This window comes from Micrococcus sp. KT16 (assembly GCF_003315015.1).
In the GTDB taxonomy this organism is placed as follows: domain Bacteria; phylum Actinomycetota; class Actinomycetes; order Actinomycetales; family Micrococcaceae; genus Micrococcus; species Micrococcus luteus.
This window is the reverse complement of the sequence record NZ_QNRG01000001.1, coordinates 113,001-170,389: the sequence shown is the minus strand read 5'-3', so window position 1 is coordinate 170,389 and position 57,389 is coordinate 113,001. Positions and strand designations below refer to the sequence as shown.

General features: G+C 72.3%; 48 protein-coding genes and 1 pseudogene (2 of these 49 cut by a window edge). 33 read left to right on the top strand and 16 right to left on the bottom strand.

The window, feature by feature from the left end:
- Positions 1 to 194, bottom strand: the 5' portion of a protein-coding gene (locus DE149_RS00745) for a glutamate--cysteine ligase (RefSeq protein WP_049146673.1). The gene continues 1,006 nt to the left of window position 1, outside the view; 194 of the gene's 1,200 nt are visible here — the first part of the coding sequence; it begins with the start codon at positions 192 to 194; its stop codon lies off the left edge, out of view.
- Positions 195 to 263: 69 nt separating this feature from the next.
- Between DE149_RS00745 and DE149_RS00740 the strand changes: the two genes are divergently transcribed.
- From DE149_RS00740 to DE149_RS00720, 5 genes are all read left to right on the top strand, one after another.
- The gene (locus DE149_RS00740) at positions 264 to 1,595 is read left to right on the top strand and encodes an SAM-dependent methyltransferase (RefSeq protein ID WP_049146674.1); all 1,332 of its coding nucleotides are present in this window, start codon (positions 264 to 266) and stop codon (positions 1,593 to 1,595) included.
- A 170-nt stretch (positions 1,596 to 1,765) separates the two neighbouring features.
- Entirely contained in the window at positions 1,766 to 2,830 is a 1,065-nt protein-coding gene (locus tag DE149_RS00735) for a siderophore ABC transporter substrate-binding protein (protein WP_113913793.1), read from the top strand.
- Positions 2,827 to 3,885 (top strand): ABC transporter permease, encoded by a 1,059-nt coding sequence (locus tag DE149_RS00730; protein WP_113913792.1) that lies wholly within the window; start codon positions 2,827 to 2,829, stop codon positions 3,883 to 3,885. Before DE149_RS00735 ends, DE149_RS00730 begins: the two co-directional genes overlap by 4 nt.
- Entirely contained in the window at positions 3,878 to 4,966 is a 1,089-nt protein-coding gene (locus tag DE149_RS00725; RefSeq protein ID WP_113913791.1) for an iron chelate uptake ABC transporter family permease subunit, read from the top strand. The genes DE149_RS00730 and DE149_RS00725 overlap by 8 nt, the downstream gene beginning before the upstream one ends.
- Positions 4,963 to 5,718, top strand: a complete 756-nt coding sequence (locus tag DE149_RS00720) for an ABC transporter ATP-binding protein (protein WP_002857584.1) — start codon at positions 4,963 to 4,965, stop codon at positions 5,716 to 5,718. The genes DE149_RS00725 and DE149_RS00720 overlap by 4 nt, the downstream gene beginning before the upstream one ends.
- Positions 5,719 to 5,953: 235 nt before the next feature.
- Here DE149_RS00720 and DE149_RS00715 read toward each other — a convergent pair whose 3' ends face one another.
- The gene (locus DE149_RS00715) at positions 5,954 to 6,931 is read right to left on the bottom strand and encodes a hypothetical protein (RefSeq protein WP_113913790.1); all 978 of its coding nucleotides are present in this window, start codon (positions 6,929 to 6,931) and stop codon (positions 5,954 to 5,956) included.
- Positions 6,932 to 7,586: 655 nt separating this feature from the next.
- Here DE149_RS00715 and groES point away from each other — a divergent pair.
- From groES to DE149_RS00700, 3 genes are all read left to right on the top strand, one after another.
- Entirely contained in the window at positions 7,587 to 7,883 is a 297-nt protein-coding gene (groES, locus tag DE149_RS00710) for a co-chaperone GroES (RefSeq protein WP_002857590.1), read from the top strand.
- 108 nt (positions 7,884 to 7,991) lie between these two features.
- Entirely contained in the window at positions 7,992 to 9,599 is a 1,608-nt protein-coding gene (gene groL / locus DE149_RS00705) for a chaperonin GroEL (RefSeq protein ID WP_113913789.1), read from the top strand.
- 121 nt (positions 9,600 to 9,720) lie between these two features.
- A complete protein-coding gene (locus DE149_RS00700; RefSeq protein WP_113913788.1) occupies positions 9,721 to 11,676 on the top strand; it encodes a BCCT family transporter in 1,956 nt (651 codons plus the stop codon).
- A 1-nt stretch (position 11,677) separates the two neighbouring features.
- On the opposite strand, the gene DE149_RS00695 is transcribed toward DE149_RS00700, so the two are convergent.
- A complete protein-coding gene (locus DE149_RS00695) occupies positions 11,678 to 13,111 on the bottom strand; it encodes a dicarboxylate/amino acid:cation symporter (protein ID WP_113913787.1) in 1,434 nt (477 codons plus the stop codon).
- Between the two features lie 185 nt (positions 13,112 to 13,296).
- Between DE149_RS00695 and guaB the strand changes: the two genes are divergently transcribed.
- From guaB to DE149_RS00660, 7 genes are all read left to right on the top strand, one after another.
- A complete protein-coding gene (gene guaB, locus DE149_RS00690; protein WP_041104382.1) occupies positions 13,297 to 14,841 on the top strand; it encodes an IMP dehydrogenase in 1,545 nt (514 codons plus the stop codon).
- Positions 14,842 to 14,933: 92 nt separating this feature from the next.
- Positions 14,934 to 16,070 carry a GuaB3 family IMP dehydrogenase-related protein gene (locus tag DE149_RS00685; RefSeq protein ID WP_002857600.1) on the top strand — a complete coding sequence of 379 codons (1,137 nt, stop codon included), beginning with the start codon at positions 14,934 to 14,936 and terminating at the stop codon, positions 16,068 to 16,070.
- A 47-nt stretch (positions 16,071 to 16,117) separates the two neighbouring features.
- Positions 16,118 to 17,083, top strand: coding sequence for an SURF1 family protein (locus DE149_RS00680; protein WP_036384661.1), 966 nt, complete (start codon positions 16,118 to 16,120; stop codon positions 17,081 to 17,083).
- On the top strand, positions 17,080 to 17,628 hold the full coding sequence (locus DE149_RS00675) for a DUF3817 domain-containing protein (RefSeq protein ID WP_010080440.1): 549 nt from the start codon (positions 17,080 to 17,082) through the stop codon (positions 17,626 to 17,628). The genes DE149_RS00680 and DE149_RS00675 overlap by 4 nt, the downstream gene beginning before the upstream one ends.
- Positions 17,629 to 17,650: 22 nt before the next feature.
- Entirely contained in the window at positions 17,651 to 19,270 is a 1,620-nt protein-coding gene (gene guaA / locus DE149_RS00670; RefSeq protein ID WP_158530772.1) for a glutamine-hydrolyzing GMP synthase, read from the top strand.
- 98 nt (positions 19,271 to 19,368) lie between these two features.
- Positions 19,369 to 23,127, top strand: coding sequence for a DUF4011 domain-containing protein (locus DE149_RS00665; RefSeq protein WP_113913786.1), 3,759 nt, complete (start codon positions 19,369 to 19,371; stop codon positions 23,125 to 23,127).
- On the top strand, positions 23,117 to 23,356 hold the full coding sequence (locus DE149_RS00660) for a hypothetical protein (RefSeq protein ID WP_069941280.1): 240 nt from the start codon (positions 23,117 to 23,119) through the stop codon (positions 23,354 to 23,356). Before DE149_RS00665 ends, DE149_RS00660 begins: the two co-directional genes overlap by 11 nt.
- A 20-nt stretch (positions 23,357 to 23,376) precedes the next feature.
- Here DE149_RS00660 and DE149_RS00655 read toward each other — a convergent pair whose 3' ends face one another.
- Both DE149_RS00655 and DE149_RS00650 read right to left on the bottom strand, forming a co-directional pair.
- Positions 23,377 to 23,655: an FmdB family zinc ribbon protein gene (locus DE149_RS00655; RefSeq protein WP_044659459.1), complete on the bottom strand. Its 279-nt coding sequence runs from the start codon at positions 23,653 to 23,655 to the stop codon at positions 23,377 to 23,379.
- A gap of 88 nt (positions 23,656 to 23,743) precedes the next feature.
- Positions 23,744 to 24,409: a 5-formyltetrahydrofolate cyclo-ligase gene (locus DE149_RS00650; RefSeq protein WP_233490681.1), complete on the bottom strand. Its 666-nt coding sequence runs from the start codon at positions 24,407 to 24,409 to the stop codon at positions 23,744 to 23,746.
- 57 nt (positions 24,410 to 24,466) lie between these two features.
- Between DE149_RS00650 and DE149_RS00645 the strand changes: the two genes are divergently transcribed.
- From DE149_RS00645 to DE149_RS00635, 3 genes are all read left to right on the top strand, one after another.
- Positions 24,467 to 25,093, top strand: a complete 627-nt coding sequence (locus DE149_RS00645) for a GNAT family N-acetyltransferase (protein ID WP_100059236.1) — start codon at positions 24,467 to 24,469, stop codon at positions 25,091 to 25,093.
- A 76-nt stretch (positions 25,094 to 25,169) separates the two neighbouring features.
- Entirely contained in the window at positions 25,170 to 26,081 is a 912-nt protein-coding gene (locus tag DE149_RS00640; protein WP_113913784.1) for a hypothetical protein, read from the top strand.
- A 22-nt stretch (positions 26,082 to 26,103) separates the two neighbouring features.
- Positions 26,104 to 27,339: a phosphotransferase gene (locus DE149_RS00635; protein ID WP_147084457.1), complete on the top strand. Its 1,236-nt coding sequence runs from the start codon at positions 26,104 to 26,106 to the stop codon at positions 27,337 to 27,339.
- A gap of 51 nt (positions 27,340 to 27,390) precedes the next feature.
- Here the strand turns inward: DE149_RS00635 and DE149_RS00630 are convergent, their stop codons facing one another.
- Positions 27,391 to 29,226 carry a hypothetical protein gene (locus DE149_RS00630; RefSeq protein ID WP_113913782.1) on the bottom strand — a complete coding sequence of 612 codons (1,836 nt, stop codon included), beginning with the start codon at positions 29,224 to 29,226 and terminating at the stop codon, positions 27,391 to 27,393.
- A gap of 159 nt (positions 29,227 to 29,385) precedes the next feature.
- On the opposite strand from DE149_RS00630, the gene DE149_RS00625 reads away from it, so the two are divergent.
- The 5 genes from DE149_RS00625 to DE149_RS00605 all read left to right on the top strand — a co-directional run bounded on the left by DE149_RS00625 (position 29,386) and on the right by DE149_RS00605 (position 33,964).
- A complete protein-coding gene (locus DE149_RS00625; protein WP_036381048.1) occupies positions 29,386 to 29,862 on the top strand; it encodes an NUDIX hydrolase in 477 nt (158 codons plus the stop codon).
- Positions 29,859 to 31,019: a glycine betaine ABC transporter substrate-binding protein gene (locus tag DE149_RS00620; RefSeq protein WP_113913781.1), complete on the top strand. Its 1,161-nt coding sequence runs from the start codon at positions 29,859 to 29,861 to the stop codon at positions 31,017 to 31,019. The genes DE149_RS00625 and DE149_RS00620 overlap by 4 nt, the downstream gene beginning before the upstream one ends.
- 84 nt (positions 31,020 to 31,103) lie before the next feature.
- Positions 31,104 to 32,342, top strand: a complete 1,239-nt coding sequence (locus DE149_RS00615; RefSeq protein ID WP_041104371.1) for a pyridoxal phosphate-dependent aminotransferase — start codon at positions 31,104 to 31,106, stop codon at positions 32,340 to 32,342.
- A complete protein-coding gene (locus tag DE149_RS00610; protein WP_113913780.1) occupies positions 32,335 to 33,252 on the top strand; it encodes a PPK2 family polyphosphate kinase in 918 nt (305 codons plus the stop codon). The genes DE149_RS00615 and DE149_RS00610 overlap by 8 nt, the downstream gene beginning before the upstream one ends.
- Positions 33,253 to 33,379: 127 nt before the next feature.
- Positions 33,380 to 33,964 (top strand): type 1 glutamine amidotransferase domain-containing protein, encoded by a 585-nt coding sequence (locus tag DE149_RS00605; protein WP_113913779.1) that lies wholly within the window; start codon positions 33,380 to 33,382, stop codon positions 33,962 to 33,964.
- Between the two features lie 115 nt (positions 33,965 to 34,079).
- Here the strand turns inward: DE149_RS00605 and DE149_RS00600 are convergent, their stop codons facing one another.
- Both DE149_RS00600 and xseA read right to left on the bottom strand, forming a co-directional pair.
- Positions 34,080 to 34,367, bottom strand: coding sequence for an exodeoxyribonuclease VII small subunit (locus DE149_RS00600; RefSeq protein WP_036316619.1), 288 nt, complete (start codon positions 34,365 to 34,367; stop codon positions 34,080 to 34,082).
- A complete protein-coding gene (xseA, locus tag DE149_RS00595) occupies positions 34,364 to 35,677 on the bottom strand; it encodes an exodeoxyribonuclease VII large subunit (RefSeq protein ID WP_113913778.1) in 1,314 nt (437 codons plus the stop codon). Before xseA ends, DE149_RS00600 begins: the two co-directional genes overlap by 4 nt.
- A gap of 191 nt (positions 35,678 to 35,868) precedes the next feature.
- On the opposite strand from xseA, the gene DE149_RS00590 reads away from it, so the two are divergent.
- Positions 35,869 to 36,999: a hypothetical protein gene (locus tag DE149_RS00590; protein ID WP_233490680.1), complete on the top strand. Its 1,131-nt coding sequence runs from the start codon at positions 35,869 to 35,871 to the stop codon at positions 36,997 to 36,999.
- Positions 37,000 to 37,009: 10 nt separating this feature from the next.
- A complete protein-coding gene (locus DE149_RS00585) occupies positions 37,010 to 38,116 on the top strand; it encodes a 4-hydroxy-3-methylbut-2-enyl diphosphate reductase (protein WP_036340356.1) in 1,107 nt (368 codons plus the stop codon).
- A gap of 126 nt (positions 38,117 to 38,242) precedes the next feature.
- Here DE149_RS00585 and DE149_RS00580 read toward each other — a convergent pair whose 3' ends face one another.
- The 3 genes from DE149_RS00580 to DE149_RS00570 form a co-directional block, all read right to left on the bottom strand.
- Positions 38,243 to 39,943, bottom strand: a complete 1,701-nt coding sequence (locus DE149_RS00580; protein ID WP_113913777.1) for a DASS family sodium-coupled anion symporter — start codon at positions 39,941 to 39,943, stop codon at positions 38,243 to 38,245.
- Positions 39,944 to 40,080: 137 nt separating this feature from the next.
- Complete coding sequence (locus tag DE149_RS00575) at positions 40,081 to 41,340, bottom strand: DNA recombination protein RmuC (protein WP_069941815.1); 1,260 nt, start codon at positions 41,338 to 41,340, stop codon at positions 40,081 to 40,083.
- A 65-nt stretch (positions 41,341 to 41,405) separates the two neighbouring features.
- On the bottom strand, positions 41,406 to 41,843 hold the full coding sequence (locus DE149_RS00570) for a hypothetical protein (protein WP_063190131.1): 438 nt from the start codon (positions 41,841 to 41,843) through the stop codon (positions 41,406 to 41,408).
- A 56-nt stretch (positions 41,844 to 41,899) separates the two neighbouring features.
- Between DE149_RS00570 and DE149_RS00565 the strand changes: the two genes are divergently transcribed.
- On the top strand, positions 41,900 to 42,427 hold the full coding sequence (locus DE149_RS00565) for an O-acetyl-ADP-ribose deacetylase (protein ID WP_113913776.1): 528 nt from the start codon (positions 41,900 to 41,902) through the stop codon (positions 42,425 to 42,427).
- A 20-nt stretch (positions 42,428 to 42,447) separates the two neighbouring features.
- Here DE149_RS00565 and DE149_RS00560 read toward each other — a convergent pair whose 3' ends face one another.
- Genes DE149_RS00560 through DE149_RS00545 form a run of 4 tightly spaced genes read right to left on the bottom strand, consistent with a single transcriptional unit; the run spans position 42,448 to position 46,104 of the window.
- Positions 42,448 to 43,122: a response regulator transcription factor gene (locus DE149_RS00560; RefSeq protein ID WP_113913775.1), complete on the bottom strand. Its 675-nt coding sequence runs from the start codon at positions 43,120 to 43,122 to the stop codon at positions 42,448 to 42,450.
- The gene (locus DE149_RS00555; protein WP_113913774.1) at positions 43,119 to 44,345 is read right to left on the bottom strand and encodes a sensor histidine kinase; all 1,227 of its coding nucleotides are present in this window, start codon (positions 44,343 to 44,345) and stop codon (positions 43,119 to 43,121) included. Before DE149_RS00555 ends, DE149_RS00560 begins: the two co-directional genes overlap by 4 nt.
- Positions 44,342 to 45,136, bottom strand: coding sequence for an ABC transporter permease (locus DE149_RS00550; RefSeq protein WP_113913773.1), 795 nt, complete (start codon positions 45,134 to 45,136; stop codon positions 44,342 to 44,344). The genes DE149_RS00555 and DE149_RS00550 overlap by 4 nt, the downstream gene beginning before the upstream one ends.
- Positions 45,133 to 46,104, bottom strand: coding sequence for an ABC transporter ATP-binding protein (locus DE149_RS00545; RefSeq protein WP_113913772.1), 972 nt, complete (start codon positions 46,102 to 46,104; stop codon positions 45,133 to 45,135). Before DE149_RS00545 ends, DE149_RS00550 begins: the two co-directional genes overlap by 4 nt.
- 226 nt (positions 46,105 to 46,330) lie before the next feature.
- Between DE149_RS00545 and DE149_RS00540 the strand changes: the two genes are divergently transcribed.
- Positions 46,331 to 46,813, top strand: a complete 483-nt coding sequence (locus DE149_RS00540) for an Hsp20/alpha crystallin family protein (protein ID WP_113913771.1) — start codon at positions 46,331 to 46,333, stop codon at positions 46,811 to 46,813.
- A 110-nt stretch (positions 46,814 to 46,923) separates the two neighbouring features.
- On the opposite strand, the pseudogene DE149_RS00535 reads toward DE149_RS00540, so the two are convergent.
- Positions 46,924 to 47,376: pseudogene (locus DE149_RS00535) on the bottom strand (GMC oxidoreductase); the annotation flags it as partial.
- Positions 47,377 to 47,769: 393 nt separating this feature from the next.
- Between DE149_RS00535 and ychF the strand changes: the two are divergent.
- The 6 genes from ychF to DE149_RS00510 all read left to right on the top strand — a co-directional run.
- On the top strand, positions 47,770 to 48,855 hold the full coding sequence (gene ychF, locus DE149_RS00530; protein ID WP_113913770.1) for a redox-regulated ATPase YchF: 1,086 nt from the start codon (positions 47,770 to 47,772) through the stop codon (positions 48,853 to 48,855).
- 37 nt (positions 48,856 to 48,892) lie between these two features.
- The gene (locus DE149_RS11580) at positions 48,893 to 50,323 is read left to right on the top strand and encodes an ATP-binding protein (RefSeq protein ID WP_141724192.1); all 1,431 of its coding nucleotides are present in this window, start codon (positions 48,893 to 48,895) and stop codon (positions 50,321 to 50,323) included.
- 457 nt (positions 50,324 to 50,780) lie between these two features.
- Complete coding sequence (locus DE149_RS00525; RefSeq protein WP_113913769.1) at positions 50,781 to 51,788, top strand: IS481 family transposase; 1,008 nt, start codon at positions 50,781 to 50,783, stop codon at positions 51,786 to 51,788.
- A gap of 19 nt (positions 51,789 to 51,807) precedes the next feature.
- Positions 51,808 to 53,778 (top strand): class I SAM-dependent DNA methyltransferase, encoded by a 1,971-nt coding sequence (locus DE149_RS00520; RefSeq protein WP_113913768.1) that lies wholly within the window; start codon positions 51,808 to 51,810, stop codon positions 53,776 to 53,778.
- 242 nt (positions 53,779 to 54,020) lie between these two features.
- Positions 54,021 to 55,091: a hypothetical protein gene (locus tag DE149_RS11575; RefSeq protein ID WP_147084456.1), complete on the top strand. Its 1,071-nt coding sequence runs from the start codon at positions 54,021 to 54,023 to the stop codon at positions 55,089 to 55,091.
- 2 nt (positions 55,092 to 55,093) lie between these two features.
- Positions 55,094 to 57,389, top strand: the 5' portion of a protein-coding gene (locus DE149_RS00510; protein ID WP_113913766.1) for a type I restriction endonuclease subunit R. The gene runs 638 nt beyond the window's last position; only the first 2,296 of its 2,934 coding nucleotides appear in the window; it begins with the start codon at positions 55,094 to 55,096; its stop codon lies beyond the right edge, outside the window.

The following is a 57,389-nucleotide window of genomic DNA, read 5'->3' as shown; positions in this document are numbered from 1 at the left end:
TCCACCGTGTTCTGCAGGAGCTCGCTGGTCATGTGCGGGTTCACGTCGTCCTCGGCGAGGCCCTCGGTCACATGCAGGGCGCGCAGCAGGTCCGGGGCCTCGGAACGCAGCTCACCGGACACGGCGTCCACGAGCGCGAGCTCCCACTCGATTCCGAGAGTGGACTGCGCGGAGTCGGCGAAGGGCAGAGTCATGTCGCCCATCCTAGAAGCCCCGGCCCGGTCTGTGCCCGGTGTCCACGCTCCGGATCTAGGGTGGGGCGCATGGCCCGTCCCCGCCCCGCCTCCCGCCCGCCGCGCCCCACGGCCGCCGCCTCGGAGGCGGACGCCACCGCCCTGGCCCCCGTCCTCGAGGCGGAGGGCCGCGCGCTCCTCGACTCCCTCGCCGGGTACCGCGAGGCCGACGCGCTCCAGGTCTCCTCCCGCCTGCGTGCGGCCGGGCATCCTCCGGAGCGCGTGGCCGCCGCGCTGACCCAGGCCGCGCTGCGGTCCCGGGCGGAGGCCCGCCTCGGGCCGGAGGCGCGCCGGATGCTGTTCACCCGCGACGGCCTGGAGCAGGCCACCCGCCCGCTGGTCGCGGGCCTGCACGCGGACCGGCTGGCGGCCGCGGGGGCCCGGTGCGTCGCCGACCTCGGCTGCGGTCTCGGCCTGGACGCGCGCGCCTTCGCCGACCGGGGCCTGGACGTCGTGGCGGTGGAGCGGGACGCCGTCGTCGCCGCGGCCGCCGAGGTGAACCTCGCCGGCCACCGCGGTGCGCGTGTGGTGCACGGCGACGCCGTGGCCTGGGCCCGCGCCCACGTGCCCGCCGAGGCGGACGCGGTGTGGCTGGACCCCGCCCGCCGTCAGGTCGGCGGGGGCGGGTCCGCGCGCGTGTTCGACCCCGAGGCGTTCTCCCCGCCCCTGAGCGTCGTGACGGACATCGCCGCGACGGGCGTCCCGGTCGGTGTCAAGCTCGGCCCGGGGCTTCCGCACGAGGCCGTGCCGGAGGGCGCCGAGGCCGAGTGGGTGAGCATCGACGGCGACGTCGTGGAGGCCGCCCTGTGGTTCAACGCGGCGGCCCGTCCCGGGGTGCGGCGGGCGGCGCGCGTCATGACCGTCCGGGGCGGGGAGACGACGACGGCGCAGCTCGTCTCCGGCGCGGACTTCGGCGACTCGCCCGAGGTCGAGGCCGTGGGGGAGGAGGGCATGGCGGGGCTCGTCGGCGCGGTCCTGCACGAGCCGGACGGCGCCGTCATCCGGGCCGGACTCGTGACGGACCTGGCCGCGTCCTGGCCCGTGCCGACGCGGCAGCTGGACCCCCACCTGGCCTACCTCGTCGCGCCCGAGCCCGTGCGGGACGGCCTGGCCCGCGCCCATCGGATCGAGGCGGTGCACGGCTTCCACCTGGCCTCCCTGCGGCGCTGGGCGAAGGAGACCGGGGTGGGCCGGCTGGACGTGAAGAAGCGGGGCATCCGCGAGACGCCCGAGGAGGTGCGTCGCGCCGTCCTCGGCGGGGCGAAGCCGGGCCGGCGTGGCGGGGCCGGACGGCACGCCACCCTCGTGCTGGCGCGCGTGGGTCGGTCGCGGTTCGCCCTCGAGGTGACGCCGTTGGACTGACGGGGCTCGAGGCCGCGGGCCCCGGGCGGCGGGAGCCGTCGAACCCCCGTTGGGGGATTACGGCACCCTCGTGTACGGTATTCGACTGAGGCAAGGCTCACCTCCACGGGAGCGCGCCCACCACCCCGACTGCTCATCCCGGGGCAGCCCCGCCGCCCAGAAGGAGAACCATGCCGCGTTCCGTCAGCGCCCCCCGCCTCGCCCGTCTCGCCCTGACCTCGGTGGCGGCCCTCGCCCTCGTCGGCTGCTCCGCCGGCGGCGCGGCCACGGGCTCGTCCTCCGCGAGCGCCTCCGGCGAGTCCTCGGCCTCCGCGAGCGCCGCCGGCGGCTCCTCGGCCGCCTCGGGCGGCATCGCGGCCGGGGTCACCGTCACCGACATGTCCGGCGCCGAGGTCACCCTGCCGGAGGAGGTCGACTCCGTCATCGCCACGGACAACCGCACCTTCCGCACCCTGGACGACTGGGGCGTCGAGCTGTCGGCCGCGCCGAAGCAGATCATGTACAAGGGCGAGGGCGGGCCCTCCTACCTCCAGGACGACTCGGTCGCCGACATCGGCAACCACCGGGAGCCGGACATGGAGCTGTTCGTCACGGCTGAGCCGGACGTCGTGTTCAACGGCCAGCGGTTCAACGAGCGCAAGGCGGAGATCGACGAGCTGACCGGCGACGCCGCCGTCGTGGACACGAACTTCGACGCCACGCAGACCCCCATGGACGAAGGCCTGAAGAAGCTGACCACCCTGCTGGGCGAGGCCACCGGCCACGAGGCCGATGCCGAGAAGCTCATCGCCGACTTCGACGCCGCCACCCAGCGCGCCAAGGACGCCTACGACCCCGAGCAGACCGTCATGGGCCTCATCGCCTCGGGCGGAGAGCTCTCGTACGTCGCGCCCAGCACCGGCCGCGCCATCGGCCCGTTCTTCGACATGCTGGACCTGACCCCGGCCCTCGAGCAGTCGGGCACCGACAACCACCAGGGCGACGACATCTCCGTCGAGGCCATCGCGAAGTCGAACCCGGACTGGCTGATCGTCATGGACCGCGACGCCGCCATCGGCGAGGAGAACGCCACCGCCGCCGAGCTGATCGAGCGCTCCGAGGCCCTCCAGGACGTGACCGCGGTCAAGGAGGGCAACATCGTGTACCTGCCCACCGACTTCTACGTCGCCGAGGACATCCAGAACCACACCACCGTCATGGAGGACCTCGCGAAGGCCTTCGAAGGCGCGCAGTGACTCTCGACGTGCGTCACCACGTCGCCGACGCCCCGCCCCGGCTCCAGGAGCCGGGGCGGGGCGACCGCGTGTGCTGGGTCCCGCCCGCCGTCCTGCGGCCCGAGCGCACCCGCTGGCAGCGCACCTGGCCGCTGCTGGTCGGCGTCCTGGTGACCGCGGCCCTCATCGTGGTCTCGCTGTTCGTGGGCGTGTACGACGTCGGCGCGGAGGGCGGACGCGAGATGTTCGCCATCACGCGCGTGCCGCGCACGGTCGCCCTCGTGCTGGCCGGCGCCTCGATGGCGATGTGCGGGCTGATCATGCAGCTCATGACGCAGAACCGCTTCGTGGAGCCCAGCACCACGGGCACCACCGAGTGGGCCGGCCTCGGCCTGCTGGTGACCATGGTGCTCGTGCCGGGGGCGGGCCTGGTGACCCGGATGGTCGGGGCCATCCTCTTCGCCTTCATCGGCACCCTCGTGTTCTTCCTCTTCCTGCGGCGCGTGCGCCTGCAGTCCTCCCTCATCGTGCCGATCGTGGGCATCATGCTCGGCGCCGTCGTGGGCGCCGCCTCGACGTTCCTCGCCCTCCAGACGGACATGCTGCAGCAGGTGGGCGCGTGGTTCGCCGGCTCGTTCACCTCCGTGGTCCGCGGCCGGTACGAGCTGCTCTTCCTCGTGCTGATCGTGTGCGTGGCGGTCTTCGTCATCGCCGACCGCTTCACCGTGGCCGGCCTCGGCAAGGACGTCGCGACGAACGTCGGCCTCAACTACGACGCCGTGATCCTCACCGGCGTGGCCATGGTGGCCGTGGCCACCGGCGTGGCCACCGTGGTGATCGGGGCCCTCCCGTTCCTGGGGCTCGTGGTCCCCAACCTCGTGTCCATGGTCCGCGGCGACAACCTGCGGACGAACCTGCCCTGGGTGGTCATGGTCGGCGTGTGGATCGTGATCGTCTGCGACCTGATCGGGCGCACCGTGATCGCCCCGTTCGAGGTGCCCATCTCGCTGATCCTGGGCCTCGTGGGCGCGAGCGTGTTCCTCGCCCTGCTGCTGAGGCAGGCCAAGCATGGCTGAGCCGCTCGCGACCGCCCCGGGTCGCATCCCCGCCCCGCCCGGCGGCGCCACCGCGGCCGGGCCCGTCGAGGCCGACGCACCGCGCCGGTCCGGCGCGTTCGTCACCGCCGCCGACCGCCGGAGGTATGCGGTCGTCGTCGCCGTGCTGGCCGCCGTCGCCGTGCTCTCCACCGCCGGGATCCTGCTGTGGGGCAACGAGGCCGAACCCGGTTCGCGCGCGTTCTGGATGATCGCGCGGATGCGCGTGGAGTCCCTGGGCGTGATCGGGATCGTGGCGCTGTGCCACTCCTTCGCGACCGTCACCTTCCACACGGTGACGGGCAACCGCATCATCACGCCCTCGATCATGGGGTTCGAGGCGCTCTACACCGCCGTGTCGACCGCCGCCGTGTACGTGCTCGGAGCCGCCGGCGTCGCGGTGCTGACCGGGGTGGGGCCGTTCCTCGCCCAGGCCGCGCTCATGGTGGCGCTCGCGACGGCCCTGTACTCGTGGCTGCTCTCCCGGCCCTACGGCAGCGTCCATCTGATGCTGCTCGTGGGCGTGGTGCTGGGCGGCGGGCTGGCCGCGCTGAGCACGTTCATGCAGCGACTGCTGGACCCGAACTCGTTCGACCTGCTGAGCGCGCGGCTCTTCGGCAACATCTCCAACGCCCGGACCGAGTACGTGGCGATCGCCGCGCCCATCGCCGTCGTCGTGTGCGCGCTGCTGTGGCTGCGCTCCCGCCGCCTGAACACGGTGGCGCTCGGCGCCGACGCCGCGACCAACCTGGGCCTGCACCACCGGCGCGAGCTCATGGTGACGCTGCTGCTGGTCTCCGTGCTGATGGCCATGACCACCGCGCTCGTGGGCCCGATGACGTTCCTCGGCTTCCTCGTGGCGACGCTGGCGTACAGCCTCGTCGACACCCACGACCACCGGTTCATCCTCCCGGTGGCCGCGCTGGCCGGGTACGCGGTGCTCACGAGCGCCTACTTCGTGCTGCGGCACGTGTTCTACGCGGGGGGTGCGGTCACGGTGGTCATCGAGCTGATCGGCGGCATCACCTTCCTGGTCGTCGTGATGAGAAAGGGACGTCTGTGATCGAGCTGCGCGGCGTGGTGAAGCGCCACAGCGACGAGGTGTGCATCGGACCCGTGGACCTGGACATCCAGGCCGGGGGAGTGACCGCGCTCGTGGGGCCCAACGGGGCGGGCAAGTCCACGCTGCTGACGATGATCGGCCGGCTGCAGGACGCCGACGCCGGGACGATCGCCGTGGGCGGGCACGACATCACCACGACGCCGTCCCGGAAGATCGCGCAGACCCTGTCCATCCTGCGGCAGGAGAACCACTTCGTGACGCGGCTGACCGTGCGGCAGCTCGTGGGGTTCGGGCGCTACCCGTACACGCGCGGCCGGCTGACCCTGGAGGACGAGCGGCACGTGTCCGACGCGATCGACTTCCTCAACCTCGGCCCGTTCGAGAACCGGTACCTCGACCAGCTCTCGGGCGGCCAGCGGCAGCGGGCGTACGTGGCGATGGTGCTGGCGCAGAACACCGAGTACGTGCTGCTGGACGAGCCGCTGAACAACCTGGACATGCAGCACTCGGTGCAGATGATGCAGCAGCTGCGCCGGGCCGCCGACGAGCTGGGCCGGACCGTGGTGATCGTGCTGCACGACATCAACTTCGCCGCCCACTACGCCGACCGGATCGTGGCGATGGGCGACGGCCAGGTGGTGGAGACCGGCACCCCGGCCGAGATCCTGCGCCCTGAGGTGCTGGAGCGGATCTTCAAGACCCCCTGCAGCGTGGTGGACGGACCGCACGGGCCGCTGGCCGTGTACTACTGAGCGGGGCGACGGTGAGGCCGGCCCGGGTCGGTCCGGGCGGGGGTCGGGTGCCCGGCCGACGCGAGCGTTCCGTGGGCAGAACCCGCCGGGTCTCGCCTTCCGGGGGCAGAACCCGCGTGTTTCCAGGTTCCGTGGGCAGAACCCGCGTGTTTCCAGGTTCCGTGGGCAGAAGCACCCGCGCTTCTGCCCACGGAACCCCTGCGCATGGACGGCAGGGCCATACGCGACGACGACGTCAGGCATCCCAGCCGTTCGAGACCTGTGCCCGTCGTCTGAGGACGGCCTCGATCACCCGCGCGTATCCCTCGCCGACGTCCCGGCCCGTGACGTGCAGGGTCATCTGCCCACGCTCCGCGTAGTACTGGTCTCGTCGGGCGTCCCGGGCGTGTTGCTCGGCACTCCGGTGCACCTCGCCGTCGTACTGGAGGACGAGCCGGCAGTCCTCGAACCACAGATCGGCCTCGGGGGCGTTCCGCCGCCCGGGGTCGAACACGTGCTGCAGCGTCGGCTCGCCCAGCCCTGCCTCGACGAGCGCCAGCCTCAGCCGGGTCTCCTGCGGCGAGTCGGCACCCACCCGTACGCGCTCGAGCGCCGCCGTCGCCCGCGGTCTTCCGACGAACCGCCCGAGCGGCCGCATCGCCTCGTGCAGCGCGGTGACCGTGGTGATGGGAGGCCGCCGGCCGCGCGGGGACCAGGGGTGACGGACCAGGTGGTCACCCGCCGACACGAGGGATGCCTCGTCCCAGGGGTGGCCGATCGAGCACAGATCGAGCCAGGTCCGTTCCGGCGTCGTCACCCGTAGCTCGAGCACGGAGGTGACGTGGCCGGCGGGCAGGGGTCTGCGGTGCTCCTTGACGCCGGGGATCCGCGCCCGTGCGGTGCCGCGGTGCAACGTGATCTCGACGGCGGCGCGTCGCGTGGCCCCGCCCGGGGGAAGCGGGAGGCCGTGGAGGTGCGCCGCCGTCTCGTGGGAGAGGACGGCGTCGGGACGGGACCGCAGGAGGGCGGTCAGCAGGTCGAGGCCGACCCCGTGGTGCGGCGGCGGGAGCCCAGCCGACTCCCAGGTGCGCAGCGGCATGTCACGGCGACGGTGGATGCCGCGGGCGAGGCGGAGGACGTCGGACCGCCGCACCCGGCTGGGCGGTAGACCGCGTTCGAGCACGTCGCGGGTGGTGAAGACGGGGACGAGGGGGAGGTCGGGAGCGAAGGGCATGGGTCGACCCTGACGCGGTCGGTCCGACGGCGGCCGGGCGGGCCGCGTGTCTGTGCACAACGGCGCGGGGTGGGCCGGCTGTGCAGGACTCGGCGACGGCCGGTTGTCCCGTCGGGACGACGTCGTCATGGCTCGGTGGGCAGAACTGCGAGGAGTTCCGCCCACGCAACATCCGTGGGCAGAAGAGAGGGCGCTTCTGCCCACGGAGATCGAAAACCTGCGGATGCTGCCCACGCGGTGGCGGGGGTGCGGTTTCTGCCCACGGAGGGTGGCGGGGGGCAGGGTGGGGAGTGGGGGAGGGACAGGATCCCGGCCGCAGTCGTGACCACTCCGTGTGCTCCTGGGCCCGGAACCCGCCCCGCCCGCCGCCGCCCCACGCCGCCCCACGGTGCCCCGCCGCCCCACCGCATCGTGCCACCGACCTCCGCCCTCGGCGGACGGCGGGGACACGGCTGGCACTCATGTTGAAGGAGTGCCAAAACCCGGAGTAGAATCGGGGCTGGCACCCGGGGGTACCAGGTGCCAATGCCCGAGGTGGACCGTCCGGCACCGCGACGACGGAGGGTCTGACGCCCGTGGCGCACCCGCAGACCACAGCATCAGCGGACCGGCGAGCCCGCCGGAGCCGCACGTCGACGAAGAAGGAGTGTGCAGCATGTCTGTCTCCATCAAGCCCCTCGAGGATCGCATCGTTGTCCGCCCCCTGGAGGCCGAGCAGACCACCGCGTCGGGCCTCGTGATCCCGGACACCGCCAAGGAGAAGCCGCAGGAGGGCCAGGTCGTGGCCGTGGGCCCGGGCCGGGTCGCCGAGAACGGCAACCGCGTGCCGGTCGACGTCGCCGAGGGTGACGTGGTGCTGTACTCCAAGTACGGCGGCACCGAGGTCAAGGTCGGCGGCGAGGAGTACCTGGTGCTCTCCGCCCGCGACGTGCTGGCCGTCGTCACCAAGTGACCCCGCCGCGATGGGCCCGGTGAGCGGCGCGCACCGCACCGGTGCGCGCGCCCCGGGCCCCTCGCGTCCCCGCACCCCCTGACTCCCTGAACGAAAGGAGCGTCCGTCATGGCCAAGCAGCTGGCTTTCAACGACGACGCACGCCGCGCCCTCCAGGCCGGCATCGACAAGCTCGCCGACACCGTCAAGGTCACCCTCGGCCCCAAGGGCCGCAACGTGGTGCTCGACAAGGCGTGGGGCGCCCCCACCATCACCAACGACGGCGTCACGATCGCCCGTGAGGTGGAGCTGGAGGACCCGTACGAGAACATGGGCGCCCAGCTCGCCAAGGAGGTCGCCACCAAGACCAACGACATCGCGGGCGACGGCACCACCACCGCCACCGTGCTGGCCCAGGCGCTCGTGAACGAGGGCATGCGCCAGGTCGCCGCCGGCGCCGCGCCGGGCGAGGTCAAGAAGGGCATCGAGGTGGCCGTGGCCGCCGTCGAGCGGCGCCTGCAGGAGAACGCCCGCCCGGTCGAGGGCCAGGAGGTGGCCCACGTGGCCGCCATCTCGGCCCAGAACGACGAGGTCGGCGAGCTGCTGGCCCGCGCGTTCGACACGGTCGGCACCGACGGCGTCATCACCATCGAGGAGTCCTCCACGACCTCCACCGAGCTGGACGTCACCGAGGGCATGCAGTTCGACAAGGGCTTCCTGTCCCCGTACATGGTCACCGACGCCGAGCGTCAGGAGGCCGTGCTCGAGGACGCCTACGTCCTGATCAACTCGGGCAAGATCTCCAACGTACAGGAGCTGCTGCCCCTGCTGGAGAAGGTCCTGCAGGCCAACAAGCCGCTGTTCGTGATCGCCGAGGACATCGAGGGCGAGGCCCTGTCCACCCTCGTGGTGAACAAGATCCGCGGCACCCTGAACGTCGTGGCCGTCAAGGCCCCGGGCTTCGGCGACCGCCGCAAGGCCATGATGCAGGACATCGCGATCCTCACCGGCGCCCAGGTCGTCTCCCCGGACCTCGGCATGAAGCTCGAGCAGGCCGACCTGGACGTGCTCGGCTCCGCCCGCCGCATCACCGTCACCAAGGACGAGACCACCATCGTCGACGGCGGCGGTGCGGCCGAGGACGTCGAGGCCCGGGTCGCCCAGATCAAGGCCGAGTCCGCCGCGACCGACTCCGACTGGGACCGCGAGAAGCTCCAGGAGCGCCTCGCCAAGCTCTCCGGCGGCATCGGCGTGATCCGCGTGGGCGCCGCCACCGAGGTGGAGCTCAAGGAGCGCAAGCACCGCATCGAGGACGCCGTGTCCTCGACCCGCGCCGCCCTCGAGGAGGGCATCGTGGCCGGCGGGGGCACCGCGCTCATCAACGCGCTGAGCGTGCTCGACACCGACGCCAACGTCCAGGCCCTGACCGGCGACGCCGCCGTGGGCGTGGACATCGTCCGCAAGGCCCTGAAGCAGCCGCTGCGCTGGATCGCCCAGAACGCGGGCGAGGACGGCTACGTGGTGGTCTCCAAGGTCGCCGAGCTGGAGCCGAACCACGGCTTCAACGCGAAGACCGGCGTCTACGGCGACCTGATCGCCGACGGCGTGATCGACCCGGTCAAGGTGACCCGCTCCGCGCTGGCCAACGCCGCCTCCATCGCGGCCCTCGTGCTGACCACCGAGACCCTCGTGGCGGACAAGCCCGCCGAGGAGGACGAGGCCGGCCACCAGCACTGACCCCTCCGTCGGCCCTGACGCGGCCGGCCGACGACGACGGCCCCTCGCCCGCCCGGGTGAGGGGCCGTCGTCGTGCGGGCGGGAGACGACCGCCGTCCGGCGCGCCCCCTATGGTGTCCCCATGGACACACCCACGCCGCCCCGTCCCACCGGGTCCCACACGACCCGGACCCCGGCCCGGCCACGGCTGCGCCGCTTCGTCCGCGAGTTCTCCTATCCGCACGGCATCCACCCGGCCCTCGTGCCGGGCGTGTCCGTGGAGGACCGCCGGGTGCGCTACGGCGTGGACCGGGTGATCCTCGCCGTCGTCGGCCTGCTGGTGGTCGGCTTCGTGGTGTGGGGCGTGCTGCAGCCGGACGCCGTGCTGGCCGTCTCGAGCGCGGCCCTCGACTGGGTGATGGTCCACGCCGGCTGGCTGTTCGCCCTGCTGGCCATCGGGATGGTGGTGTTCCTGCTGGCCCTGGCGTTCTCCCGGTACGGCGAGATCCCGCTGGGACTGGACGGGGAGAAGCCGGAGTACTCCACGGCGAGCTGGTCGGCCATGCTCTTCGCGGCCGGCATCGGCATCGGCATCATCTTCTTCGGCCCGTACGAGCCGCTGACCTACTACCTGGCCCCGCGCCCGGGGGCGTACGAGGCGGGGAGCGAGGAGGCGGTGACGGGCGCGCTGGCCCAGGCCGCGCTGCACTGGGGCGTGAACGCGTGGGCGATCTACGCGATCGTCGGTCTGTCGGTCGGCTACGTGTCCTACCGCCGGGGCCGGGTGCCGCTGATGAGCTCGATCATCGCGCCGCTGTTCGGCGACTCCCAGCGCAGCGACTCGGTCGGCGCGCGCCTGATCGACGGGCTCGCGATCATCGCCACACTGTTCGGCACGGCGGCCTCGCTGGGCATCGGCGCCCTGCAGATCGGCCGCGGCGTGGAGATCGTCTCGGGCTGGTCGGCGCCGGGGAACACGGTGGCGCTGGGGATCATCGTGGTGCTCACGATCGGCACCATCTTCTCGGCGGTGTCCGGTGTGGCCCGCGGCATCCGGTGGCTGTCCAACATCAACATGCTGCTCGCCCTCGGCCTGGCGCTGTTCTTCTTCGTCGTCGGCCCGACGGCGTTCCTGCTGAACATCGTGCCCGGCGTCCTGATGGACTACGTCTCCTCCGCCCCGGACGCCCTCGGCGCCTCGATGGCCCAGGGGGAGGACATGCAGGAGTTCCTCTCCAGCTGGACGATCTTCTACTGGGCGTGGTGGGTCAGCTGGGCCCCGTTCGTGGGCGTGTTCATGGCGAAGATCTCGAAGGGTCGGACCATCCGCCAGTACGTCCTCGGGGCCCTGTTCATCCCGGCCGCGGTGATCGTCGGCGCGTTCACGATCATCGGCGGCACCACCATCTGGCTGCAGCGGACCCAGGGCTCCGTGGCGCCGGACGGCACAGCCGCGTCGCTGCCCGCGCCGGCGGAGATCTTCTGGGTGGTCCTGGACCAGCTGCCCGGCGGCGGGCTGGTGGCCCCGGTCGTGATCGTCATGCTGGCGGTCTTCTTCATCACGACGGCGGACTCCGCCTCGATCGTGAATTCGCAGCTCTCGCAGCGCGGCGCCCCGGCCCCGCGCCGCACGATCACGGTGTTCTGGGCACTGTGCATGGCGGGCATCGCGGTCGTGATGCTGCTGACCGGCGGCGACACCGCGCTCACCGGCCTGCAGAACCTCATCACCATCACGGCGCTGCCGTTCACCGTGGTGCTCGTCCTCATGGCGGTCGCGCTCCAGCGCGAACTGGCCAACGACCCCTTCGCGATCCGTGACCGGTACCAGCGGGCCGCCGTCGAGAAGGCGACGGTGCGGGGCCTGGTGGAGTACGGGGACGACTTCGCGTTCACGGTGGAGCGCACCCCGCCGGGCAGCTGGTACGCGGCCGGCGAGGGGTTCGACTCCACCGCCGCGGAGATCACCGACTGGTACCGCCGCACGGACGAGGACGGGAACCCCGTGGACTACGACTACGTGCTGGGCGAGTATCTGGACGAGGGGGACGGGGACGGCGCGGACGGACCCGCCGGAGCGGGCCCGTCCGGCCGCTGACTCAGGCGCGCGGCTCCGGGGTGCCGACGAGCTGGGCGCGGGAGTCGGCGGTCGCGTGGGCGCGGGCCTCGACGATCTCCTCCTCGTCCTCGCCGAAGATGTCGCCGCGCGGGGCGTCGTAGCGGTCCCGGTCGAGGATGCCCTCCTGGGAGGCCACGAGCGCGGGGATGAGGGCCTGGCCGGACACGTTGAGGGCGGTGCGGCCCATGTCCACGATCGGGTCGACGGCCAGGAGCAGGGCCATGCCCTCGAGGGGCAGCCCGGCGGTGGACAGCGTGAGCGTGAGCATCACGGTGGCGCCGGTGGTGCCGGCGGTCGCGGCGGAGCCCAGCACGGACACGAGTGCCACGAGGGCGTACTGGCTCAGGCTCATGTCGATCCCGTAGAACTGGGCGATGAACACCGCGGCCACGGCCGGGTAGATCGCGGCGCAGCCGTCCATCTTGGTGGTGGCGCCCAGCGGGACGGCGAAGGAGGCGTAGCCGGTGGGCACGCCGAAGTTGCGCTCGGCCACCCGCTGGGTGACGGGCAGCGTGCCGAGGGAGGAGCGGGAGACGAAGCCGAGCTGGAACGCCGGCCACACGCCGGTGAAGAACTGCTTGACGGAGAGTCCGTGCAGGCGCGCCAGCAGCGGGTACACCACGAGCATCACGAGGGCCAGGCCCACGTAGATCGCCACCACGAACTTGGCCAGCGTGCCCATCGTGGACCAGCCGTAGGAGGCCACGGCGTTGCCCAGCAGGCCGATGGTGCCGATCGGGGCCAGGCGGATGATCCACCACAGCAGCTTCTGGATGATCGCGAGCACCGAGCGGGAGAACGTGAGGAACGGGGCGGCCTTCTCGCCGACCTTGAGCGCGGCCACGCCCACGACGATCGCGATCACGAGGATCTGCAGCACGTTGAACGTGGGGGAGGAGGCGAGCGCGCCGTCCTCGCCCGCCGTCGTCTTGACGGTCAGGCCGAGGAAGTTCGCCGGCACCAGGGAGGTCAGGAAGTCGAGCCAGCCGACGTCCTTGGCCTGGTAGGACGCCGGCGCGGTCTGGCCGGTGCCCACGCCCGGCTGCAGCGCGACGCCGACGGCGAGGCCGATGAGCACCGCGATCAGGCTCGTGATGGCGAACCACAGCAGGGTCTTGGCGGCCAGGCGGGCCGCGTTGGTCACCTGGGCCAGGTTGGCGATGGAGGCGACGACGGCGAAGAAGACCAGCGGGACGACCGTGGCCTTCAGCAGGCTGATGTAGATGCTGCCGACGGTGGCCAGCGTCTCGCCGAGCCAGGTCGGGTGCTCGGAGGTGTGCCCCGTGGCGCGGGCGATCAGGCCCAGGACGAGGCCGAGGACGAGGGCGGCGGCGATCTGCCAGCCGAAGTTCGACGTCCAGGCGGGGAGCCGGCGTCGGGGCGCCGGTGCGGGGGAGGACTGTGCGGTGCTCATCCGGGGAGGTTAGGCGGTCCAATACCATGACGCCGAAACGGATTGCTCCATGTGACGTCGTGGTGACGTCCGTCTCGCCCCCGCGTGGCCCAGCGCGGGGGTCCTGTGATGTGGCCCGCACCCGGGTCGCCGGTTTGACCCCCGGGCATAGAATCGCGGAAACACCCGTCCCGAAAGGCGCCTTCGTGACCAACACCAGCACCGGTCCCAGCCCCGAGCCCGTCCACTCCTCCTCGGATCCCTTCGGCTTCTTCGGCCTCACCTATGACGACGTCCTGCTGCTGCCCAACGCCACGGACGTGATCCCCGCGGACGCGGACCCGGGCACCCGGCTGACCCGCAACATCCGCTTGAACATCCCCATCGTCTCCGCGGCGATGGACACCGTGACCGAGGCCCCGTTGGCCATCGCCATGGCCCGCCAGGGCGGCATGGGCATCATCCACCGCAATCTGTCCATCGAGGACCAGGTCCGCCACGTGGACACCGTGAAGCGCTCTGAGTCGGGGATGATCAAGGACCCCGTGACCATCGGCCCCGACGCCACGCTCGCCGACCTGGACGAGCTGTGCGCCCAGTACCGCGTCTCGGGCCTGCCGGTGGTGGCCGAGGACATGACGCTGCTGGGCATCATCACCAACCGCGACACCCGCTTCATCCCGCGTGAGGAGTGGGCCACCCGCACGGTGGACACCGCCATGACCCGCATGCCGCTGGTCACCGCGCAGGAGGGTGTCTCGCGCGCCGAGACCATCCGCCTGTTCTCCCAGAACCGCGTGGAGAAGCTGCCGCTCGTGGACGATGCGGGCCGCCTGACCGGCCTGATCACCATCAAGGACTTCGACAAGGCGGAGCAGTACCCGGACGCCGCGAAGGACGACGAGGGCCGCCTGCGCGTCGGCGGCGCCGTCGGCTTCTTCGGCGACGGCTGGGAGCGCGCCATGGCGCTCGTCGAGGCGGGCGTGGACGCCCTCGTGGTGGACACCGCGAACGGTCACACGCACGGCGTGCTGGACATGATCGCGCGCCTGAAGAAGGAGAAGGCGGCCGCGCACGTCGACGTCATCGGCGGTCAGGCCGCGACCTACGCGGGCGCCAAGGCGATCGTCGACGCCGGCGCGGACGCCGTGAAGGTGGGCGTGGGCCCGGGCTCGATCTGCACGACCCGTGTGGTGGCCGGCGTCGGCGTCCCGCAGATCACCGCCATCTACGAGGCGGCCAAGGCCACGCGCCCCGCGGGCGTCCCGCTGATCGCCGACGGCGGTCTGCAGCACTCCGGTGACATCGGCAAGGCCCTCGTGGCCGGCGCCGACTCGGTGATGCTCGGCTCCCTGCTGGCCGGCACGGCCGAGTCCCCGGGCGACCTCGTGTTCTACCAGGGCAAGCAGTTCAAGACCTACCGCGGCATGGGCTCCCTGGGCGCCATGCAGACCCGCAACGGCACGCGCTCCTTCTCCAAGGACCGCTACTTCCAGGCGGACGTGCCGGACGAGGACAAGCTGATCCCCGAGGGCATCGAGGGCCAGGTGCCCTTCCGCGGCCCGGTCGCCTCGGTGGTCCACCAGCTCGTGGGCGGCCTGCGCCAGACGATGTTCTACACGGGCGCGTCCACGGTGGCCGATCTCAAGGAGAACGGCCGCTTCGTGCGCATCACCGCGGCGGGCCTGAAGGAGTCCCACCCGCACGACATCATGATGACCGTCGAGGCCCCGAACTACCGTTCGCGCTGACCCGCACGTCGGGTCCGGGGGGAGCCCCCGGACGGGGCGGCGCCGACGACACGGTCGGCGCCGCCCCGTGGCGCCTGGGCTAGGCTGGCCCGGTGACGAACCAGATTGAGATCGGCCGCGGCAAGCGCGGCCGCCGGGCCTTCTCCCTCGACGACGTGTCCGTGGTGCCCGCGCGGCGCACCCGGGATCCCCAGGACGTCAGCCTCACGTGGCGCATCGACGCCTACACGTTCGACATGCCCGTGATCGGTGCGCCCATGGACTCCGTGATGAGTCCGGAGACCGCCATCGCGATGGGGCGGCTGGGCGGTCTCGGCGTCCTCAACCTCGAGGGCCTGTGGACCCGCCACGAGGATCCGCGCCCGCTGCTCGAGGAGATCGCCGCCCTGGAGGCCGGCCCGGCCGGGACCGAGGCCACCCGCAAGCTGCAGGAGGCCTACGCGGCCCCCATCCGCCCCGATCTGATCACCGAGCGCCTCGCACAGATCCGCGAGGCCGGCGTCGTCGTCGCGGGCTCGCTGACCCCGCAGAACACGCAGGAGTTCTACCGCACCGTCGTGGCGGCGGGCGTGGACCTGTTCGTCATCCGCGGCACCACCGTCTCGGCCGAGCACGTCTCCTCCACCCAGGAGCCGCTGGACCTCAAGCAGTTCATCTACGAGCTGGACGTGCCCGTGATCGTGGGCGGGGCGGCCGGCTACACGCCGGCCCTGCACCTGATGCGCACCGGCGCGGCCGGTGTGCTCGTCGGCTTCGGCGGCGGCGCGTCCACCACCACGCGCCGCGCCATGGGCATCCGCGTGCCGATGGCCACGGCCATCTCGGACATCGCCGAGGCGCGCCGCGACTACATGGACGAGTCCGGCGGCCGCTACGTGCACGTGATCGCCGACGGCGGCGTCTCCACCTCGGGGGAGATCGTCAAGGCGATCGCCATGGGTGCGGACGCCGTCGTCCTGGGCGCCGCCCTGGCCCGCGCCACCGACGCCCCCGGCGGCGGCTGGCACTGGGGCCTCGAGGCCGCCCACCCGGAGCTGCCGCGCGGGCACCGCACCCACGTGGGCCAGGTGGCTCCGCTCGAGGAGGTCCTGTGGGGGCCCGGCCGCCACGCGGACGGCACGTCCAACCTGATGGGCGGCCTGAAGCGCGCCATGGCCACCTGCGGCTACACCGAGCTCAAGGACTTCCAGAAGGTGGAGGTCCTCGTGACCCCCACCCAGACCGTCTGATCCCCGCCGCCCCGAGGCGGCACCCCGACCGGAAGAGTTGATACGGCGTGCTGCGCACCGCCCTCAAGCCCGTCTGGCTGGCCACCCTGGTGCTGGCCCTCGTGGCGGCCGCGGTCTTCGTGGCGCTGTCCAAGTGGCAGTTCGAGTCCGCGGAGACGAACGCGCCGCCGCCGCGCACCCAGACCGAGAACGCCGTGCCGTTCCTGGAGCACGTGCGCCCCTACGAGGCCCTGCTGGGCTCGCAGGCCGACCAGGTGGTCACGGTCGAGGGGGAGTTCGTGCCCGGCACGGACGTCCTGGTCGGCCCGCGCCTGCTGAACGGCCGCGACGGCTACTGGACGGTCACGGCCCTGCGGGTGGCCGGCGCCCCGGACGGCGAGGTCGTCCCGGTGGTCCGCGGCTGGTCGGCCGACGCCGACGTCGTGGACCCCGCGCCCGCCGGGCAGGTCACCGTCACCGGGCGCCTGCTGCCCCCGGACGGGCCGCTGCCGCGTGAGGCCGCGGCCGAGGACACCGCCGACCGGCTCCTGTACCGCAGCCTGGCCCCGGCCCAGCTGGTGAACGTGTGGGACGAGCCGTCCTACGCGGCGTTCGTGGCGGCGTTCGAGATGGTCGACGCCGCGGGCGCCGAGACGGGCGCGGCCGGCCCCGGCGGGCTCGAGCCGGTGTGGGTGGCCCCGCAGCCGGAGGAGACCCAGATCATCTGGCTCAACGTCTTCTACGCCGTGGAGTGGATGCTCTTCGCCGGCTTCGCCCTGTTCCTGTGGTGGCGGTTCGTCCGCGACGACCACGTCCGGGACGAGCACGAGCGCCGGCTCGACGAGGAGTGGGCCGCACAGTGGCGCGCCGAGGAGCTCGAGCGGCGTCGGGCGGCCGCGCGCGAGGCCAAGGAGCGGGCCTTCGCGGCGCAGGCCGCGGCGCACCCACGCCAGGACCACGACGACGACGGGGCCGCGCGCCCCGACCCCCGCGACCCGGGCCCCCGTGGGCCCCGAGAGGAGCAGAGCCGATGAGCACCCAGCACCCCGGCCCCCAGCCGGTGGACCCGGCCAGCCTGCCGGATCCCGAGGACATCACGGAGGCCGACCTGCCCGAGCCGCCCCCGCGGCCGGGCCGGGAGCAGCGCCGTTTCGCCGGCACCCAGCAGCAGATCCGCTCCGCCACCCGCCTCTACGTGGTGTGCGCGTGGATCACCGGCATCATGCTCCTGCTGCTCGTGGCGGAGATGGTGCTGAAGTACGGCATGCACGTGGAGCTCTACGCGGGGGGCACCACCCTGGACGGGGACGCCAACGGCCTGGGGCTGCACCCCACGGACAGCGTGACCGGGGGAGTGAACCTGTCCCTGTTCATCCTCATCGCCCACGGCTGGATGTACGTGGTGTACCTGCTCGCCTCGTTCCGCCTGTGGTCCCTGATGCGCTGGGAGCCGCTGCGCCTGCTGGCGATGGCCGGCGGCGGCGTCGTGCCGTTCCTGTCCTTCGTGGTGGAGAAGCGCATGACCCGCGTGGTCCGGGACGAGCTGCACCGCTTCCCGGACGCCGCGCGGCGCTACTGAGCGCCTCGACTATCCTGGACGGGTGACGCAGAACGCCCCCCACCCCGACACCCCCACCCCGCTCAGCGACGTGATGCCCACGGTGCTGGTGCTGGACTACGGCGCCCAGTATGCGCAGCTCATCGCGCGTCGTGTGCGCGAGGCCAACGTCTACTCCGAGGTCGTGCCCGCCTCCACCCCGGCGGCGCAGATCCTGGAGCGCGAGCCCGCGGCGCTGATCCTCTCGGGCGGGCCGTCGTCGGTGTACGAGCCCGGCGCCCCGCAGCTGGATCCGGCGCTGCTCGAGGCCGGGGTGCCCGTGCTGGGCCTGTGCTATGGCTTCCAGTCGATCGCGCACGCCCTCGGCGGCACCGTGGCCAAGACCGGCACCCGGGAGTACGGCTCCACCCGCCTGGACTCGGTGGATGCCGACTCCGTGCTGTTCGCGGACCAGGACCTCGAGCAGGTCGTGTGGATGTCCCACGGCGACGCCGTGACGCAGGCGCCCGAGGGCTTCGCCGTGACGGCCTCCACCGCGGGCGCCCCCGTCGCCGCGTTCGAGGACCGCGAGCGCCGCATCTACGGCGTGCAGTGGCATCCCGAGGTGGGCCACTCCTCCCGCGGCCAGCGGGTGCTCGAGCAGTTCCTGCACGTGGGTGCGGGCCTGGGCGCGGACTGGACGGCCAGCGGCGTGATCGAGGAGCAGGTCGAGCGCATCCGTGAGCAGATCGGGGACAAGCGGGCCATCTGCGGCCTGTCCGGCGGCGTGGACTCCGCCGTGGCCGCGGCCCTCGTGCAGCGCGCCATCGGCGACCGCCTCACCTGCGTCTACGTGGACCACGGCCTCATGCGCGAGGGTGAGTCCGCCGAGATCGAGCAGGCCTTCGGCGAGGCCCACGGCGGCGCCCGCCTCGTGATGGTGGACGCGCGCGAGGACTTCCTGTCCGCGCTGGCCGGCGTCACCGACCCCGAGACCAAGCGCAAGATCATCGGCGAGCGGTTCATCCGCACCTTCGAGAAGGCGCAGGCGGACATCGTCCTCGAGTCCGAGCACGACCCGGACGCCACCGAGGTCCGCTTCCTCGTGCAGGGCACGCTCTACCCGGACGTCGTCGAGTCCGGCGGCGGGGACGGGGCGGCCAACATCAAGTCCCACCACAACGTGGGCGGCCTGCCGGACGACATCGAGTTCGAGCTGTGCGAGCCGCTGCGCGAGCTGTTCAAGGACGAGGTCCGCGCCGTGGGCGCCGAGCTCGGCCTGCCCGAGGGCATCGTGCACCGCCAGCCGTTCCCGGGTCCGGGTCTGGGCATCCGCATCATCGGCGAGGTCACCCAGGAGCGCCTGGACCTGCTGCGCCGCGCGGACGCGATCGTGCGCGCCGAGCTCACCGCGGCCGGGCTGGACCGCCAGATCTGGCAGTGCCCGGTGGTGCTGCTCGCGGACGTGCGCTCCGTGGGCGTGCAGGGTGACGGCCGCACCTACGGCCACCCGGTCGTCCTGCGCCCCGTCACCAGCGAGGACGCCATGACGGCGGACTGGGCGCGGATCCCGGACGACGTCCTGTCCCGCATCTCGAACCGCATCACGAACGAGGTCGACGGCGTCAACCGCGTCGTGCTCGACGTGACCAGCAAGCCGCCGGGCACCATCGAGTGGGAGTGAGCGGCGCGTCCGGCGCCGCATCCGGCCGCCCCTGACCGGGGCGGCCGTCCGCACGAAGACCGCCTGGACCCAGGCGACGGAGGAAGGACCGCACGCACGTGACCGAGCAGGAGTTCCCGCGCCTGGCCCGCGCCCGCGCCGCCGCACGCCCCGACGAGGGGCAGACCCGCCCCGACCCGGCCGCCTGGGTGTCCTCTCTGGGCTCGGGCGCCGAGAACGACACGATGCTGCGGTTCGCGCCCTCGGCGGCCAACAGCATCGACCTCACGGAGGCGAACTCCTCCGGCGTCTCGCAGCTGCTGCTGGGGCGGCGCACCCGTCTGTCCACCCTGCTGCCGGCCGGCCCGGAGCTGGACGCGGCGCACGAGGTGTCCCTCGGCCTGCGCGCCAAGGTCCGCGAGCTGGCGGAGGAGCGCGGCATCGACGTCGGCGCGCTCGCCGTGGGCGTGGCCACGTGGACGGCCGAGGAGGACGGCCGGCGGGAGCGCCGCTCCGCCCCCGTGCTGCTGGCCCGCGTGGCCCTGACGGTGCGCCGCGGCGCCCGGGGCCGGGACGAGCTGGAGGTCCAGATCACCGAGCCGGCCCGCCTGAACCCGGCGCTCGTGCGGAACCTGCGCCGGCACCACGGCATCGCCCTGGACCCCGAGGCGTACCAGCAGGCCGCCTACGCCACGGCGCGTCTCGAGCCCGCCCCCGCGTTCGCCCGCCTGCGCGAGGAGACCGCCGCGATCGCGGACCTGCACGTCGAGGACTGCCTGCTCGTCTCCACGTTCGCGGACCTCGGGGAGACCGCCTCGCTGCCCGCCTCCCTCGAGGATCTGCCCGTCGTGCAGGCCCTGTACGACGCCAGCACCGGCATGGTGCCGCGCCCGGCGGCGCTGCAGCCCACGGGCGCGCCCGCGGAGGACGACGTCGCCCCGGCGGACGAGCGCCTCGTCGTCGACGTCGACGCCGCCCAGGCCCGCGTGCTCGAGCACGCCGCGGCGGGGGAGTCCCTCGTGGTGGCGGCCGCCCCCGGCACCGGGCAGACCCAGACCGCCGCCGCCCTGGCCGCACGCCTGGCCTGGGAGGGCCGGCGCGTGCTGGTCGTGGCCGAGCGCTCCGCCGCCCTGGCCGACGTGCTCGACCGCCTCGAGGAGGCGGACCTGCGCTCGATCGCGCTCGATGTGCCCGCCAACGCGGACCCCGAGCTGCTCCGCCGCCAGCTCGTGCAGGCCGTCCTGCGCTCCGAGCGGGCCGTGGACCCCGACACCGCCCGGGACGAGGCCGCGCTGACCGAACGGCGGCGCCGGCTGCAGGAGCACGTCGGCTCGCTGCACCACGTCCGCCCCCGCTGGGGCTGCTCGCCGTTCCAGGCGATGCAGGCCCTGGCCGCCCTGACCGGGCTCGAGACGCCGCCGGCCACCACCGTGCGCCTCAAGCGCTCCGTGCTGGACTCCACCGTGAACCGGCAGGCCGTGGGCGAGCAGCTCGTGCGCGCCGGTGAGCTCGGCGCCTTCTCGGCCGCCGCCACCGAGAGCCGTTGGTTCGGTGCGCGCGTGCGCAACGTGCAGGAGACCGAGGCCGCCTCGGAGCTGGCCGACGAGCTGGCGGCCGCCCTGCACACCACCCGGCGTGCCGTGGACACCGCCGCCGCCCAGGCCGGCCTGCGCCCCGAGCGCACGGTGGCCGGCTGGGCGGAGCAGGCGGACCTCTACCGCCGTGTGGCCCGCACCCTCACCGAGTTCACCCCGGAGGTGTTCTCCCTCGACGTGCCCCAGCTGGTCGCGGCGACCGCCACCAGCTCGTGGCGGCGCCTCCACCTGGTCGAGATGTCCTCGGTGGCCCGGTCCCGCCTGCGCCGCGCGGCGAAGGACGCGGTCCGCCCGGGCGTGCAGCCCACCGACCTGCACGGCGCCCTCGTGGACGCCGCCGCCGTCCTGGAGGACTGGAACCGCCACGCCGCCGAGCCGGGCACTCCCCCGCAGGTGCCGGACCAGGGCGAGCACGTGATGGGCCACGTCGGCCAGGTGCGCGAGCACCTGCGCCGGCTCGAGGGCGTCCTCGCCCCGGAGGCCGTGGCCGAGGGGCCGCTGGACGAGCGCGACGTGGACGACCTCGTGGCCGCCGTCGACGGGCTCGTGGCGGACCGCGACACCCTGGCCACGCTGCCCGAGCGCACCCTCGTGCTGGACAGCCTGCGCGACCACGGCCTGGCGGAGCTGCTCGAGGACCTGCGCGAGCGGGAAGTGCCCACCGAGGCCCTGACCGCCGAGCTCGAACTGGCGTGGTGGCAGTCCGCGCTCGAGGCGATGATCTCCGGGGACGACTTCCTCGCCATGATGAGCGGCACGGACCTGACCGAGGTCGAGCGCGGGTTCCGCGACCTGGACCGCGCCCATCTCGAGCGCGGCGGCGCCCGGCTCTCCGCCGCGCTGGCCGCGCGCTGGCGGGAGGCACTGCGCACCTATCGCGCGGACGCGGCCGTGCTGCGCACCCTGCTCAAGCAGGGCAGCCCCACGGTCGAGTCCCTGGCCACGATCACCCCCGAGCTCCTGCAGCCGCTCGTGCCGGTGGTCACCACCTCGCCCATGGCCCTGTCCGATTTCCCCCCGGAGTGGCGCGCCGACGTCGTCGTGCTGCTGGAGGCCGACGCGACCGCCCTGGCCACCGCGATGGGCGCGCTCACCCGCGCCCCCCAGGTGGTGGCCCTCGGCGACCCGGTGATCGGGCGCCCGCAGTCGTTCCAGGTGTCCGTGGACCCGACGGCGACCGCCGGGCCCCTGCGCCCGCTGCGCTCGGCCCACGACGCGCTGGACGAGGTGCTGCCCACCCTGCCGCTGCGCACCGTGCACCGTCCCCTCGAGCGGCGCCTCGTGCGCCTGCTCTCCGCGCTCGCCTATGACGGCGCCCTGGACGCGCTGCCCACCGCGGGTGAGGCCACCGGCCGGGATCGCGCCGTCACGGCCGAGTACCTGCCCGAGGGCACCGGCATCCCGATGACCGGCGGCGACGTGGTCGAGTCCACGAACGCCGAGGTCGCCCGCACCGTGGAGCGCGTGTTCGAGCACATCCGCGACCGGCCCGAGCAGTCCCTGGCCGTGGTCACGGTGTCCGAGCAGCACGCCCGCCGCGTGGCCGCCGCCGTGCAGGCCACGGCCGCGCAGGCGCCGTGGGCCCACGAGTTCCTCGCCCGCGGCCGCGGCGAGGACGCCGCCGAGGCCGAACCGTTCGTGATCGTGCCGGTCGTGCGCGCCGCCTCCGTGACGCGCGACGCCGTGATCCTCACCCCCGGCTACGGCCGCACCCCGCACGGCCGCGTGGTGCACCACTTCGGCGCCTTCTCCGACCCGGACGGCGAGCGCATGGTCACGGTCGCGCTCACCCGCGCCCGCCGGCGCCTGCACCTCGTCTCCGCGCTGCGCGCCGCGGACCTGGACGAGGACCGGCTCGACGGCGGCGCCCTCTGGTTCCTGCGGCTGCTCGAGGCCTACCTGGGCGACGACGCCGCGGACCCGGTGGGCATGGTGGGCGACCCGCTGCTGGCCGATCTGCGCGACCGGCTCGAGGAGCACGGCGCCCGCGTCCTGCCCCGCTACGCCGGCGTCATGGACCTGGCCGTGCTCGATCCGCGCGCGGACGAGGCGCCCCGTCCGCTGGCCCTGGCCGGCGACGGCGGCGAGGTGTACCGCGCCCTCACGGTGCGGCAGCGCTCGCGGACCCTGCCCGAGGGGCTCGAGGCCCGCGGCTGGGAGCCCCGGACCACGTGGGCGATCGACGTGTTCGCGGACCCGGAGTCCGTGGCCCGCGAACTGGCCGACCGGCTGGGCGTGGAGCCGACGGACGAGACGGACGAGACCGACGACGATGTCCGCTGACGGCGCGCCGCGCCGCCGCGGCCCGCGCCGGGCGGACGCCCCGGGCACCGGGCCGGCAGCCGCCGACGGCCGCGAACCGCGCCTGCCCGGGATGCCCCGGCTGACCGGCCAGGCCGGGACGTCGCCGGCGACCACGCCGACCGGGAACGCGGCCGGGGTCGAGACCGGTGCGGCCGAGGCCGAGCGCGATCGCTGGCTGCGCGAGCAGCGCCCGCCCCACTGGGGCTGAGCCGGCCCGATCCGGCCGGGTCAGTCCGCGGCGGCGGAGGCCGGGGACGACGTCGAGGACGTCGAGGACCCGGCGGCCGAGTCCGAGGTCGAGCCGCCGGACGAGCCGGTGCCCCCGGTGCCAGAGCGCGAGTCGGTCCGGTAGAACCCGGAGCCCTTGAAGCTCACGCCGACCGAGCCGTACTGCTTGCGCAGGACGCCGCCGCACGCGGGGCACTCGGTGAGGGCGTCGTCGGTGAAGGCCTGGACGACGTCGAAGGCGTGGCCGCAGTCCTTGCAGCGGTAGGCGTAGGTGGGCATGCTCAGCTCCAGCTCGCTCGGGGCGCGCCGGGGCGCGCGGTTCTGGGGGGATCCGACCCCCGATGCTACTCCGCGCCGCGGGCCGGGCTCAGACCCAGCGCAGCCCGGCCGCGGTGACGACGCCGTCCACGGGCCGGTCCGTGGGCTCGGCGGGGATGGCGCCCGCCGGCAGCAGCTCGTCCTCGAACACGAGGGCCACGGTCGGCACGCTCCGCGGCAGCTCGGCGAGGAAGCGGTCGTAGTAGCCCCCGCCCTGGCCCAGGCGCATCCCGTCCTCGGCCACCGCGAGCGCCGGCATGACCACCGCGGTCGCCGCCGCCAGCGCGTCGGTCCCGAGTCGTTCGCCCACGGGCTCGTCCACGGGGGCGTTCGCCGCGCGCGCCGTTGCGACGTCCGGGTGCCACGGAGCCCAGCTCAGGCGTCGTTCCGGCTCGATCACGGGGACGAGCACCCGCGCCCCCGCGGCCAGCAGGCGGGTGCGCAGCCCACCGGTGTCCGGCTCGGTGGCCATCGGCAGCACGGTGGCCACCACCGGGGCGGTCCCGTCCGCGGTCGCCGCGGCCACGCGCGGACCCAGCCACGCCCACAGGTGCTCGACGGCGTCCGCGGACTCGGCGGCGCGGCGTGCGGGGGAGCGGTCGCGGCGGGCGGTGCGCAGGCGCGCACGCAGGGCGGCCTTGGCGTCCACGACGTCGTCGACGCCGGCGACGGGGCCCGTGGCGGCGGGCTCGGGCACGGGAGGGGGAGTGCGCATGTCCCCATGATGCCCGCCGCACCGGTGCCGCGCCCGGCCGCGCATAGGATCGACGCCATGTCCTGGCAGCGTTCCCCCTGGCCCGTGACCCTGCGGCACGGCACCCTCGCCCTACGGCCGCTGCGGCGGCGGGACCGGGAGGCGTGGGAGGAGCAGCGGGCGCACAACCGGGAGTGGCTGACGCCGTGGGACGCGACGAGCCCCGTGCCGGGCGCGGGCCCGGCGTCGTTCGGGCAGATGGTCCGCTGGCACGGCCGGCAGGGCCGGGACGGCAGCGCCTACACGTGGGGCATGGTCCTCGACGACGACCGCCCGGACCGGGACCGCCTGGTGGGGCTGCTGTCCCTGGGCGGGATCCAGTACGGCTCGGTGCTCTCCGGCTCGATCGGCTACTGGATCGACCGTCGCCAGGCCGGCCGGGGGCTGACGCCGACGGCTGTGGCCATGGCGACGGACTGGGCGTTCCGCAGCGCCGGCCTGCACCGGGTCGAGGTCAACATCCGCCCGGAGAACGCGGCCAGCCTGCGGGTCGTGGCGAAGCTCGGCCTGCGCGACGAGGGCCTGCGGCGCGCGTACCTGCACGTGGACGGCGCCTGGCGGGACCACCGGACGTTCGCGGTGACCGCCGAGGAGGTCCCCGACGGCCTGCTGGCCCGGTGGCTGGCCTCGCGGCCGCGCCCCTGAGGGGCCGACGGGACACGCCGCGTGCGGACACGCCGCGATGGCCGGACCGGTCCGCCCCCGGCGCTAGGCTGACCGCATGGACGAGACCACCGCGCCGACGAGGGCCGTGCAGGCCGCGCTCGACGCGCTGGCCGACGCCCGGGTGAGCGCGTCGCTGGTCATCGTGGCCCTCGTGGCCTTCTTGGCCTGGCGGCTCGTGCTGCGCCGCCATCGTCTCGCGTCCGCCCCCGCCCGCCCGTCGATGCCGAGGTCCTTCATGCACCGTCTGCAGAGCTCGCCCGCCGTCCGTGCCCTGACCGCCCGGTTCTCGGGCCGCCTGAGCGCCGCCGCCGACGCGGCGCGCACCGCCCGCGGCCGGACCGGCCTGCACATCCGGTGGGGGCGCACGGCGCTGTTCCTCGCCGCCCTCGTGGCCCTGCTCGTGTTCCTCGTGGCCGGGCTCGCCGCGGCGTTCGGCGCGGGCACGCTGTCCCTGGCCGGCTGGTCGCTCCTGTTCGCCGTGGCCGGGCTGGCCGGCCTGCGGGCCCTCGCGGTCCGCGACCGCACCCGTCGCGCCCGGCCCGCCGCCGTCGTCGTCCCGGCGCGCCCCACCGCCCCGGCGGCCGAGGAGCGGCAGGCCCCGCCCGCGGACCCCGAGCGGGACCGCCGCGTGCTGGAGACCGTGCTGGCCTTCGAGACCGAGGCGCCGCGTCCGGCCGCCGCGCCCGCCGCACCCCGGGCCGAGCCCGTGGTGGTGACCGCCTCCTCTGCCGCCCCCGCAGCGGACCGCGCCGTCACCATCCCCGCGGTGCCGCGCCCCACCTACCTGGACGCCCCGGAGATGGCCCGCCCCCTGCCGGCGCCGCTCGAGACCCCCGCCCCCACCGGCGCGGACACCCGGCTCCAGGACGCCGCACGCACGGCGGACGACCAGATCAGCGCCGCCGCCGAGCAGGACATCGCCGCCCTGGACCTGGACAACGTCCTGGCGCGGCGCCGGGCAGGCTGAGCCGCGCCGGGCGGGCGTGCCCGTGAGCATCGACCGAGCCGCCGCGCGCCAGGCCGTCCGCGCGTCGGGCGAGCGCTGGCTGCGCACCCGAGCCGACGCCCTGCACCTGCAGCGGGGACGTCGGCTCGCGCGCGTCCTGGACCTGGACGTGATGACCGGACGCGCGGGCGACGCCCGCGTGCGCTCCCGCACCCTCGTCCTCGCCCGCGACCCCCGCCACCCCGACACCCCTGCCGCGGCGTGCCCGCCCGTCCTGGGCGAGCGCGGGATCCTGGAGGACGGCACCCTGTGGTGGTGGGCCCCCGCCGACCCCGCCCTGCCGGGCCTCACGCTGACCGCCGACCCGGACGCGCTCGCGGCCCTGCTCGGCACGGCGCCGGGCCGGGCCCGCCTCACGTGGCGCGGCTACCGGCCGCGGGACCGGGCGGTCCTGGCCGTCGAGGCGACCGGCGACGACGGCGTCGTGGCCCGCACGTTCCTGAAGGTGCTCCCGCCCGCGCGGGCCGCACGGGTCGCCCGGCGCATGGCCGCGGCGGGGGCGGCCGGGGTGCCGGTGCCCGCCGTCCTCGCGGCGCCGGAGCGCGGGGTGCTCCCGCTCGCGAGCGTGCCGGGCCTGCCCTGGCGGGCGCTGTTGGCCGGACCCGAGGCCGCCGCGCTCGACCCCGCGCGGGTCGCCGCCCTGCTGGACCGGCTGCCGCCGGTGCCCGAGGAGCCCCCCGGCCCGGCGGGCCCCCCGGCCGGGGCGGCCGGGGGCGTCGACGCGGACGACGGCGGACCCGCCGTCCTGCTCGAGCACGCCACGTGGGCCGCCGTCGTGCTGGACCCCGAGGCCCAGGTCGAGGCCGCCGCCCGGGCGGAGCGGCTCCGCGCGGCGCTCGCGGCCGGGGACCCCGGCCCGCGCGTGCCCGTGCACGGCGACCTGCACCCGGGGAACCTGCACGTGGACGCCGCGGGGGAGCGGATCACCGGCGTGCTGGACGCCGACGACCTGGGCATGGGACACCGCGTGGACGACTGGGCCGTCCTGATCGCCCATCTCGAGGCGGGCGCCGCGGACCTCGGCGCCGGCGGCGCCGCGCTGCGCGCCGTGGCCGAACGGTTCCGGCGCCACGCCCGCAGCGAGGTCGACGAGGTGGCGCTGGCCGCCCGCGTCGCGACCGTGCTCGCCGCCCTCGCGGCGCAGCCGACCGCACCCCGCGCCGTGCGGTCCGCCCGCCGTGCCGCCGCCGACGCCGCCCTGGCCCGCGTCGGCCTCTGACCCGCGACGGCGGCCGCCACAGTCGGACCGGGCCACTCCCTCGAGCGGCGGTCAGTCCGCGCCGAGCCCCTCGCGGAGCGCGTCGAGCTCGTCCCGGACGCGCGCGGCGCCGTCGTGGTCCCCGAGGGCGGACAGGCACTGGTGCAGGCCCGTGAGCGCGCCGAGGCGCACGAGCGTGGAGTCGGTGGAGTCGCACACCAGGCGGAAGAGCGTCGCGGCCTGCTCGGGGCTGCCGTCCTCGGCCACCACGTAGGCGGCGAAGAGCTCGGCCTGCGCGGCGCCCTCGCGGTCCCCGGCGGCCGTGAACAGGTCGGCGGCCTGCAGCGCGGTGGCGATCGCCTCCGGCCCCCGCTCGAGCGACCACAGGGCCCGGGCGCGGGTGTCCGTGTAGTCGGCCACCTGCCAGTCGGCGCCGGCGTCCCGCACGAGGGCGAGCGCCTCCTCGAGGAGGTCGAGGCCCTCCGCCTGGCCGGACTCGCACAGCAGGTACCCGTGCGCGTGCAGCGCGGCCGGCAGCACCGCCGGGTCCTCGTCCACCGCCTGGCGCGCGGCCGCGACCGCCCGCTCGAACAGGTCGAGGGCGGAGGGCCGGGTGCGTTCGTCGCGCTCGCGGTTCACGAGGGCGCCGGCGGCCAGGAGCGTGCGCGCGGCGTCCTCCCACTGGCCGTGGGCCTCGAACAGGCCGGCCGCCTCCCGCCACAGGGGCAGCGCGTTCTCGGCGCGGTCCTGGTCGTGGTGGGCGTGGCCGAGGTCCACGAGGGCACGGGCCTGCTCGACGTCCCGGCCGTGGGTGGCCTCGCGGCGCACCAGCCGGGCGAGCAGGGGCTCGGCCTCGTCGGCGCGGCCGGCGAGCACGAGCTGGTGCGCCCACCAGTAGCTCAGGCTCGAGGCCTCCGGCGCCTCGGCCTTCTCCGCGTGCACGGAGGCCAGCTCCCACGCGGCCACGGCGACCTCCTCGTACCCGTCGAGGTCGCCGGCCACGCGCCCGGCCAGGGCTGCCGCGGAGGCGGCGCCGCGCCGCAGCCCGACCGAGGCCATCCGCTCCGCCGCCTCGAACGCCAGGTCGAGGGCCGCCGTCGGACGGTCCAGCTCGTGGGCGGCGATCGCCCGCACCGTGGTGGCGGAGGCCAGGACGGCGCGGGCGGCGGGCAGCGCGGTGACGACGGCGGCCGCCGCGTCCGCCTCGGCGTGCTCGCCCCGCCACAGGTGCAGGCGGGCGAGCAGCAGGTGCGCGCTGGACCACGAGCCGGTGGGCAGCAGGGCACCGGCCGCGCGCAGCCCGCCCAGGACGGCGATGACGCGGCGGGCCAGCTCGAGCGCGGCGTCCAGGTCCCCGGTGTGCACGCGGTGCACGGCCAGCGCCAGGGCGGCCTCGGGCAGGACGGTGTCCCCGGGGTCCTCGCCGGGAGCACCCGGCTCGTCCTCCACGACGCCGGCCAGCACCGCCGCCTCGACCGTGTCCGGATCGCGCACGAGGGCGGCGCCGAGCTGGGACTCGAGCCCGGCCTGCCGGGGCCGGCCGAGGTGGCGCAGCAGCGCCGCCCGGGCCTCCACCCAGCGGGTCAGGGCGGCCTCGTCCCCGACCTGGCCCGCGGCGACGGCGAGCGCCCGCAGCAGGGCGAGGCGGACGTCGTCCTGGCCGGGCACGAGCGCGGCCAGGCCGGAGTCGGCGAGGCGGGCGGACTCCCGGGGCTCGTCGCGCAGCGCGGCCTCGAGGGAGAGCTCCCACCAGCCGCGGGCATCCAGGGCGGTCGGGACGTCGGGCGCCGCGGTGCCGCGGGCCTGCCGGAGCAGGGCGCGCACCCGGTCCAGGGCGGCGTCGACGGCCGGCTCCACGGGGCCGCCGGAGAGGTCGTCCCGGCGGGGCGGGTCCTGCGGGGTGTCCACGGGCGCTGCTCCTTCCGGGGGTGGGACGGGTGGTCATCCAGCCTAGGGCGCGGGTCGGTGGACCGTGCCGCTGTTCGCGGTGGGCGGTGCTCGTAGACTGGCCGGGCCCGCAGCGTCGCCCGCCGCGGGCCGTCCCACCGCCGCCAGGAGCCCGCAGCCATGAGCACCACCCCCGCCGCCCCGGACGCCGCCGGAGCGCACCCCGCCGGCCCGTTCCAGACGCGCGCCGGCGCCTACGCCCTGATCGTGGACGGCGGCCGCGTCCTGCTCAGCTCGTGGCAGGGGCCCGAGTTCCTGCAGTGGACGCTGCCCGGCGGCGGCATCGAGCTCGGCGAGAGCCCGGAGGAGGCGTGCCTGCGCGAGGTCTGGGAGGAGACCGGCCACACCGCCGAGCTCACGGGCCTGCTGGGCGTCACGACCGGGACGATCCCGGTGGAGAAGCGCCTGCGGGGCGAGCCGCTGCCGCTGCTCACCGTGCAGGTCCTCTACACCGCCCGCATCACGGGCGGCGTCCTGCGCCCCGAGGTCGGCGGATCCTCGACGGACGCGCGCTGGTTCGACCTCGCGGAGCTCAGCGGGCTGCGCACCGCCTCCTGGGTCACCGAGGCGCTCGCCCGTGCCGGGGTGGCCGCGTGAGCCGCCCCGCCCACCGCCGCCCCGCGGCCCTCGCCGCCTCGGCCCTCGTGCTGTCGCTGGCCCTGGGGGCGTGCGGGCGGCAGGCGGACGCCCCGCCGACGCCCTCCGCGTCAGGCGCCCCGATCACGGTCGTGCACGGCGGCGAGGGCCTGGAGGGCGCCGTCGCGGCGGTCCTGGCCCGTCACCTGCGCCTGCACGGCCACGCCGTGGCGGACGAGGACGGCGTCGCCGTGGAGCAGCCCGCGTGGTCCGCCGCCGGCGGGGACACGGTCGCTGTCGTGGACACCCTGGCCCTGGCCGCCGCCGCCGACCCCGCAGCGGCGCTGCCGTCCCCGCCGTCGCCGACGTCGACCCCGTCGTCGACGCCGTCGTCGACGCCGACCGGGACGGAGGCCGGCACGTCCGCGGACGCCGTGCCCACCCCCTCGGCCACCGCCTCGACCGCCGCCCCGAGCCCCACCGCGCTGCCCGTCGGCGACCCCGCGGCCGACGCCCCGGCGGCCGGACGCGTCCTGGAGACGCTGCTCGCCGAGGAGACGGCCGCGGCGGGGACACCGCAGGACGAGGCCCCGGCGGTGCTGTCCTCGTCGGCGGGCGTGCTGCGCCTGACCGCGGTCGTCACCCAGACCACCGCGGCCCGGCTTGAGCTCGAGTCGATCACGGACCTCAACGGCCGGTGCGAGTCGCTCACCGCCGTCGCACCCCCGCCCCTGACCGCCGCGGCGGATCCGGACGCGGCCACGGCCCTGCGCGCCCGCCTGGACCGGCTCGCCGGCTGCCGACCCGAGACCTGGCTGGCCGACACCGAGGACCCGAGCGCCGCCGTCGTCGCGGACGAGGCCCAGGTCGCGCTGCTGACCGACACGGATCCGGAGATCGACGCGAACACGCTCGTCCCGCTCGAGGACGACGGCCGCGTGCTCCCGGAGGGGCGGCTGACCGCCGTCGGCTCCGCCGCGACGCTGGATGACGACGCCGAGCGGCGCATCGCCGAGGTGATGTCCGCCCTCGACGGCGACGGCCTGCGGGAGCTCGAACGGCTCACCACGGGCGCCGACCCGCTTCCCCTCGCCGAGGCCGCGCAGTACTGGCTGGTGGACCATGGCCTGGAGGACGCGCCTGAGGACTGGTTCGTGCCCCGCGGCTCCTGGTTCTGAGCCCGCACGGAGGCGGGGCGCCGGCCCGCGTCGCACGAGCGCGACTGTGATGCACACCGCCCGGGGAGTGCCATGATGGAGGGCATGCCGACCCCGCGTCCCCGCCAGATCCGCCAGTCCGCCAAGCTGCTGAACGTCCGCTACGACGTGCGCGGCCCCATCCTGGAGGAGGCGCAGCGGATGGAGGCCGCGGGCCACCGGATCATGAAGCTGAACATCGGCAACCCGGCCCCGTTCGGCTTCGAGGCGCCGGACGCCGTCCTGGCGGCGATGCACCAGCACCTGCCGCACGCGCAGGGCTACTCGGACTCCAAGGGCATCTACTCGGCGCGCACCGCCGTCTCGCAGTACTACGAGTCCCGGGGCATCCGGGACATCGGCGTGGACGACGTGTTCATCGGCAACGGCGTCTCCGAGATGATCACCATGGTCCTCACGGCCCTGGTCGACGACGGCGACGAGATCCTCGTCCCCTCGCCCGACTACCCGCTGTGGACCGGCGCCACCACCCTGGCCGGGGGCCGGGCGGTGCACTACCGCTGCGTCGAGGAGGAGGGCTGGGAGCCCGACCTCGAGCACATCGAGTCCCTCGTCACGGAGCGCACCAAGGGCATCGTCCTGATCAACCCGAACAACCCCACCGGCGCGGTCTACTCCCGCGCCGTGCTGCAGGGCATCGTGGACGTCGCCCGCCGCCACAACCTCGTCCTCATGGCGGACGAGATCTACGAGAAGATCACCTACGACGGCGCCCGCCACATCAACGCCGCCGGCCTGTCCGACGACGTGCTCACCCTGACGTTCTCCGGCCTGTCCAAGGCATACCGGGTGGCGGGCTACCGCTCCGGCTGGGTGGCCGTGTCCGGGCCGAAGCACCGGGCCGCCGACTTCCTCGAGGGCCTGACCCTGCTGGCCAACATGCGGATGTGCGCCAACGTGCCCGCACAGCACGCCATCCAGGTGGCACTGGGCGGCTACCAGTCCATCGACGACCTCGTCCTGCCCGGCGGTCGGCTGCTCGAGCAGCGCAACCTCGCCCAGGACCGCCTGAACGCCATCCCCGGCGTGTCCGTGCAGCCGGCCCACGGCGCCCTCTACCTGTTCCCGCGCCTGGACCCGGAGGTCTACGCGATCGACGACGACGAGGCGTTCGTCATCGAGCTGCTGCGGGCGAAGAAGATCCTCGTCTCGCACGGCGGGGCGTTCAACTACCCGTACACCGACCACTTCCGGCTCGTCACGCTGCCCAGCGTGAAGGACCTGGACGTGGCCCTGGACCGCCTCGAGGACTTCCTCGAGGACTGGAGGGAGCGCCATGGCTGACACCCCGGCCGCCGAGGCGGGCCGACCCGCCCGCCCCACCGACGACAGCGTCTTCGGCGCCCCCGCCCGGGAGCTGTTCGCCGCCCGCCGCGGGGACGAGGTCCGGGGCCCGGCCGACGTCGACGCCGCCGCGACGCCCGGCTACGGCGGGGACAAGGCGAAGGGCAAGAAGGACCTGGCCGCGCGCGGCCGGGCGCTCGCCGACCTGCAGGAACTGCTGTTCGCCCAGTCGGTGCGCGACGCGCCCGAGGGGGAGGCGCCGTCCCTGCTGGTCGTCCTGCAGGGCATGGACACCGCCGGCAAGGGCGGGATCATGCGCCACGTGATCGGGGCGATGGACCCGCAGGGCGTCCACGTGCACGCGTTCAAGGCGCCGACAGCGGAGGAGCGCGCCCACGACTTCCTGTGGCGCATCCGCCCGCACCTGCCTCGGCCCGGCCTCGTCTCAGCGTTCGACCGCTCGCACTACGAGGACGTGCTCGTGCATCGCGTGCGCGGGCTCTCCCCGCTGGCCGAGGTGGAGGAGCGATACGGGGCGATCCGCGAGTTCGAGGCGGCCGTGCGCGCCGCCGGGACGCGGATCGTCAAGGTGATGCTGCGGATCTCGCCGGAGGAGCAGGCCGAGCGCCTGCTGGCCCGCCTGGACGACCCCACGAAGCACTGGAAGTTCAGCGAGAGCGACCTCGACGACCGCGCGTACTGGGACCAGTACATGGACGCGTACCGGATCGCGATCGAGCGGACGGACACCGAGGACGCGCCGTGGTTCATCGTGCCGGCGGACCGCAAGTGGTTCGCGCGGCTGGCGGTGCAGCAGCTGATCATCGAGACCGTGGAGGGGATGGGGCTCGACTGGCCGAAGGCCGACTTCGACGTCGCGGCCGCCCGCCGTCGCCTGCTGGCGGGCTGAGCGCCGCCGTCGTCGCGGTGGGCGGGGAAGTGGTGGCCGGACCTTGCCAGGCCCGGGGCCGCAGTGAGTTGATGGGGAACACCGGGCGCCGCAGAGGCGTGCCGGATCCGATCCGAAAGGTGGACCCATGTCCGAGAACGCTGCCCAGAACACCCCGCTGACCGGCAAGACCGTCGCGTTCCTCGCGACCGACGGTGTCGAGCAGGTCGAGCTGACCTCCCCGTGGGAGGCCGTGATCGCCGCCGGCGCGACCCCCGTGCTCGTCTCGCCGAAGTCCGGCACCATCACCGCGATGCAGTCCGACTGGGATCACGGCGAGTCCTTCGAGGTGAACACGACGGTGAAGGACGCCAAGGCCGAGGACTTCGACGGCCTCGTGATGCCGGGCGGCACCCTGAACGCGGACGCCCTGCGCATCAACAAGGACGCCCAGGCGTTCGTGCGTGCCTTCTTCGAGCAGCACAAGCCGGTGGCGGCCATTTGCCACGCCCCGTGGACCCTGATCGAGGCCGGCGTCGTGGAGGGCCGCCGCCTGACCAGCTACCCGTCCCTGCGGAGCGACCTGAAGAACGCGGGCGCCCAGTGGGTGGACGAGGAGGTCGTCGTGGACAACGGGCTGACCACCTCGCGCACCCCGGACGACCTCGACGCCTTCAACGCCAAGCTCGTGGAAGAGCTGGGCGAGGGCAAGCACGAGGACCAGACCGCCTGACCGACGTCGGGAGCAAGCCGCGTGGGGGCGGGGGCCGATGGCCCCCGCCCCCGCCGTTTCCCGAACGAAAGCACCGCGGAGGCCGCCGTTTCCCGAACGAAAGTGGGGGGCGGGGTCAGTCGGCGTCGGGGGCGGCCTCGCCGCGCACCTGGTCGAGGCGGGCGCGGGCGCCGTCGAGCCAGGCCTGGCAGCGGTCGGCCAGCGCCTCCCCGCGCTCCCACAGGGCCAGGGACTCCTCGAGACCGGCGCCACCGGCCTCCAGCCTCCCCACGGTCTCCACCAACTCGGCGCGCGCCTGCTCGTAGCTCATCCGGGCCACGTCCGAGACGTCCGCGGAGGTGAAGCCCTCCACGCCGCTGGGGCGGCCCGCGTCCTGCGTCTGCTCCATGCCCTGTTCACTCATGCCTGTCGTGTCCTCTCGTGGGATGGGGTCGGGGTGGTCCGATGCGTCGCGACGACGTCCGCGGCGATCCGCCCGGCCGCCACGAGGATGTCGAGTCGGTCGTCCGTGGCGACCTGGTCCGCCTCGCGCACGACCTGCCCGGCGTGCTGGACCACGGCGTAGCCGCGGTCCAGGGTGCGCTGCGGGGACAGGGCGCGCACGCGGGCGCGCAGCTGTGTGAGGGCGTCCTCCTCGCGGACGAGCCGGTGGCCCAGGGCGGACCGGCCGCGCTCGCGCCACCGGTCCGTCTCCTCCTGCCGGGTGTCCACCATCACATGCGGACGGGCCAGCACGGGCCGGGAGCGCAGGGCCGCGAGCCCCTCGGCCTCGGCGCGCACGCGGCGCTCGACGGCCGCGGCCAGCCGCAGGCGCGCGTCGGCGAGTCCCGCGGCCTCCTGGGCCGCGTCCGGGACGATCCGCTTGGCCGCGTCCGTGGGCGTGGAGGCGCGCAGGTCGGCGACGTCGTCGAGGACCGGGCGGTCCGCTTCGTGACCGATCGCCGAGACGACGGGCGTGCGCGCCGCCGCCACGGCGCGCACCAGCGCCTCCTCCGAGAACGGCAGGATGACCTCCTCGAGCGCGCCGCCGCCGCGGGCGATGACGATGACGTCCACGGCCGGGTCGGCGTCGAGCTCGGCGAGCGCCGCCGCCACCTGCCGGGGGGCCTCCACGCCCTGCACCGCGACCTCGCGGATCTCGAACTCGGCGGCGGGCCAGCGCAGCAGGGTGTTGCGCAGCACGTCCTTCTTCGCGTCCGAGTCCCGGCCGGTGATGAGCCCGATGCGGTGGGGGAGCAGGGGCAGGGGCCGCTTGCGCGCGGGGGAGGTCAGCCCCTCCTCGGCGAGGGCCCGGCGCAGCAGCTCCACACGGGCCAGCAGATCGCCGAGGCCGACCGGGCGCATCTCCTGCACGGTCATGGACAGGCGCCCGGCCTTGAGCCAGAAGTTCGGCTTCACGCGCGCCACCACGCGGGAGCCCTGCTGGACGGTCCCGTCCAGGGTCATGGCGACGTTCCGCCAGGCGGTGAGCGGCAGGGAGACCTCCTCCTCGAGGTCCCGCATGGTCATGTAGACGTTGCCGCGGTTGTTCTTGAACTCGATGAGCTGGCCCTCGATCCACGTGGCGGGGGCGCGCTCGATGTGGGCCTTGAGGTTCTCGGAGAGCCGGCGCAGGGGCCACGGCCGCTCAGCGGAGGTCTCGCCCGCGCGGGCGGGTGTCGAGACGGGCACGTCCGACGCCGCCGAGGCGCCCTCGGTCACGGGCTGGTCCATCCGGGTCCCTCCTGTCCGCGCCCGGTCCGCCCGGGCACGGGCCCACCGTACCGCCCTCACCGGACGCGCAAGACGGCGCCCGGGCGTCCCCCGGACCCGCCGCCGGCCCGGTCGGGCGCCCAGACCGGGGAACCTCCGGCCGGGATCAGTACGCTCGACGGGGTCGGAACGGAACGGAATGGAAGGACCCCATGCGCACCACTCTCAGTTTCCTCGTCGCGGCCCTGGCGGGCCTGCTGGCGGTGCTCGCGACGGCCGGCGCCCTCGTCGACGAGGCGACGCACCGCCCGGAGCTGCTGCGCGGGGTGACGGAGCAGGTCGCCGTGGACCCCGAGGTCCGCGCCGCCGTGCCGGGGGTGATCGACGACGTCGTGCACGACGCCATCCCCGAGCAGGTGCCGGGCCCGCTGGCCCAGGCGGCCGAGGACCTGCTGCGCCCGCTGGCCCAGCGCGTGGCGGACGACCCGCAGGTGGTGCAGGGCTGGTCCGACACCGCCGACGAGGCCCGGCGCGCCTGGCTCGCCCAGCTCGAGGACCCGCAGGGCGCCGACGAGCCCGGCTCGGGCGCGGACGTGACCATCACGTTCGGTCCCGTCGCGCAGTCCGGGATCACCGCCGCCCTGGGCGACATCGAACGTGACCTGCGCGAGGACCGGTTCGACCTGCCCGCGCAGGCGCTGCTGGAGGGGATCGTGGGCGCGGACGTCGGCGACTGGGCCGCGGACACGCTGCTGGCGCCCCTGTACGACCGTGCCGCGGACCTGCGGGACAGCACCGCGCTGCGCATGGACGCGCGCATCGACGCCTTGGCCGGCACGGACCGGGCCACCGTGCACCGCTGGGTGGACGCCTCCGCGCACTGGCGCTGGGCCGCCGCCGCGTCCGTGCTGGCGCTCGTGGGCGCCCTGCTGCTTGCCCCCCGAGGGCGACGGGGTCTCGCCGTGGCCGTGGCGGGTGCGGTCGCCCTGGCCGGCGGGCTGATCGGCGGCGCCCGCCTGGGTCCGGACGCGGTCCACCTCACGGCGCCCGAGGGGGCCTCCCCGGGGGTGGCCGCGTTCGTCCAGCAGATGGAGGAGGCCGCCCGCCCGGCGTTCGCGGCCGCCGTCGCCTCCTACCCCCAGACCCTGACCACCCTGGGCTGGATCGTGCTGGCCGCGGGCCTGTTGCTGGCCCTGGCCGAGCTCGGGGTCGCTCGGCGTGGCCGGGTCCGTGCCGCCCGGGCGGACGGTCCCCCGCGGTGGGCCGCTCCCACACCGCGGCCGACGACACGTCGCGCTGAGCCCGCGGCGAAGCCCGGGCGCGGTCTGCGTCCCGGCCGATAGCATGGAGGGCATGTCCGCTCCCTCCGTCTCCGCCCGTCCGTCCGCCGTCGGCCTCGGGATGCCGCAGGTCCCGCGCGTTCGTCGTTCCCGTGAGGAGGTGGAGGCGGCCGCGCCCGTGTCCGGTGAGAAGCGCGTGCTGCTGGCCGCCCCCCGTGGCTACTGCGCCGGTGTGGACCGCGCCGTCGTCGCCGTCGAGAAGGCCCTCGAGCACCACGGCGCCCCCGTGTACGTGCGCAAGGAGATCGTCCACAACCGGCACGTCGTGGACACCCTGACCGAGCGCGGCGTGGTGTTCGTTGACGAGCTGGACGAGGTGCCCGAGGGCGCCCTGACCGTGTTCTCCGCGCACGGCGTGTCCCCGGCCGTCGTCGAGGAGGCCGCCCAGCGCAACCTGCGCACCATCGACGCCACGTGCCCGCTCGTGACCAAGGTGCACCGCGAGGCCGTGCGCTTCGCCAAGCAGGACAAGCGGATCCTGTTGATCGGCCACGACGGCCACGAGGAGGTCGAGGGCACGTTCGGCGAGGCGCCCGAGCACACCACGGTGATCAACGACGTCGCCGAGGCCCGCACCGTCCAGGTGGAGGACCCGGACAACCTGATCTGGCTCTCCCAGACCACGCTCTCCGTGGACGAGACCCTCGAGATCGTCTCCGTGCTGCGCGAGCGGTTCCCGAACCTGCAGGACCCGCCCTCGGACGACATCTGCTACGCCACCTCCAACCGGCAGGCGGCCATCAAGTCGATCTCGCCGGAGTGCGACCTGGTGATCATCGTGGGCTCGGCGAACTCCTCGAACTCGGTGCGCCTCAAGGAGGTCGCCGCGGAGTACGGGGCCTCCCGCGCCGAGCGCGTGGACTTCGCCAACCAGGTGGACGAGTCCTGGTTCGAGGGCGTGGCCACCGTGGGCCTGTCCTCGGGCGCGTCCGTGCCCGAGGTGCTGGTCCAGGAGGTGCTCGCGCTGCTGGCCGAGTACGGCTACGGGCAGGTGGACGAGGTGGTGACCGCCGAGGAAGACATCATCTTCTCCCTGCCCAAGGAGCTGCGCGCCGAGATGAAGCGCGTGGGCGACGACGGGCGCGCCCTCGGCGGACGCCGCCGCGCCGCCGAGGCCTGAGCGCACCCCTCAACTCCGCGCTGAGCCCCTCGTCACCTCGTTGAGGCCCGCAGACGCGCCGTCACGACGCCGGCGTAGCGGCGCGTCTGCGGGCCTCGGCGTTCCGGGCCGGCGGGTGGTCAGGACTCAGAGTCCGAAGACCCAGACGAGCAGGGTCATCGACGCGATGGAGATGAGCACGGCGGCGATGATGTTCAGCCACACGCCGCCCTTCACCATCTGGCCGATGGTCACATAGCCGGAGCCGTACGCGATGGCGTTCGGCGGGGTGGCCACGGGCAGCATGAACGCGCAGGTCGCGGCGAGGGCGACGGGCGCGGCCAGCATGAGCGGGGCGACGCCGGTGCCCAGGGCCACGCCGGAGGCGACCGGCAGGAACGTGGCCGCGGTGGCCGTGTTCGAGGTCATCTCGGTCAGCAGCAGGATGCCGACGGAGGCGATCACCACGAGCACCCACACGGGGATGTCACCGAAGCCCTTGACCTGCTCACCGAGCCACGTGGACAGGCCCGACTTGGAGAACTGACCGGACAGGGCCAGGCCGCCGCCGAACAGCAGGAGCACGCCCCACGGCAGGTCCTTCGCGGCCTCCCAGTCGAGGAGGCGCACGCCGCGCCCGGCCCCGCCACCGGCCGGCAGGAGGAACAGGATGAGTCCGACGACGATGGCGATGGCCGCGTCCGAGAGCAGCGGGGACTCCAGGTCCAGGACGTATTCGGAGATCAGCGGCACGGTGATCCAGGCCAGCGCGGCGAGGACGAAGACGGCGAGGACCTTGGCCTCGGGGGCGCTCATGCGGCCGAGGCGGGCCAGTTCGGTGGCGATCAGGTCGCGGCCGCCGGGGACCTCGTCGATCTCCGGGCGGAACAGCACGCGGGTGAGCAGGAACCAGCACGCGAAGAGCAGCACGACGGCGATCGGCACGCCGACCAGCATCCACTGGCCGAAGCCGATCTGCACGCCGTGCTCGGCGGCCATGTGGCCCGCGAGCAGGGTGTTGGGCGGGGTGCCGATGATGGTGCCGAGCGAGCCGATGGACGCGGCGTACGCGATGCCGAGCATGAGCGCGGTGCCGAAGTTCGACTTCGTGAGGGAGCGGATCTCGGCCTGCGTGGGAGCCTCGCCGGGCGCGGAGGCGGGCGCGGCGGGGCGGTCGGCCCGGTCCGCTGCCTCGTCCGCGGTCAGGGGGTCGTCCGTGCCGTAGCGCTGGACGAGCACGAGGATGGACACGCCGATGGGGAGCATCATCACGGCGGTGGCGGTGTTGGACACCCACATGGAGATGAACCCCGTGGCGATCATGAAGCCCAGGACGAGGTTCACGGTCCTGGCGCCCATGAACGTCAGGACGCCGAGCGCGATGCGCCGGTGCAGGTTCCAGCGCTGCATGGCCAGGGCGAGCATGAAGCCGCCCATGAACAGGAAGATGATGTTGTTGCCGTAGCTCGCGCCGACGGCGTCGAAGGTGATGCCGCCGTCGGACTCCTCGGCGGGCACGCCGAGCGGGAAGATGACGAGCGGCAACAGGGCGGTGGCGGGGATGGGCAGGGCCTCGGTCATCCACCACACGGCCATGAGCACGGCGGTGGCGGCGACGAGGCGGGGCCAGACGCCGAGGTCGCCCGGCATCAGCAGGAACAGGGCGACGGCGAGCAGGGGGCCGGCCACGAGGCCGATGATGCGCTTGACGTTCTCGCCGCCGGTCAGCGGCTCGTCACGCATGCCCGGGGAGAGCTCTTGTTCGAACTCCTGGGCGGCCGCTCGGGGGTTGAAGCGGGAGACGTGCTCGTTGACGTTGCTCGGCGGGGGGGTCGATCGGGACTCCACGGGGCCTCCTCATCAAGTCAGGCCCTCGGCGCGGCCTGGCAATTCTCTGTGAGTTTCACCGTATCAAGTGATCTGGATCACCAGAAGGCGACCCCATCTCGGCGACGGCCCACCCGCCCGGCCCCGCCCGGCCCCGTTCACGCCTCCCGCGCCGACTCCTGCCGACGACGGCGCAGCTCGTCCTCCTCCACGCCCGCGACCAGTTCCGGGGCGGCCAGGGGCCGGGGCGCGGACTCGAGCGTGCGGATGTCCGGCGTGGGGGCCAGGCCCGGGTCGGCGTCGCGGAGGCGCCGGGCGGCGGGGAGCACGCGCGATTCGACGTTGCCGACGAGCTGGTTGTAGCGGTCCACGGTGGTCTTGAGGGAGCCGCCCATGCGGTCCAGGTGGGTGCCGAGCGTGCCGAGGCGCTCGTAGAGGTCCTTCGCGCTGGCCACCACGGTGTGGGCGTTCTCGGCCAGGGTGTCCTGCCGCCAGGCATAGGCCACGGACTTCAGGGCGGTCAGGAGGGAGACGGGGGCGACGAGCGCGACGTTCCGCGAGAACGCGTGGTCCAGCAGCCCGGGGTCCGCGTCCAGGGCCGCGGCCAGGAGCGACTCTGCGGGCAGGAAGCACAGGACCAGCTCGGGGGAGTGCTCGAGGCCGGTCCAGTAGGACTTCGCGGAGAGCTGGTCCACGTGGCGGCGCACGGCCGCGGCGTGCTGGGCGGCCAGCGCCTGGCGCCGCTCGTACGCCTCCTCGCCGGGCTCGTCCGCGAGGGCCTCGGCGGCCAGCGCGTCCCCGATGGGGGCCTTGGCGTCCACGGCCATGGCCTTGCCGCCGGGCAGGGACACCACGAGGTCCGGGCGGAGGCGCTCGCCGTCCTTGCCGGACAGCGTGGCCTGCTCCGTGAAGTCCACGTGGTGGAGCATGCCTGCCGCCTCGACGACCCGCCGGAGCTGCGCCTCGCCCCAGTGGCCCCGCGCGGAGGTGGACTTGAGCGTGGCCATGAGCGACGTGGTCTGGTTCAGCAGGTCCCGGTCCGTGGCCGCGGCGGCGCGGAGCTGCTCCCCGAGCCGGCCGAACTGGGACGCCCGATCCCGTTCCAGCACGCTCACCTGCTCCTGGAGGGCCGCCAGCCGCTGGCCCAGCGGGGCGAGCGTGGACATCACCTGGGACTCCGCGCGTCGGCGTTCGGCGTCCTCGGCGCGCGCGGCCGTGAGCGCGCGCTGCTCCGCCCGGGCGGCCGCGAGCTCCTCTCGCGCCCCCTGGTGCTCGGTGCGCAGCGCGGCCAGCTCGGCGTGGGCCCGGCGGGCATCTTCACCGCCGCCGGCCGCCCGGCGCCACATGAGCCACGCACCCAGCAGGGCGCCCAGCACGAGTCCGAGGGTGAGGGCGAGCAGCAGGCTGAGGATCTCCATGCCCCCACCCTCGCAGGCTGCACGGACACGGTAGGCCGCGGCGCGCCGTCGTCGTGGTGGGCGGCTCAGCCGAAGAGCGGGTTGGGGCCGTTGGCCACGACCTGCGGGTCGCCGTCGACGCGGGCGGCGATGCCCGCCGCGGCGACGCCGGGCAGATACGGGAAGACCATGCGGGTCGAGGCCAGGGCGGCGGCGTCGAAGGCCTCCACCGCGACGGCCGGGCGGGGCCCGTCCGCCGTCTCGATCTCGCCGTCGAACACGGCCACCGCCCGGGTGGGGCGCGGGCTGATCTTCGCGACCGTGGCGGCCGCCTGCTCGGGCTCGAGGTCCGGGTGCTCCCACATGCCGCGCTGGCCGTCGGCGGTGACGGCGAGGATCGTCGGGGCGAACACGGACTGCCGGCCGAGCGTGTCGAACACGTGCTCCACCGCGAGGCTGATCAGCGGCAGCAGCTCGCCGCCGGGAGGCGTGGGGGTCGGTCCGGTGGGCGTCGGGGTGCTCATGGGGCCGAGGCTACCGGCCCTGTCCGACGGCGCCCACCCGCGCCTAGCGTGAGCCCATGCAGCTCACCATCGCCCCCGGGGACATCACGGCCACGCGCGCGGACGCCGTCGTCAATGCCGCCAACTCCACCCTGCTCGGCGGCGGAGGCGTGGACGGCGCCATCCACCGGCGTGGCGGTCCCGAGATCCTGGCCGAGTGCCGCCGCCTGCGCGAGACCGACCTGCCGGAGGGGCTGCCCGCCGGCCAGGCCGTGGCGACGACGGCGGGGCGCCTGCCCGCGCGCTGGGTCATCCACACCGTGGGCCCGGTGTGGGCCAAGACGATCGACAAGTCCGACACCCTCGCCTCGTGCTACCGCGAGTCCCTGAAGGTGGCGGCCGGGCTCGGCGCCCGGACGGTCGCGTTCCCGGCGATCTCCGCGGGGATCTACGGCTGGCCCATGGAGGACGCGGCGCGGATCGCCGTCGAGACCTGCCACGCGATGGCGGACGAGGTGGGCGGCACCGTGGACGAGGTGCTGTTCGTGCCCTACGGCGAGACGGCGGAGGCCGCGTTCCGTGCGGCGCTCGAGCATCTCACCTGAGCGCCTCCGCTGAACCGCCCCTACAGCCACCCTCGATCGCGCGCGACCGTCGCGGCCTCGCCGCGCGTGCTGGTGGCCGTCTTGCCGATCGCCGCGCTCAGATGGTTGCGCACCGTGCCCGCCGAGAGGTGCAGGCGCCCGGCGATCGCCCGGACGGAGGCCCCTGTGAGCGCTTCGCGTAGCACGTCGACCTCCCGCGGGGTCAGCGGGCTCGGCCCCGCCGCGAGGGTGTCCACCGCGAGCGAGGGATCCACCACGCGCTCACCGCGGGCCACCGCGCGCACGGCGTCGGCGAGCTGCTCGGCCGGGGTGTCCTTGACCACGAATCCCCGGGCCCCGGCGGCCAGGGCCCGCTCCAGGTAGCCGGGGCGGCCGAAGGTCGTCACCATCAGCACGGCGCAGTCCAGGCCGCGGTCCCGGATCCGGCGCAGGGCCTCGAGCCCGTCCACTCCGGGCATCTCGATGTCCAGCAGCGCGACGTCCACGTCATGGGCCTCGACCGCGTCCGCCACCTCGTCCCCGGAGGCGGCCTGGGCGACGACGGTCAGGTCCGGCTCGGTGTCCAGGAGGGCGGCCAGGGCGCCGCGCACGAGCGCCTGGTCGTCGGCCAGCAGCAGGCGCAGCGGAGCCCCGGGCCCGCGACCGGCCGAGGGCGGCGTCGCCGGGGACGGGGCCGGGGCGGCTGACTCACTCATGCGTCCATCCTGCCCTCGGCGGCGGGCAGCACCCCGCGCGCGGCCTCCAACGTGCTCCCGCCCCAGTGCACGGCCACGCCGGTGCCGGCCCCGCCCAGCCCCCGCCCCACCTCGAGGCGTGCGCCCTCCGCGGCCGCCCGCTCGGCGAGGGTGCGGGGGCCCACGCCCGCCGCGACGGAGGCCGGCAGTCCGGCGCCGTCGTCGAGCACCGCCACGTGGTGGGCGTCCAGGCTGATGCGCACCCGGCGGGCCCCGGCGTGGCGGAGCACGTTGGTCACGGCCTCGCGCACGATCCAGGCGGCCAGGGCGCGGCGACGCTCCGGCACCTCGGTGACGGCGCCGGGCGGCGGGGCCTCGACGGCCATCCCGGCGTCCCGCAGCGCCCCCACGGAGAGGGAGAGCTGCCCGCCCAGCTCCGGGGCGGCGAGCTCGGCGACGGCGGCCCGCGCCTCGGCGAGGGCCGTGCGGGACAGGGCGATCACCTCGGCGGCCTCCTGCTTGGCCCGGGCGGGGTCCGTGTCGATCAGCCGGTGCACGAGCTGGGTCTTGACGTTGATGGTGGTCAGGGAGTGGCCCAGGATGTCGTGCAGATCCCGGCCGAGCCGCTCCCGCTGGCCGGCGAGGTCGAGTTCATGCGTCATCTCCACGACCCGGTCGTCCCGGGCGATGGCCAGGCGCATGCCCACCAACACCACCAGGAGGACGGCGAGGTTGCCCAGCACGACGGGCAGGGCCGGATCGCCGGGGAAGAACAGCAGCCCGGTCGCCAGCGCCGCGGCCATCGTGGCCCCGGCGCCGATCAGGCCCACGCGGAGCCGGTGGGGGAAGAGCCACGTGGCCACGAGGAAGGGGGAGTAGAGCAGGGCGTGGACGCCCAGGATCCGGGTCAGCACGGCCAGGCACCCGGCGAGCACGAGCCAGGTGAGGACCGCGTTGGCCCAGGCCGGCCACGCGCGCACCGGGCGCGGCACCACGAACGCGGCCAGGTAGACGAGGATGAAGACCACGATGGCCGCCACCCCCAGGATCGCCTCGCCCCGCCCGTCCCCGGGAGTGAACGCCCGGCGGAGGAGCTCGACGAGGACGAAGCCGAAGCTGATGAGCCACACCCCGGCGAACCCCAGCGTGGACGGCCACAGGTGCAGCGGCAGGACGGCGGGGTCGTGCTCCGCCGTGCCGACCGTCGGGCGGGCCGGCGCCGGGGATCCGCCGGCGGGGCTCACGCGCGGGCCGTCCGGGAGCGGGAGGCGAGCAGGCAGACCACCGCGAACACGGCCGTCCAGGCCAGCAGGTTCACGATCGGCAGCCACAGCGGGTCCGCGGCGGCGGCGGGTTCCGTTCCCATCGTTGCCCTCTCTCCCTCCATCTGCGGCCATCGGGCGAGGGCGCCGGCCCCGTACACCGGAGTGAAGCGCCCGATGTCCAGCATGATCCCCGAGAGCGGGACGAAGAGGTTTCCGAGGAAGCCGAACACCACCAGGATGCCCGACGCCGCGGACACGGCGGCCTCCGAACGGAAGAGCAGGGCGGCCGCCAGGCCGAACAGCGCGAACGGCAGCGAGGACACCAGGGCGAGGGCGCCCGTCGCGAGCCAGCGCAGCGGGCCGTCGAGCTCCGCGCCCGTGAGTGCGCCCGCGGTGAGCACGGCGAGCACGGGCAGGGCGGCGATGGCCAGGGCCACGAGGCACTTGCCGGCGAGGTAGGCGCCCGGGGTGAGCGCGGTCAGGGAGAGCTGGCGGCCCCAGCCGGACTGGCGCTCGACGGCGGCCGAGCCGGCGATCGAGGTGGTGGCCATGACCGCCCCGTACACGACCATGCCGGTCATGGTGTACGCGGACACGTTCCCGTGGCCGACGGGGCGGTCTCCCCAGTCGGAGAGCGCGCCGAACATGAGGTAGAGCGCCACGGGGAGGACGACGATGAAGAACGAGCCCTCGATCATCCGCACGTTGCGGACGAACTCGCGGCGTGCGTAGCCGAACAGGCGGCCGGGGGCGGTGATGGTCGTGCTCATGCGAGGGACTCCTGCGGCTCGGAGGGTGCCGGCTGGCCGGCGTCGGTCAGGGAGAGGAACACGTCGTCGAGGGAGGCGTGGGTGATCGCCAGGTCCTCGACGAGGCGCTCGTTCAGCAGGTGACGGGCGACGTCGTCGCCGGTGACCGAGCCCCCGGCGGGGACGCGCACGCGCAGGCGGCCGGGGGAGAGGTGCTGTGGTTCGAGCTGGACGGCGTCCTGCGGCAGGTCCAGGGCGGTGGCGAGGCGGGCGGGCGCGTCCGGATCGTCTCCGCCGCCGGCCCAGCGGCCCGTGAGGGTGACGGACCCGCCGGTGGCGAGCTCGGCGGGCGTGCCGTCCGCGTGGATCCGGCCCTCGCGCATCAGGACGATCCGGTCCGCGAAGTCCTCGGCCTCGGGGAGGAAGTGGGTGGCGAACACGATGCTGCGGCCCCGGTCCGCCTCGGCGTGCATGGTGTCCCAGAAGTCGTGGCGGGCGCGGACGTCCATGCCCGCGGTGGGCTCGTCCAGGATCAGCAACTCGGGGTCGGTGAGCAGGGCCAGGGCGAAGCGCAGCCGCTGGCGCTCGCCTCCGGAGCACTTCTTCACGCGGCGACCGGCCAGCCCGGTGAGGCCAGCGCGCTCGAGGGCGGCGGGCACGCCGATGTGGCGGCGGTGGCAGCCGGCCACCATGGCCACGGTCTCGCGCACGCTCAGGTCCTCCAGCAGGCCGCCCGTCTGCAGCACCGCGCCCACCCGGCCCTCGCGGACGGCGGCGACGGGGTCGGAGCCGAGGACGCGGACCGTGCCGTCCGAGGGCGGGCTGAAGCCCAGGGCCATGTCCAGCAGCGTGGTCTTGCCGGCGCCGTTGGGCCCGAGGAGGGCGAGGACTTCGCCGACGGGGACGGTGAGGTCCACGCCGTCCACGGCCCGGACCGGTCCGAAGCGGCGGGTGAGTCTCCGGGTTGCGAGTGCGGGTGCGTTGCTCATGGCTACAGCCTCGCCGCGGGGCGCGCCTCGCGGGAGCGGCAGACGTCAGGAATGCGCCATGACGGATGTCATGGGTGGGGCCCGCCGAGGCGGGCGGGCCGTCCTCCAGAAAGTTGAGCGGAGTTCACGCAGAATTATGGAATAGGTTCGCCGGGCGTGCTGTTGTGGTGATCAGACGCCGCGGTGTCAGCGGCGCCCACCCGACTCCCGAGGAGAGTGAACCGACATGACCCGTCCCATCGATCCGTTCCGTGAGATGGAGCGTCCCTTCCGTGAGATGGAGCGTCTGGTGAACGGTCTGACGACCCGCGCGACCGGCACCGTGTCCATGCCCATGAACCTGTACCGCGAGGGCGACGTCTTCGTCGCCGAGGTCGAGCTGCCCGGCGTCGACCCGGCCTCTATCGACGTGGACGTGGAGGAGCGCACCCTCACCGTCCGCGCCGAGCGCAAGGAGGACCCGGCCCGCGAGGACCGCCGCTGGCTCACCCGTGAGCGTTCCGCCGGCACCTTCGCCCGCCAGCTCACCCTGGGCGAGGGCCTCGCCCTCGACCGCATCCAGGCCGACTACAGCGACGGCGTCCTGACCCTCACCATCCCGGTGGCGGAGCAGGCCAAGCCCCGCAAGATCTCCATCACCCACGGCGGTGCTGCCCCCGTGGCCGGGCAGACCGTGGAGGGCGAGACCGCCGAGACCACCGGCGAGTGACCGGCCTCTGACGGAGCCGCACACGGCGCCGGCATGACCGGCGCGCGGTCCGTCCCCCGAACGCAGATGCGGCGGGCCCCCACCGGGGGCCCGCCGCATCTGCGTGGCGGTCAGGCGCGATCGGCCAGGATCAGCTGCGCCGCCTTCTCACCGATCATGAAGCACGTGATGTTGGGGTTCACGGTCACGTGCTCGGGCATCACGGAGGCGTCGGCCACGCGCAGACCCGTCACGCCCTTGACGCGCAGGCGGGCGTCCAGGGGGCTCATGGCGTCGTCGTCGGCGCCCATGCGCACCGAGCCCACCGGGTGGTACACGGTGTTGTGGGTGCGGCGCACGTAGTCGGCGATCTCCTCGTCCGTCTGCGCCTGCTCGCCCGGGGCCAGCTCACGCCCCGCCCACGCCGCCATCGCCGGCTGGGAGACGATCTCCCGGGCCAGCCGGATGCCGGCCACCGCGACGGCCATGTCATGGCCCTCCGGGTCGGTGAAGTAGCGCGGGTCCACGGCCGGCTTGTCCCGGTAGTCGTTGGAGCGCAGGCGCACGGTGCCGCGGGACTTGGCGTCGGGAGGGCCCGGCGGCCCTGCGGTCTCGGCTGTCGTCCTCTGGTCGGCAGACACGGGTGTGCTTACTGTCGACGGGGTCTGGGCGGCCCGTCCACCCTACGGATCGGTCATCTGGACGGGGATGCGTGCTGGGCGGTGCGGGTCTCTGGGTTCCGTGGGCACGCCGGGCTGGGGCTGCCGGGCCCCGTGGCCGCCGGGCCTCTGGGTTCCGTGGGCAGGAGAGCGAAGGTTTCTGCCCCCGGAAGGGAAAACCCTGCCGGTTCTGCCCCCGGAACAGGGGAGAGCGCGCTTTCTGCCCACGGAGCGGGCGGGGCTGCTGGTTCTGCCCACGGAACGGGGCCGGTGCGGGACGCCTCCGCCGCGGCGGGCCCGCCGGTAGACTGCCGGACTGTGGCTTTGACTATCGGATTCGTGGGACTGCCCAACGTGGGCAAGTCGACCCTGTTCAACGCGCTGACGCGCCAGACCGTGCTCGCGGCGAACTACCCGTTCGCGACGATCGAGCCGAACGTGGGCGTGGTGAACCTGCCGGACGAGCGGCTGCCCCAGCTGGCCGAGATCTTCGGCTCCGAGCGGATCCTGCCGGCCACGGTGTCCTTCGTGGACATCGCCGGCATCGTGAAGGGCGCCTCCGAGGGGGAGGGCCTGGGCAATCAGTTCCTGGCGAACATCCGCGAGGCCCACGCGATCGCCCAGGTGGTGCGCGCGTTCGACGACGGCGACGTCGTCCACGTGGACGGCAAGGTGGACCCGGCCTCGGACATGGAGACCATCAACACCGAGCTGATCATCGCGGACATGCAGACCGTGGAGAAGGCGATCCCGCGCGTCGAGAAGGAGGTCAAGGGCAAGAAGAAGGAGCCCGCCGACCTCGAGGCGCTCAAGGCCGCGCTCGCGGTGCTGGAGCGGGGCGAGACGATCTTCGCCGCGAAGGACAAGGACAAGCTGGACATGGACCGGCTGCGGGAGCTGAGCCTGCTCACCGCCAAGCCGTTCATCTACGTGTTCAACTCCGACGAGGGTGTGCTGGGGGACGAGGCCAGGCAGCAGGAGCTGCGCGATCTGGTGGCCCCCGCCCAGGCCGTGTTCCTAGACGCCAAGCTCGAGTCCGACCTCGTGGAGCTCTCCGAGGAGGAAGCCGCCGAGATGCTGGAGATGGCCGGGCAGGACGAGTCCGGGCTGGACCAGCTGGCCCGCGTCGGCTTCTCCACCCTCGGCCTGCAGACGTACCTGACGGCCGGGCCGAAGGAGACGCGTGCCTGGACCATCCCCGTCGGCGCGACGGCGCCCGAGGCCGCCGGCGTCATCCACACCGACTTCCAGCGCGGCTTCATCAAGGCCGAGATCGTGAGTTTCGACGACCTGGTTGCCGCTGGCTCCATGGCCGATGCCAAGGCCGCCGGCAAGGTGCGCATGGAGGGCAAGGACTACGTGATGAAGGACGGCGACGTGGTGGAGTTCCGGTTCAACGTGTGACACCTGCATCGGCAGGGCTAGCGAGAGAAGGCGAAATATGAGTGCCACGCACACCAAGATCTACTTGCCCGACCGATTCGATATGATGCGCGATAGGGTGGACTGGAATGCGTTCGTTGACCCAGTTGATGCCGCCCTAGAAATGATTGATGGACAGTTTGATGATTTCGAGAGCTCAGGGCACGGATCGCTGGTAATTCTGCGTGGCCAAAGTGGTGCGGGTAAGACCACTTTTCTGACGACGATCCCCCTGTTCAGGCCCGGAGTGCAAGTCGAGCGCCTCCAATATGGTGAAGATATTGGCTCTTCACTCCGTCAAATCCCTGAGGGCGACGCCCAGCGAATTGTGATCGTCGAAGGACGAGAGGCTGTCGGCAAGGTGTCGGACAGCGAGATTGAGCATGGGCTTCATGGGATCAACTCTTTCTTAAGAGAAGATCCTCGCGGCGCGCGCATGTTAATTGTCTGGCCTACTAATACTGACGACTTGGCCGACAAGCTTGCCACAGTGGCCGACCAGATCGGGGCAAGTTCCTTGATCGGGACCGATGAGCCTGTTTTTAACTTCTCCGGTCCTCCTAAGTCTGACTGGCCTCGTATCGTAGCTCGCACTGTAGCGTCACTTAATCTAGGTGCTCAATTGACTGCCTATGGCATTTCCAGCGACGATATGGATGCACTCCTCGAGGAATCCAACTCCTTGGGGCACCTAGTCAGAGCTGTGCGAAAGCGTGCAATTAAGAACACGGGTCAAGTGGGCTCGCTGATGAAGGCCTCTCCTGCGCGAGTATGGTCGATTGTGGTTTCCGCCTCGGATAATGAAAATGATGTGGCCGCCCTGACGCGGGGTAGCTTTTCCGACGCTGATATAGACAAAACACTTAGTGCAACTCAGGCTAATATTGTAGCGGAACTCAAAAAGACTCCGGAGAAGATCGGACTTCTCGGGACGGTACTGGACGCTCGTGTGATACACATGGATCCGGTGGTTGCCCTGGCTGTTGCCCGAACCTTTGGGAGCCCTGCCCTGAAGGCGAAGATGGCATCTAAAGGTATGGCAACACTTCCCACCAAGAATGACGAAGCGGTTCGTAGAATCTCGGAGAGCCATCTCGGCATTCTTCTTGCCGGAAAGTCACTCGGGCCGAGGAAGGTAGGGGGAAAGATTGGATCTAACACCGTCGACGCAATGACGAATTTGACAAACATTGCTAGCACGTCTGATGTTGAATGCAATCGCGCTTTTGGAGAGGCCTTGAAGAAGGCTGGTCTTATTTCCCATTTTGAGGTTGAAGACGAACTGCGCCGTGAGGGTACGTCCTTGAAATCGGACCTATTAACTCGCGGGCCTGCGGGGGAGGTTAGAATAGAATTCATGTGGAGAAAAAAGACGGGGCGTGCTGATATCGCTAATTACGTCCTAGGCAAACTGCGCTTATATGGAAAAGTCGTGGGATATCTGGATTGATCTAGAGAGGTGACCATAACGAGCCGGTCACCGGGTGCTCCATATGCTGCACCAGAAGCGTTGCACCAATCTGAAATGAGGGGCACCTCGGCCTCGGTGGCCCCATAACCATGTTGTGCCGCCACTCAGCCGGGCGGCAATTGCCTGCGGGGCTGCAGTGCACGGGGTCGGTTGTCTAGAGGCCTTCAGCCGCGCCGAAAGAAAGCAGTCCGGCCGGATGGAGAATCGATTTCTCGCGCATTTCCTGCCCGGCCCGGAAGAGCGGTTCGCAGACTCCACTGGTCGGCACAAGAGTTCAGGGAGATCGCGGCCTGACCGGTGGACATCATGGGGTTCCGCGCTAGTTGTTGTGGGTCATGAGGTTCTTGGCACGAGGCCCGGGCTGAGATGAGACGAGCGGGCCTCTCCCGCAGGATGGAAGTTCCTACACCACCCACCTGCCCGAAAAGACCCACTCATGACTCACGCTAACGCACCCCTGACCCCCACCGGCCGTCTCAGGATGGTCCACCGCCACCTGCACGACGGGATCCCGCAGGCACACGTGGCCGCCGAGTTCCGGGTCGCACGTCCCACGGTGGCCACCTGGGTGGCCCGCTACCGCGCCCAGGGAGAAGCCGGCCTTCAGGACCTGCCCAGCCGGCCGCACCGTTCACCTGCCCAGCTCGATCCGGTCCTGGTCACCCAGATCCACGCCCTGCGGCGGGAGCGCAAGTGGTCCGCACGGCGCATCCATCACCACCTCGTCTCCGAGGGCCACCGGGTGTGTCTTCGTACCGTGGGACGGTGGCTGCACCGGGCCGGGCTCTCCCGGTTACGGGACCTGACCCCGGCCGGGGAAGACCTGCGCCAACGACCCCAGAAGATCACCACCCGCGGCCCGGGGCACATGGTGCACCTGGATGTGAAGAAGATCGGGCGCATCCCTGACGGGGGCGGCTGGCGCACCCACGGACGTGAAAGTGAAGCAGGCCGTGCTTCCAAGCGTGGTGCAGGCCGGCGGGTCGGCTACACCTACCTGCACTCGGCGATCGACGGGTACACCCGCCTGGCCTACACCGAGGCGTTGGAGGACGAGCAGGCGGTGACCACGATCGGGTTCTTCTGCCGGGCGAGGGCGTTCTTCGCCGCCCACGGCATCCGGATCGACAGGGTGGTCACGGACAACGGGAACAACTACCGGGCCGCGGAGTTCACCGCCAAGGTGGTCTCGCTCGGGGGCCGGCACCACCGGATCCGCCCCTACACCCCGCGCCATAACGGGAAGGTCGAGCGGTACAACCGGCTGATGGTCGATGAGGTCCTCTACGCCCGCCCGTATACCTCAGAGACGGCCCGGCGTGAGGCGTTGGCAGTGTGGGTGAACCACTACAACTACCATCGGCCTCATACCTCCTGCGGAGACGCTCCTCCGGCCTCGTTGGCCCCGGCCCGAGTCAACAACGTCATGCCCTCCTACATCTAGTCACAAGTGAAGGATCCCCGTGCCACACAGCTCCATCAACCACTCTCGAATTGTGGCGCTCATCTGGAACATCGCTGACGATGTCCTCCGCGACCTCTATGTCCGGGGCAAGTACCGCGACGTGATCCTTCCCTTCACGGTTCTGCGTCGCCTGGACAGCGTCCTCGGCCCGACGCGCGATGCAGTGGTGGCGATGAAGAAGATGCTGGATGAGGCTGGGGTTGCCGACCAGGACGCACCGCTGCGTGATGCGGCCAAGCAGGATTTCTACAACACGTCTGGTTTCTCGCTGCAGGATTTGCGCCACATCTCGAACTCCACACGGCTGCGGCAGAACTTCGAGGCGTACCTTGATGGCTTCTCGCCCAACGTGCAGGAGATCATCGACAACTTCGAGTTCCGTAACCAGCTACCTCGGCTCACGAAGGCTGACGCGCTCGGTGCGTTGATCGAGAAGTTCCTCGCGCCGGATCTGGATCTCTCCCCGGCAGGGATGGACAACCATGGGATGGGTACGGTCTTCGAAGAGCTGGTGCGCCGCTTCAACGAGGAGAACAACGAAGAGGCCGGCGAGCACTGGACACCGCGCGACGCTGTCCGACTCATGACCCGGCTGATGTTTGAACCGATTGCTGACGCGATCCCGTCGGGTACCTATCGGCTCTACGACGGTGCGATGGGCACCGGTGGCATGCTCACCGTCGCCGAGGAGACCCTGAAGCACCTCACGGAGTCGTCTGGCAAGAAGGTCTCCACGCATCTGTATGGGCAGGAGATCAACGCCGAGACGTATGCGATCGCGAAGGCCGACCTGATCCTCAAGGGCGACGGCAAGGCGGCCGACAACATCGTCGGTGGTCCCGAGTACTCCACACTATCGAATGACGCCTTCGCAGGGCAGGAGTTCGACTTCATGCTCTCCAACCCGCCGTATGGCAAGAGTTGGAAGACTGACCAGGACCGCCTCGGTGGCGCGAAGAAGATCATCGACCCGCGATTCATCGTCAATCACGACAATGACCGCGAGTACTCGCTCGTGACGCGCAGCAGCGACGGACAACTGATGTTCCTCGCGAATCTGATCTCGAAGATGAAGCAGGGCACCAAGCTCGGCTCTCGGATCGCATCGGTGCACAACGGCTCCTCGCTGTTCACCGGTGACGCTGGCCAGGGCGAGAGCAACATTCGTCGATGGATCATCGAGAACGACTGGCTCGAAGCGATCGTCGCGCTGCCGCTGAAGATGTTCTACAACACCGGTATCGCCACGTACGTGTGGGTGCTCTCCAACCGCAAGGAAGATCGCCGCAAGGGCAAGGTCCAGCTCATCGACGCCACCGACTGGTTCACGCCATTGCGCAAAAACCTGGGCGAGAAGGGCGTCGAGGTCAGCTCGACTGACGCCGACAAGGTCCTCGAGGCGTTCAAGGCGTTCGACGAGTACGAAGACACCGACCACTCGAAGGTATTCGACGGTGTGGACTTCGGATACCACAAGATCACCGTCGAACGGCCCTTGCGCATCGCCGGTGTCGACCCACACCGTGTCTACACCGCGAAGGAGATCAAGCAGCTGAAAAAGGACGGCGTGCGCGACGAAAGTGCACCGCCTCTCATCCGCAAGGCACTGCCGTACGCCGCGACACCCGATCCGCTGCACGGGAGGTACGAAGCCGTCATCGACGGCCGCGCCCGCGTCGTCGAGTACGAGCCTGACACCGAGTTGCGCGACACCGAGCAAGTACCGCTCACCGAGCCCGCGGGTGACTATGCCGACGGCATCGAAGCGTTTTTTCATCGCGAAGTCGAGCCATACGCCCCTGACGCCTGGATCGACGACTCGAAGACGAAGATCGGCTACGAGATCTCGTTCACTCGTCATTTCTACAAGCCCGTGCCAATGCGCACACTTGCCGAGATCCAGGCAGACATCCGTGCTCTCGAGGCGGAGACTGAGGACCTGATCGCTGAGATCGCAGGTGAGGACTGATGGCAGTGTCATTGTTTTCTCCTCCGCGGGTGGATAGATCGGCGGATGCATGGGAAACCCGATCTCTTCGGTCGCTCCTGACTCCCCGCAGCGAAAGGGACAGGCCTGATCTTCCACTCCTGACCGTCGCTCGTGAACGCGGCGTATTCGTCCGAGCGGATGAAGATGCAAATCACAATGCGATCCCTGACGATCTTAGTAACTACAAAGTTGCACGGTCGGGAGACTTAGTCATAAACAAGATGAAGGCCTGGCAGGGCTCATTGGGGCTCGCCCCGGTCGACGGCATAGTTAGTCCTGCTTACTTCGTGTTTGAAGCCGACTTCGAAGTACCGCGTTTCGGTGAGTATCTTTTGCGAAGCAAGCCCTATGTGGCAAAATTCGGTGCAGCGTCGGACGGCGTGCGGATCGGCCAGTGGGATCTCGACATTTCTCGCATGCGAAACATCGAAGTGTCGCTACCGCAGGCGGATGAGCAGGCGGCGATTGTGAAGTACCTCGCCCACGCGAACGCCCGCATCGACAAGGCCATCTCCGCCAAGCGTGGGCTAATTGCTCTTCTCGAGGAGAGGAAGCAAGCAGTAACCGCCGAAACTTTCAGGAATCTCGATGCCCCCAGTCGTGAATTGCGACACGTGTTGCATAGGATCGTGGATTGCGAGCATAAGACCGCCCCGTACGTCGAAGGCGGCGAGTTCTGGATTCTTCGCACTTCCTCGGTGAAGCGCGGAGAAATTGATTGGTCTGGGGCGTACACGACGGGTGCAAGTTCATATAAGGCCTGGACCCAGCGAGCGGTGCCCGACCCCGGTGACGTAATCTTTACACGAGAGGCACCGGTTGGTGAGGCGGCCGTGATTCCTCCCGGCCGTAAGGTTGCACTTGGGCAGCGAACTGTCCTAATGAAGCTCCGCAACGAAATTATGTGCCCGCAGTTCCTTGTTCATCAGATCTACGGCGGGTTGCCTCGGGAGCGAATTGCACTCGCGACCCAGTGGTCCACTGTCGGGCATTTCAACATGGACGACATCGGCTGGATGCGAGTGGCAGTCCCTGAACTCGACGTCCAGAGGCGAGTTGTTGCCCAGATTGAAGAAGTCCGCCGCAATTCTGACGAAGCCGCCAGAAAAGCTCGAAATGAGATGATTCTGCTACAAGAGTTTCGAGCCCGCCTGGTCGCTGATGTCGTGACGGGCCAGGTTGACGTCCGTGCGATCGCCGCGTCGTTGCCTGACGGCTTGGACCAGTACGTCGATCTGGACTTCATGTTGGATGATGACGTTGCGGACGTACTGGGCGAAGGCGAGGAGTGAGCATGCGACGTCTCAATGAAGAGAGCCTGGAGGCGCTCATCGTCGACCAGATGGTCGACGGCGGATGGGCCGAGGGCGCGCCTGCCGACTATGTCGCGTCCTACGGGCTCGATCTCGGCCAGTTCAGCGAGTTCATCGAGGCGACCCAGCCCGGCCTCGTTGAGCCACTTGGACTGACGTCGGACACGCCCACAGCTCATAAGTTCCTTGCGCGGCTCCAGGGGGAGATCACGCGCCGTGGCGTCGTGCACATGTTGCGCAACGGCATCGACCACCTCGGTCTGCATGTAGATCTCTACTATCCGGCGCCCGATGCGGCGAACCCGAAGGCTGCCGCTCTCTTCGAGGCGAACCGATTTGTGGTCACACGACAGGTGCATTACAGCGTGAGCAACACTGGCGACGCTGTCGACCTGGTCGTGTTCGTCAACGGGCTGCCGGTGTTCACGTTTGAGCTGAAGAACAACTTCACGAACCAGACGGTCGAGGACGCGGTTCAGCAGTATCAGCGCGACCGGGACCCCCGTGAGCCGCTGTTCGCGTTCGGCCGGACCATCGCTCACTTCGCCCTCGACGACCAGCGAGCCCGATTCTGCACCCAGCTCAAAGGCGCTTCCTCCTGGTTCCTGCCCTTCGACCAGGGCTTCAAGGACGGGGCCGGCAACCCGCCGAACCCCGACGGCGTGATGACCGATTACCTCTGGCGGCAGGTGCTCGCTCCGCTCAGCCTCGCGGGGATCATCGAGAACTACGCGCAGATCGTCGTTGAGAAGAACCAGAAGACCGGCAAGAAGGTCTCGAAGGCGATCTTCCCGCGCTACCACCAGCTCGACGTTGTCCGAAAGTTGCTCGCCGATGTCGAGGCGAACGGAGCCGGTCGCCGGTACCTGATCCAGCACTCCGCAGGCAGCGGCAAGTCGAACTCAATCGCCTGGCTGACCCACCAGCTGACCGAGACGGCCCATGAAGGTCGCATCGCTTTTGACTCGATCATCGTCGTCACGGACCGCATCATCCTCGACAACCAGCTCACACAGACCATCAAGTCATTCCTGCAGGTGGGCTCAACGGTTGTCCATGCGGATCGGTCGGGGGACCTGCGCCGCGCGATCTCGGCCGGCAAGAAGATCATCGTGACGACGGTGCAGAAGTTCCCATACATCCTGGATGACATCGGAGCGGACCATCGGGACCGCACGTTCGCCATCGTGATCGATGAGGCACACTCGTCGCAGGGGTCGAAGACATCGGCGGCAGTCTCCCGAGCTCTCGCCGGCGTCGACGACATCGAAGACGACACCGTCGAAGACCAGATCAACCGGATCATCGAGGGGAAGAAGCTGCTGCCGAACGCGAGCTACTTCGCGTTCACCGCGACGCCGAAGAACAAGACGCTCGAGATGTTCGGCGAGCCAGTACCGAACGCAGTGGGTGGCACGGGATTCCGCCCCTTCCACTCGTACACGATGAAGCAGGCGATCCAGGAGGGCTTCATCGTCGATGTCCTCGCGAACTACACCCCCGTCGGCAGCTACTACAAGCTGATGAAGACCGTCGAGGACGACCCCGAGTTCGACGCGAAGCGTGCATCGAAGAAGCTCCGCGCGTACGTCGAGGGCAACGCACACGCCATTGCGCAGAAGTCCGACATCATGGTCGAGCACTTCCTCGGCCAGGTAGTGGCGAAGCGCAAGATCGATGGGCAGGCCCGGGCCATGGTGGTGACTTCGTCGATTGCGCGATGCATCGAGTACTTCCACGCGATCCGTGATGCACTCGCTGCGCGCAAGAGTCCGTATCGAGCAGTCGTCGCCTTCTCCGGGGAGCACGAGTACAAGGGAATGAAGGTGACCGAGGCCAGCCTGAACGGCTTCCCGTCCAACGCGATCGCCGCGCAGGTGAAGTCCGATCCATACCGGATCTTGGTGGTCGCCAACAAGTTCCAGACGGGATACGACGAACCGCTGCTGCACACGATGTACGTCGACAAGGCCCTTTCCGGAGTGCTGGCAGTGCAGACACTGTCGCGCCTCAACCGTGCCCATCCCGCGAAGCACGACACGTTCGTGCTCGACTTCGCCAACGACGCCGACGAGATCCAGCGTGCGTTCGAGCCGTACTACCGTACGACCGTGCTGGCCGAGGAGACCGACGCCAACAAGCTTCATGACCTGGTCAACGATCTCGACACCTTCGCCGTCTACACGACCGAGCAGATCGACGAGTTCGTGAGTCGCTACCTGGCTGGCGAGAGCCGTGACCAGCTCGACCCGCTGCTCGATGGGAGTGTCGCGGAGT

What these genes read in the sequence shown, in the direction of transcription:
- DE149_RS00740 (WP_049146674.1), top strand. Translation starts at nt 264, where the DNA reads ATGGCCCGTCCCCGCCCCGCCTCCCGCCCGCCGCGCCCCACGGCCGCC.
- DE149_RS00735 (WP_113913793.1), top strand. Translation starts at nt 1,766, where the DNA reads ATGCCGCGTTCCGTCAGCGCCCCCCGCCTCGCCCGTCTCGCCCTGACC.
- DE149_RS00725 (WP_113913791.1), top strand. Translation starts at nt 3,878, where the DNA reads ATGGCTGAGCCGCTCGCGACCGCCCCGGGTCGCATCCCCGCCCCGCCC.
- DE149_RS00715 (WP_113913790.1), bottom strand. Translation starts at nt 6,931, where the DNA reads ATGCCCTTCGCTCCCGACCTCCCCCTCGTCCCCGTCTTCACCACCCGC.
- groES (WP_002857590.1), top strand. Translation starts at nt 7,587, where the DNA reads ATGTCTGTCTCCATCAAGCCCCTCGAGGATCGCATCGTTGTCCGCCCC.
- groL (WP_113913789.1), top strand. Translation starts at nt 7,992, where the DNA reads ATGGCCAAGCAGCTGGCTTTCAACGACGACGCACGCCGCGCCCTCCAG.
- DE149_RS00700 (WP_113913788.1), top strand. Translation starts at nt 9,721, where the DNA reads ATGGACACACCCACGCCGCCCCGTCCCACCGGGTCCCACACGACCCGG.
- DE149_RS00695 (WP_113913787.1), bottom strand. Translation starts at nt 13,111, where the DNA reads ATGAGCACCGCACAGTCCTCCCCCGCACCGGCGCCCCGACGCCGGCTC.
- DE149_RS00675 (WP_010080440.1), top strand. Translation starts at nt 17,080, where the DNA reads ATGAGCACCCAGCACCCCGGCCCCCAGCCGGTGGACCCGGCCAGCCTG.
- DE149_RS00660 (WP_069941280.1), top strand. Translation starts at nt 23,117, where the DNA reads ATGTCCGCTGACGGCGCGCCGCGCCGCCGCGGCCCGCGCCGGGCGGAC.
- DE149_RS00655 (WP_044659459.1), bottom strand. Translation starts at nt 23,655, where the DNA reads ATGCCCACCTACGCCTACCGCTGCAAGGACTGCGGCCACGCCTTCGAC.
- DE149_RS00650 (WP_233490681.1), bottom strand. Translation starts at nt 24,409, where the DNA reads ATGCGCACTCCCCCTCCCGTGCCCGAGCCCGCCGCCACGGGCCCCGTC.
- DE149_RS00645 (WP_100059236.1), top strand. Translation starts at nt 24,467, where the DNA reads ATGTCCTGGCAGCGTTCCCCCTGGCCCGTGACCCTGCGGCACGGCACC.
- DE149_RS00640 (WP_113913784.1), top strand. Translation starts at nt 25,170, where the DNA reads ATGGACGAGACCACCGCGCCGACGAGGGCCGTGCAGGCCGCGCTCGAC.
- DE149_RS00625 (WP_036381048.1), top strand. Translation starts at nt 29,386, where the DNA reads ATGAGCACCACCCCCGCCGCCCCGGACGCCGCCGGAGCGCACCCCGCC.
- DE149_RS00615 (WP_041104371.1), top strand. Translation starts at nt 31,104, where the DNA reads ATGCCGACCCCGCGTCCCCGCCAGATCCGCCAGTCCGCCAAGCTGCTG.
- DE149_RS00610 (WP_113913780.1), top strand. Translation starts at nt 32,335, where the DNA reads ATGGCTGACACCCCGGCCGCCGAGGCGGGCCGACCCGCCCGCCCCACC.
- DE149_RS00605 (WP_113913779.1), top strand. Translation starts at nt 33,380, where the DNA reads ATGTCCGAGAACGCTGCCCAGAACACCCCGCTGACCGGCAAGACCGTC.
- DE149_RS00600 (WP_036316619.1), bottom strand. Translation starts at nt 34,367, where the DNA reads ATGAGTGAACAGGGCATGGAGCAGACGCAGGACGCGGGCCGCCCCAGC.
- xseA (WP_113913778.1), bottom strand. Translation starts at nt 35,677, where the DNA reads ATGGACCAGCCCGTGACCGAGGGCGCCTCGGCGGCGTCGGACGTGCCC.
- DE149_RS00590 (WP_233490680.1), top strand. Translation starts at nt 35,869, where the DNA reads ATGCGCACCACTCTCAGTTTCCTCGTCGCGGCCCTGGCGGGCCTGCTG.
- DE149_RS00585 (WP_036340356.1), top strand. Translation starts at nt 37,010, where the DNA reads ATGTCCGCTCCCTCCGTCTCCGCCCGTCCGTCCGCCGTCGGCCTCGGG.
- DE149_RS00575 (WP_069941815.1), bottom strand. Translation starts at nt 41,340, where the DNA reads ATGGAGATCCTCAGCCTGCTGCTCGCCCTCACCCTCGGACTCGTGCTG.
- DE149_RS00570 (WP_063190131.1), bottom strand. Translation starts at nt 41,843, where the DNA reads ATGAGCACCCCGACGCCCACCGGACCGACCCCCACGCCTCCCGGCGGC.
- DE149_RS00565 (WP_113913776.1), top strand. Translation starts at nt 41,900, where the DNA reads ATGCAGCTCACCATCGCCCCCGGGGACATCACGGCCACGCGCGCGGAC.
- DE149_RS00560 (WP_113913775.1), bottom strand. Translation starts at nt 43,122, where the DNA reads ATGAGTGAGTCAGCCGCCCCGGCCCCGTCCCCGGCGACGCCGCCCTCG.
- DE149_RS00550 (WP_113913773.1), bottom strand. Translation starts at nt 45,136, where the DNA reads ATGAGCACGACCATCACCGCCCCCGGCCGCCTGTTCGGCTACGCACGC.
- DE149_RS00545 (WP_113913772.1), bottom strand. Translation starts at nt 46,104, where the DNA reads ATGAGCAACGCACCCGCACTCGCAACCCGGAGACTCACCCGCCGCTTC.
- DE149_RS00540 (WP_113913771.1), top strand. Translation starts at nt 46,331, where the DNA reads ATGACCCGTCCCATCGATCCGTTCCGTGAGATGGAGCGTCCCTTCCGT.
- DE149_RS11580 (WP_141724192.1), top strand. Translation starts at nt 48,893, where the DNA reads ATGAGTGCCACGCACACCAAGATCTACTTGCCCGACCGATTCGATATG.
- DE149_RS00525 (WP_113913769.1), top strand. Translation starts at nt 50,781, where the DNA reads ATGACTCACGCTAACGCACCCCTGACCCCCACCGGCCGTCTCAGGATG.
- DE149_RS11575 (WP_147084456.1), top strand. Translation starts at nt 54,021, where the DNA reads ATGAAGGCCTGGCAGGGCTCATTGGGGCTCGCCCCGGTCGACGGCATA.